At 67.1% G+C, this 57,015-nt stretch carries 50 protein-coding genes, 1 other RNA gene and 1 riboswitch (1 of these 52 only partly in view); of the genes, 29 read left to right on the top strand and 22 right to left on the bottom strand.

Translation table 11 applies throughout. From position 1 onward, the window contains the following. Both HWX08_RS10360 and pepN read right to left on the bottom strand, forming a co-directional pair. A protein-coding gene (locus HWX08_RS10360) for a class 1 fructose-bisphosphatase (protein WP_069256057.1) crosses the window boundary here: on the bottom strand, window positions 1–693 show its 5' portion. Its footprint begins 321 nt before the window's first position; 693 of the gene's 1,014 nt are visible here — the first part of the coding sequence; its start codon is at window positions 691–693; the stop codon falls past the left edge of the window. A 279-nt stretch (window positions 694–972) separates the two neighbouring features. Beyond that, window positions 973–3,666, bottom strand: coding sequence for an aminopeptidase N (pepN, locus tag HWX08_RS10355; RefSeq protein WP_174922234.1), 2,694 nt, complete (start codon window positions 3,664–3,666; stop codon window positions 973–975). A gap of 187 nt (window positions 3,667–3,853) precedes the next feature. Here pepN and HWX08_RS10350 point away from each other — a divergent pair, with 187 nt between their 5' ends. Next, the gene (locus HWX08_RS10350) at window positions 3,854–4,552 is read left to right on the top strand and encodes a DUF4136 domain-containing protein (RefSeq protein ID WP_174922233.1); all 699 of its coding nucleotides are present in this window, start codon (window positions 3,854–3,856) and stop codon (window positions 4,550–4,552) included. 54 nt (window positions 4,553–4,606) lie between these two features. Here HWX08_RS10350 and HWX08_RS10345 read toward each other — a convergent pair whose 3' ends face one another. The 8 genes from HWX08_RS10345 to HWX08_RS10310 form a co-directional block, all read right to left on the bottom strand. Continuing rightward, window positions 4,607–5,179, bottom strand: a complete 573-nt coding sequence (locus HWX08_RS10345; protein WP_174922232.1) for a TMEM165/GDT1 family protein — start codon at window positions 5,177–5,179, stop codon at window positions 4,607–4,609. Between the two features lie 78 nt (window positions 5,180–5,257). Then, window positions 5,258–5,395, bottom strand: a riboswitch (yybP-ykoY riboswitch). A 162-nt stretch (window positions 5,396–5,557) separates the two neighbouring features. Beyond that, window positions 5,558–6,874 carry a guanine deaminase gene (gene guaD, locus HWX08_RS10340; protein ID WP_107310964.1) on the bottom strand — a complete coding sequence of 439 codons (1,317 nt, stop codon included), beginning with the start codon at window positions 6,872–6,874 and terminating at the stop codon, window positions 5,558–5,560. Then, a complete protein-coding gene (locus tag HWX08_RS10335) occupies window positions 6,871–7,218 on the bottom strand; it encodes a hypothetical protein (RefSeq protein WP_076605872.1) in 348 nt (115 codons plus the stop codon). Before HWX08_RS10335 ends, guaD begins: the two co-directional genes overlap by 4 nt. Before the next feature lie 27 nt (window positions 7,219–7,245). Further along, on the bottom strand, window positions 7,246–8,271 hold the full coding sequence (locus tag HWX08_RS10330; protein ID WP_069256062.1) for an adenosine deaminase: 1,026 nt from the start codon (window positions 8,269–8,271) through the stop codon (window positions 7,246–7,248). A gap of 18 nt (window positions 8,272–8,289) precedes the next feature. Continuing rightward, a complete protein-coding gene (xdhC, locus tag HWX08_RS10325) occupies window positions 8,290–9,300 on the bottom strand; it encodes a xanthine dehydrogenase accessory protein XdhC (protein WP_069256063.1) in 1,011 nt (336 codons plus the stop codon). Window positions 9,301–9,931: 631 nt separating this feature from the next. Then, the gene (locus HWX08_RS10320; protein ID WP_069256064.1) at window positions 9,932–10,444 is read right to left on the bottom strand and encodes a disulfide bond formation protein B; all 513 of its coding nucleotides are present in this window, start codon (window positions 10,442–10,444) and stop codon (window positions 9,932–9,934) included. Between the two features lie 137 nt (window positions 10,445–10,581). Continuing rightward, window positions 10,582–11,958 (bottom strand): amidase, encoded by a 1,377-nt coding sequence (locus tag HWX08_RS10315; protein ID WP_174922231.1) that lies wholly within the window; start codon window positions 11,956–11,958, stop codon window positions 10,582–10,584. Window positions 11,959–11,964: 6 nt separating this feature from the next. Continuing rightward, the gene (locus HWX08_RS10310) at window positions 11,965–12,645 is read right to left on the bottom strand and encodes a GntR family transcriptional regulator (protein ID WP_174922230.1); all 681 of its coding nucleotides are present in this window, start codon (window positions 12,643–12,645) and stop codon (window positions 11,965–11,967) included. A gap of 278 nt (window positions 12,646–12,923) precedes the next feature. Between HWX08_RS10310 and HWX08_RS10305 the strand changes: the two genes are divergently transcribed. Together HWX08_RS10305 and HWX08_RS10300 are read left to right on the top strand one after the other, a co-directional pair. Continuing rightward, window positions 12,924–14,114 (top strand): gamma-glutamyl-gamma-aminobutyrate hydrolase family protein, encoded by a 1,191-nt coding sequence (locus HWX08_RS10305; RefSeq protein WP_174922229.1) that lies wholly within the window; start codon window positions 12,924–12,926, stop codon window positions 14,112–14,114. A gap of 115 nt (window positions 14,115–14,229) precedes the next feature. After that, on the top strand, window positions 14,230–14,922 hold the full coding sequence (locus tag HWX08_RS10300) for a DUF2968 domain-containing protein (RefSeq protein ID WP_174922228.1): 693 nt from the start codon (window positions 14,230–14,232) through the stop codon (window positions 14,920–14,922). 79 nt (window positions 14,923–15,001) lie between these two features. On the opposite strand, the gene HWX08_RS10295 is transcribed toward HWX08_RS10300, so the two are convergent. Further along, the gene (locus tag HWX08_RS10295; protein WP_174922227.1) at window positions 15,002–15,943 is read right to left on the bottom strand and encodes a hypothetical protein; all 942 of its coding nucleotides are present in this window, start codon (window positions 15,941–15,943) and stop codon (window positions 15,002–15,004) included. 349 nt (window positions 15,944–16,292) lie between these two features. Here HWX08_RS10295 and tcuC point away from each other — a divergent pair, with 349 nt between their 5' ends. After that, window positions 16,293–17,588, top strand: coding sequence for an MFS transporter (gene tcuC, locus HWX08_RS10290; protein ID WP_107311002.1), 1,296 nt, complete (start codon window positions 16,293–16,295; stop codon window positions 17,586–17,588). An 82-nt stretch (window positions 17,589–17,670) separates the two neighbouring features. On the opposite strand, the gene HWX08_RS10285 is transcribed toward tcuC, so the two are convergent. Next, on the bottom strand, window positions 17,671–19,509 hold the full coding sequence (locus HWX08_RS10285) for a tetratricopeptide repeat protein (RefSeq protein WP_425128450.1): 1,839 nt from the start codon (window positions 19,507–19,509) through the stop codon (window positions 17,671–17,673). A 130-nt stretch (window positions 19,510–19,639) separates the two neighbouring features. Between HWX08_RS10285 and HWX08_RS10280 the strand changes: the two genes are divergently transcribed. Continuing rightward, the gene (locus HWX08_RS10280) at window positions 19,640–21,283 is read left to right on the top strand and encodes an FAD-dependent monooxygenase (RefSeq protein ID WP_174922225.1); all 1,644 of its coding nucleotides are present in this window, start codon (window positions 19,640–19,642) and stop codon (window positions 21,281–21,283) included. A gap of 8 nt (window positions 21,284–21,291) precedes the next feature. On the opposite strand, the gene HWX08_RS10275 is transcribed toward HWX08_RS10280, so the two are convergent. From HWX08_RS10275 to HWX08_RS10260, 4 genes are read right to left on the bottom strand one after another with little or no spacing between them, the layout of a single operon-like run. Next, window positions 21,292–21,543 (bottom strand): formate dehydrogenase subunit delta, encoded by a 252-nt coding sequence (locus HWX08_RS10275; protein ID WP_069256072.1) that lies wholly within the window; start codon window positions 21,541–21,543, stop codon window positions 21,292–21,294. A 7-nt stretch (window positions 21,544–21,550) separates the two neighbouring features. After that, a complete protein-coding gene (fdhF, locus tag HWX08_RS10270) occupies window positions 21,551–24,502 on the bottom strand; it encodes a formate dehydrogenase subunit alpha (protein WP_174922224.1) in 2,952 nt (983 codons plus the stop codon). A gap of 17 nt (window positions 24,503–24,519) precedes the next feature. Beyond that, window positions 24,520–26,097, bottom strand: a complete 1,578-nt coding sequence (locus HWX08_RS10265) for a formate dehydrogenase beta subunit (protein WP_069256074.1) — start codon at window positions 26,095–26,097, stop codon at window positions 24,520–24,522. Continuing rightward, window positions 26,094–26,600, bottom strand: a complete 507-nt coding sequence (locus HWX08_RS10260; RefSeq protein ID WP_174922223.1) for an NAD(P)H-dependent oxidoreductase subunit E — start codon at window positions 26,598–26,600, stop codon at window positions 26,094–26,096. Before HWX08_RS10260 ends, HWX08_RS10265 begins: the two co-directional genes overlap by 4 nt. 131 nt (window positions 26,601–26,731) lie before the next feature. On the opposite strand from HWX08_RS10260, the gene HWX08_RS10255 reads away from it, so the two are divergent. From HWX08_RS10255 to HWX08_RS10245, 3 genes are all read left to right on the top strand, one after another. Continuing rightward, window positions 26,732–27,838 carry a substrate-binding domain-containing protein gene (locus tag HWX08_RS10255; RefSeq protein ID WP_174922222.1) on the top strand — a complete coding sequence of 369 codons (1,107 nt, stop codon included), beginning with the start codon at window positions 26,732–26,734 and terminating at the stop codon, window positions 27,836–27,838. 101 nt (window positions 27,839–27,939) lie between these two features. Continuing rightward, on the top strand, window positions 27,940–28,209 hold the full coding sequence (locus HWX08_RS10250) for a hypothetical protein (RefSeq protein WP_069256077.1): 270 nt from the start codon (window positions 27,940–27,942) through the stop codon (window positions 28,207–28,209). Between the two features lie 384 nt (window positions 28,210–28,593). Continuing rightward, window positions 28,594–28,947, top strand: coding sequence for a DUF4148 domain-containing protein (locus HWX08_RS10245; RefSeq protein WP_069256078.1), 354 nt, complete (start codon window positions 28,594–28,596; stop codon window positions 28,945–28,947). 273 nt (window positions 28,948–29,220) lie between these two features. Here the strand turns inward: HWX08_RS10245 and ssrA are convergent. The 4 genes from ssrA to ompA all read right to left on the bottom strand — a co-directional run bounded on the left by ssrA (window position 29,221) and on the right by ompA (window position 31,858). Further along, window positions 29,221–29,590, bottom strand: a transfer-messenger RNA (tmRNA) gene (ssrA, locus tag HWX08_RS10240). Window positions 29,591–29,607: 17 nt separating this feature from the next. Continuing rightward, window positions 29,608–30,321, bottom strand: coding sequence for a phosphoglycolate phosphatase (gph, locus tag HWX08_RS10235; RefSeq protein WP_174922221.1), 714 nt, complete (start codon window positions 30,319–30,321; stop codon window positions 29,608–29,610). A 13-nt stretch (window positions 30,322–30,334) separates the two neighbouring features. Beyond that, window positions 30,335–31,033 (bottom strand): bifunctional 2-polyprenyl-6-hydroxyphenol methylase/3-demethylubiquinol 3-O-methyltransferase UbiG, encoded by a 699-nt coding sequence (gene ubiG, locus HWX08_RS10230; RefSeq protein WP_174922220.1) that lies wholly within the window; start codon window positions 31,031–31,033, stop codon window positions 30,335–30,337. A 156-nt stretch (window positions 31,034–31,189) separates the two neighbouring features. Beyond that, window positions 31,190–31,858, bottom strand: a complete 669-nt coding sequence (ompA, locus tag HWX08_RS10225) for an outer membrane protein OmpA (protein ID WP_069256081.1) — start codon at window positions 31,856–31,858, stop codon at window positions 31,190–31,192. Window positions 31,859–32,397: 539 nt separating this feature from the next. On the opposite strand from ompA, the gene gyrA reads away from it, so the two are divergent. The 16 genes from gyrA to cysM all read left to right on the top strand — a co-directional run bounded on the left by gyrA (window position 32,398) and on the right by cysM (window position 50,156). Continuing rightward, window positions 32,398–35,019: a DNA gyrase subunit A gene (gene gyrA / locus HWX08_RS10220; protein WP_069256082.1), complete on the top strand. Its 2,622-nt coding sequence runs from the start codon at window positions 32,398–32,400 to the stop codon at window positions 35,017–35,019. 83 nt (window positions 35,020–35,102) lie between these two features. Then, a complete protein-coding gene (locus HWX08_RS10215) occupies window positions 35,103–35,702 on the top strand; it encodes a DUF2059 domain-containing protein (protein WP_006486966.1) in 600 nt (199 codons plus the stop codon). Between the two features lie 155 nt (window positions 35,703–35,857). Next, window positions 35,858–36,940: a 3-phosphoserine/phosphohydroxythreonine transaminase gene (gene serC / locus HWX08_RS10210; RefSeq protein WP_174922219.1), complete on the top strand. Its 1,083-nt coding sequence runs from the start codon at window positions 35,858–35,860 to the stop codon at window positions 36,938–36,940. Between the two features lie 33 nt (window positions 36,941–36,973). Next, window positions 36,974–38,056, top strand: coding sequence for a prephenate dehydratase (gene pheA, locus HWX08_RS10205; protein ID WP_069256084.1), 1,083 nt, complete (start codon window positions 36,974–36,976; stop codon window positions 38,054–38,056). A gap of 186 nt (window positions 38,057–38,242) precedes the next feature. Next, window positions 38,243–39,169: a prephenate dehydrogenase gene (locus tag HWX08_RS10200; RefSeq protein WP_174922218.1), complete on the top strand. Its 927-nt coding sequence runs from the start codon at window positions 38,243–38,245 to the stop codon at window positions 39,167–39,169. A 13-nt stretch (window positions 39,170–39,182) separates the two neighbouring features. Next, window positions 39,183–40,487, top strand: coding sequence for a 3-phosphoshikimate 1-carboxyvinyltransferase (gene aroA / locus HWX08_RS10195; protein WP_174922217.1), 1,305 nt, complete (start codon window positions 39,183–39,185; stop codon window positions 40,485–40,487). A gap of 13 nt (window positions 40,488–40,500) precedes the next feature. Next, on the top strand, window positions 40,501–41,187 hold the full coding sequence (gene cmk, locus HWX08_RS10190; protein WP_069256087.1) for a (d)CMP kinase: 687 nt from the start codon (window positions 40,501–40,503) through the stop codon (window positions 41,185–41,187). A gap of 141 nt (window positions 41,188–41,328) precedes the next feature. Next, a complete protein-coding gene (gene rpsA, locus HWX08_RS10185) occupies window positions 41,329–43,041 on the top strand; it encodes a 30S ribosomal protein S1 (protein WP_069257957.1) in 1,713 nt (570 codons plus the stop codon). A gap of 22 nt (window positions 43,042–43,063) precedes the next feature. Next, window positions 43,064–43,387 (top strand): integration host factor subunit beta, encoded by a 324-nt coding sequence (locus tag HWX08_RS10180; protein ID WP_006486894.1) that lies wholly within the window; start codon window positions 43,064–43,066, stop codon window positions 43,385–43,387. 208 nt (window positions 43,388–43,595) lie between these two features. Then, entirely contained in the window at window positions 43,596–43,889 is a 294-nt protein-coding gene (locus tag HWX08_RS10175; RefSeq protein ID WP_021157458.1) for a lipopolysaccharide assembly protein LapA domain-containing protein, read from the top strand. Between the two features lie 53 nt (window positions 43,890–43,942). Continuing rightward, a complete protein-coding gene (lapB, locus tag HWX08_RS10170) occupies window positions 43,943–45,115 on the top strand; it encodes a lipopolysaccharide assembly protein LapB (RefSeq protein ID WP_069256088.1) in 1,173 nt (390 codons plus the stop codon). Window positions 45,116–45,204: 89 nt separating this feature from the next. After that, window positions 45,205–46,605 (top strand): UDP-glucose dehydrogenase family protein, encoded by a 1,401-nt coding sequence (locus tag HWX08_RS10165; protein ID WP_069256089.1) that lies wholly within the window; start codon window positions 45,205–45,207, stop codon window positions 46,603–46,605. Window positions 46,606–46,612: 7 nt separating this feature from the next. Further along, the gene (gene rfaE1 / locus HWX08_RS10160; protein WP_076605875.1) at window positions 46,613–47,563 is read left to right on the top strand and encodes a D-glycero-beta-D-manno-heptose-7-phosphate kinase; all 951 of its coding nucleotides are present in this window, start codon (window positions 46,613–46,615) and stop codon (window positions 47,561–47,563) included. 63 nt (window positions 47,564–47,626) lie between these two features. Beyond that, a complete protein-coding gene (gene rfaD, locus HWX08_RS10155; RefSeq protein WP_174922216.1) occupies window positions 47,627–48,619 on the top strand; it encodes an ADP-glyceromanno-heptose 6-epimerase in 993 nt (330 codons plus the stop codon). A gap of 74 nt (window positions 48,620–48,693) precedes the next feature. After that, complete coding sequence (locus HWX08_RS10150) at window positions 48,694–49,038, top strand: ComEA family DNA-binding protein (protein WP_069256092.1); 345 nt, start codon at window positions 48,694–48,696, stop codon at window positions 49,036–49,038. Window positions 49,039–49,253: 215 nt separating this feature from the next. After that, window positions 49,254–50,156 carry a cysteine synthase CysM gene (gene cysM, locus HWX08_RS10145; RefSeq protein ID WP_069256093.1) on the top strand — a complete coding sequence of 301 codons (903 nt, stop codon included), beginning with the start codon at window positions 49,254–49,256 and terminating at the stop codon, window positions 50,154–50,156. 79 nt (window positions 50,157–50,235) lie between these two features. Here cysM and mltB read toward each other — a convergent pair whose 3' ends face one another. Continuing rightward, entirely contained in the window at window positions 50,236–51,579 is a 1,344-nt protein-coding gene (gene mltB / locus HWX08_RS10140) for a lytic murein transglycosylase B (RefSeq protein ID WP_174922215.1), read from the bottom strand. A gap of 43 nt (window positions 51,580–51,622) precedes the next feature. On the opposite strand from mltB, the gene HWX08_RS10135 reads away from it, so the two are divergent. Continuing rightward, complete coding sequence (locus tag HWX08_RS10135) at window positions 51,623–52,546, top strand: histone deacetylase family protein (protein ID WP_107310990.1); 924 nt, start codon at window positions 51,623–51,625, stop codon at window positions 52,544–52,546. A 39-nt stretch (window positions 52,547–52,585) separates the two neighbouring features. Here HWX08_RS10135 and HWX08_RS10130 read toward each other — a convergent pair whose 3' ends face one another. Then, window positions 52,586–53,512, bottom strand: coding sequence for an alpha/beta hydrolase (locus HWX08_RS10130; RefSeq protein ID WP_174922214.1), 927 nt, complete (start codon window positions 53,510–53,512; stop codon window positions 52,586–52,588). 216 nt (window positions 53,513–53,728) lie between these two features. On the opposite strand from HWX08_RS10130, the gene HWX08_RS10125 reads away from it, so the two are divergent. The 4 genes from HWX08_RS10125 to HWX08_RS10110 all read left to right on the top strand — a co-directional run. After that, window positions 53,729–54,763, top strand: a complete 1,035-nt coding sequence (locus tag HWX08_RS10125) for a methionine ABC transporter ATP-binding protein (protein WP_069256097.1) — start codon at window positions 53,729–53,731, stop codon at window positions 54,761–54,763. Beyond that, complete coding sequence (locus HWX08_RS10120; protein WP_069257958.1) at window positions 54,753–55,406, top strand: methionine ABC transporter permease; 654 nt, start codon at window positions 54,753–54,755, stop codon at window positions 55,404–55,406. The genes HWX08_RS10125 and HWX08_RS10120 overlap by 11 nt, the downstream gene beginning before the upstream one ends. A 33-nt stretch (window positions 55,407–55,439) precedes the next feature. Further along, complete coding sequence (locus HWX08_RS10115) at window positions 55,440–56,234, top strand: MetQ/NlpA family ABC transporter substrate-binding protein (protein ID WP_174922213.1); 795 nt, start codon at window positions 55,440–55,442, stop codon at window positions 56,232–56,234. Between the two features lie 228 nt (window positions 56,235–56,462). Continuing rightward, window positions 56,463–57,015, top strand: a 553-nt coding sequence (locus HWX08_RS10110; protein WP_175869751.1) for an electron transfer flavoprotein subunit beta/FixA family protein, incomplete at its 3' end; no start/stop codon positions are given.

Genomic DNA, 57,015 nt, shown 5'->3' with positions numbered 1-57,015 from the left:
GCCGGCGTTCAGTTCGTCGACGTAGCGCTTGACCGGGTCGTACCAGTGGCGTGCGTTCGACGCGTTGATCGCATATTCGCGCGTATCGGCCGGGATCTGCATGTTGCTCTGCGTGAGCACCCACGAGCCGACTTCACGGTCGAGCGTGAAGCAGTTCACGCCGTTGCCGGTCGTCAGCACGAACACCGTCTGCGGGCCGTACACCGCGTAGCCGGCCGCGACCTGCTGCGTGCCCGGCTGCAGGAACGACTCCTCGGTGGCCTGCTTGCCGTCCGGGCAGCGCAGCACCGAGAAGATCGTGCCGATCGACACGTTCACGTCGATGTTCGACGAGCCGTCGAGCGGATCGAACACGAGCAGGTATTCGCCGCGCGGGTAGTTCGCCGGGATCGGGAAGAACGTTTCCATTTCTTCCGACGCCATCGCGGCGAGGTTGCCGCCCCATTCGTTCGCGTCGAGCAGGATTTCGTTCGACAGGATGTCGAGCTTCTTCTGCACTTCGCCCTGGACGTTCTCGCTGCCGGCGGTGCCGAGCGCTTCGCCGAGCGCGCCCTTCGACACGTTGTAGCTGATCGCCTTGCACGCGCGGGCGACGACTTCGATCAGCAGGCGCAGGTCGGCAGGGAGGTTGTTGGTCTCACGTTGCTGTTCGATCAGGAACTTCGACAGCGTGGTGCGGCGGGCAATGGACATGACAGACTCCGAAAGGCCAAAGAATCCTTGAATGGCCGCAATTTTACCCGTCGCGCCTCCCGCACCGCCGGGTTTTTTCGTCCGGTTACACGGCCGGGCGGCCGAACCGGCCCGGTTTCCGGTGGTGAAGACGCGCGGGGCGTGTCTGGGCAGCGGCGACGGGCCGCGCGGTCCGACCCCGCGATCGCGTGCGGTTCCCGAAGGGCTTGCGCAATAAAAAGCCGGTGCCGCGCGTGGCGGCACCGGCTGTATCGCGCGTGCGAAACGCGGGCGACGGCGTTACGCGAGCGCTTTCTCGACGATCTCCCGCACGTCGCGCGATTTCGCACCGGCGGCGACCTGCTCGAGCGCTTCGCGCATCCGGTCGCGCAGCGCGGGCGTGAAGCGGCGCCACAGTTCGAGTGAGCGGGCGAGGCGCGCCGCGACCTGCGGGTTGATCGCGTCGAGCGCGAGCACCTGTTCGGCCCAGAACGCGTAGCCCGAACCGTCTGCCGCGTGGAACTGCGCGGGATTGGCGGCGCAGAAGCTGAAGATCAGCGAGCGCGCGCGGTTCGGATTCTTCAGGTTGAACGCGGGGTGGGCCATCAGCTTGCGGACCTTCGCGAGCGTCGGCTGCGCGGGCGTACCGCGTTGCGCGGCCTGCATCGCGAACCACTTGTCGATCACCAGCGCTTCCTTCTCGAAGCGGCGGTAGAAATCGTCGAGCGCGCGCTCGGCCGGCTCGTTCGTGCCGGCGGCCGAGGCGGACAGCAGCGCGCCGAGCGCCGCCGCGCGATCGGTCATGTTGTTTGCCGCATCGTATTGCGCGGTCGCGACGCGCACCGCGTCGGCCGGATCCTCGAGTTCGGCGAGATACGCGAGCGCGAGGTTCTTCAGCGCACGGCGGCCGGAGGCTTCCGGCGTCGGCGCGTAGGCGCCGGGCGTCTGGTGCTGCTCGTAGGCGACGAGCCAGTCGGCGCGCAGCGCGGTGGCGAGCTGGCGGCGCACGAACTGGCGCGCGCGATGCACGGCGGCCGGATCGGCTTCCGCCATCTGGTCGGCCAGGTAGGTTTCCGACGGCAGCGTCAGCGCGAGTTCGCGGAACGCCGGCGACAGTGTTTCGTCGGTCAGCACGCGGCGGAACGCGGCGACGAAGTTTTCGCCGAGCGTGAGCGGCTGGTTCGCGGCGGCACGCGCGGCGAGCGTCAGCAGCGCGCGGGTGGCGAGACGCTGGCCGGCTTCCCAGCGGTTGAACGGATCGCTGTCGTGCGCGAGCAGGAACGCGAGATCGTCGTCGCTGTAGTCGTACTCGACGATCACCGGCGACGAGAAATTGCGCAGCAGCGACGGCAGCGGTTGTTCCGGCACGTCGACGAACGTGAAGGTCTGCTCGGTATCGGTGAAGTGGAGCACGCGCGTCGTGCCCGCGGCGGCGGCTTCGCCGTCGAGACGCAGTGGCAGGTCGCGGCCGTCGCGGCCGATCAGGCCGATCGCGAACGGAATCAGGAGCGGCCCCTGTTGCGTTTCGCGCGCGGCCGGCGATCCATCGCCGTAACCCTGCGCGAGCGTCACCGTATAGCGGCGCGCGGCCGCGTCGTACGCGGTACGCACCGACACGCGCGGCGTGCCGGCCTGGCTGTACCAGCGCTCGAACTGCGCGAGGTCGCGCCCGTTCGCATCGGCCATCGCGTGCCGGAAATCGTCGCAGGTCACGGCGTGTCTGTCGTGACGCTTGAAGTACAGGTCCATCCCCTTGCGAAAGCCGTCGCGGCCGAACAGCGTCTGGTACATCCGCACGACTTCCGAGCCCTTCTCGTAGACGGTCATCGTGTAGAAGTTGTTGATCTCGACGTAGCTCTCCGGGCGCACCGGGTGCGCCATCGGGCCCGCATCCTCGGCGAACTGGAGCTGGCGCAGCACGCGCACGTCCTCGATGCGCTTGACCGCGCGGGCCGCCGAGTCGACGTCGTCGCCCGCGGCCATGTCGGCCGAGAATTCCTGGTCGCGGAACACGGTCAGCCCTTCCTTCAGGCTCAGCTGGAACCAGTCGCGGCAGGTCACGCGGTTGCCGGTCCAGTTGTGGAAGTATTCGTGGCCGACCACCGATTCGATGTTCGCGAAATCGGTGTCGGTCGCGGTTTCCGGGTTCGCCAGCACGTACTTCGTGTTGAAGATGTTGAGCCCCTTGTTCTCCATCGCGCCCATGTTGAAATCGCCGACCGCGACGATCATGAAGCGGTCGAGATCGAGCTCGAGGCCGAAGCGCTTTTCGTCCCAGCGGATCGAGTGGATCAGCGAGTCCATCGCGTGACGCGTCTTGTCGAGGTCGGCCGGTTCGACCCAGACCTGCAGCAGCTTTTCCTTGCCCGAGCCGGTCGTGATCGTTTCCTCGATCGCGACGAGCTTGCCCGCGACCAGCGCGAACAGGTAGCTCGGCTTGCGGAACGGGTCTTCCCATTTCGCGAAGTGGCGGCCGTCGGGCAGGTCGCCCGAATCGACGAGGTTGCCGTTCGACAGCAGCACCGGGTACGCGGCCTTGTCGGCGCGCAGCGTCACCGTGTACGACGCCATCACGTCCGGGCGATCGAGGAAGTAGGTGATGCGACGGAATCCTTCGGCTTCGCACTGCGTGAAGAAGTTGCCGCTCGACACGTAGAGGCCCGACAGCGTCGTATTCTGGTCGGGTGCGCACGCGCTTTCGAGCGTCAGCTCGAAGGCGTCGGGGACGTTCTCGACGGTCAGCCCGTGTTCGTGCGCACGTACGGCGCCGTGCGGCGCGCCATCCACGCGTGCGCCGAGGAATTCGAGCGCTTCGCCCATCAGCTCCAGGTGCGGTGCGGGCGCGGCATCCGGATTGCGGCGCACGCGCATCGTATTCCTGACGATCGTACGGGCCGGCGCGAGATCGAATTCGAGCGCGACGGAGTCGATGAGGAAGGCCGGCGGCGTGTAGTCGGCGCGGCGGATCACGGTGGAGGAGGCGTTGTCGGACATGGTCGTCGAGATCGGTGGAGTGAGGGACGGGCCCGTCGTGCGGGCCAGGCGAACCGGGTCATTGTACAAAGGCTTGCGGCGGTGTGCCGGGCGAACTTTTTACCGGTTCCGGGAGTCCGCGTATTATCGGCATCCCGTTACGGTTCGCGCGGTGCGACGAACGGGTGACGGATCGAAGAGGATCGACATGAAACGCGAATGGATTCGACGCGGTGCGGGCTGGGCGGCGGTGTTGTGCGTGGCGCTGCTGACCGGCTGCACCAGCTACGTGACGACCCAGGTCACGGCCTTCTCCGACTGGAGCGGCAGCGACGCGACACGCACCTATGCGTTCACGCGCACCGACGCGCAGAAGAACAGCATCGAGCAATCGACTTACGAACCGATCGTCGCGATCGAGCTGTCCGCGTATGCGTTCCGGCAGGTGCCTCAGGCGCAGGCGCGGTATCTGGTCGGGCTGACCTATTCGGTCGGCAGCGATCTCGTGACGGTGCCGCAGCCCGTCTACTACGATCCGTGGTTCGCGCCCGGGCCATACTGGCGACGCGGGCCGTGGGGCCCGTGGGGGCCCTGGGGGCCGATGCCGGCCGGCTATGTCGCGCAGACGTACCAGGTGTTCGACTACACGCTCGGCATCCGGATCACGGAGCGCGCGACGGGCAAGGAGGTGTACAACGTGTCCGCGCGCACGACCGGCGACAACGGCACGCTGCTGTATGCGATGCCGTTCCTCGCGCGCAGCGCGCTCGCCGATTTCCCGCTTTCGAACGGCTCGGTCCGCTCGGTCCGGCTGCCGGTCGACAAGCGCGGCGGCCCGGCCGCGCCGGCCGCGAACGAGCGCGCGGTGCCGGCGGCACCGGCTTCGGGCGCCGCCGCCGCGAAATAACGCAACGTCAGTCTTGGCGCGGCCGTTCGGCCGCGCCCGCCATCTTCCTTCCCGTCAGGTCCCGACGCCCAGCAGCGCCAGCGCGCCGAGCACGACGAACAGCACGGCCGCGATGCCGTGCACGAGCCTGGTCGGCAGCCGGTGAGCGAAGCGGTCGCCGAGCAGGATCGCGGGCACGTTCGCGAGCATCATCCCGAACGTCGTGCCGGCCACGACACCGATGTAGTCCTGGAAGCGCGCGGCCAGCGCGACGGTCGCGATCTGCGTCTTGTCGCCCATCTCCGCGAGGAAGAACGCGACGAGGGTCGCCCCGAACACGCCCAGCCGCGAACGGGTGGCATTGGCTTCGTCGGCGTCGAGCTTGTCCGGCACGAGGATCCACAACCCCATCGCAATGAACGAGAACGCGAGCGCCCAGCGCATGATCGACGGCGTGACGAGCACGCCGAGCCATTCGCCAAGTGCGCCGGCGAAGCCGTGGTTCACCAGCGTCGCGACGAGCACGCCGAGAATGATCGGCACCGGCTTGCGATAGCGCGCGGCCAGGACGAGGGAAAGCAGTTGGGTCTTGTCGCCGATTTCGGCGAGCGCGACGGCGCCGGTGGAGATCAGGAAGGCTTGGGACACGTATGGGGATCCACGGGCCGGTGTTGTGCGTGCGAGCGACGATCCACGGCGCGCCGGGCCCTGATGCGGCGCACTGTGAACCATCGGTCTCGCCAGGCCCAGGTGGCTGCGTCCGCCATGGCCGTACGGCCAAGTCTGTTGACGGACGCCCCCGTCACGATGCGCGCCGGGGGCGCGTGGCATCGAGCGGAGCGGCTACTCCCCAATGAGCGGCGGATTTTAGCACGACGTGTCGCGCGCGGAAAAGCGGCCGCGCGACGGGGTGCCTGGGGGCGGGGCGACGCGCGGCTGCTTTCGACCGCCGGACGGCAGCGCCGGCAAGCACGGCTACCCGCGGTGGACGCCCGAGCCTGCCGCGACACGCCCCCCGGCAGGCCGTTACGCGGCGGGGCGGCGCGCGGCGCCGCGCTCATGCACGAGGTTGCCGGCCGCATAGGTGCGGTACACCGCGCGATCGTCGCCGAGCAGCGCGAACGCGAACAGCAGCTCCTCGAGCGAATCCGCCCGCTTCGTGCGGCGCGCGAGCAGCGGGGTGGCCTGCGGATCGAGCACGACGAAGTCGGCTTCGGTGCGCGGCGCGAGCGTGCCGACCGTATCGGCGAGGTCGAGCGCCTGCGCGGCGCCGGCCGTCGCGAGCCAGAACATCCGCGTCGCCGTCAGGTGGTGGCCCGACAGTCGCGCAACCTTGTGCGCCTCGTTCATCGTCTGCAGCATCGAGAACGACGTGCCGCCGCCGACGTCGGTCGCGAGCGTGACGGGCACGTCGTATTCGCCGGCCTTGTCGAAGTCGAACAGCCCGCTGCCGAGGAAGAAGTTCGACGTCGGGCAGTGCGCGACGACGGTGCGCGTCTCGGCCATCCGGCGGCGGTCCTCGTCGTCGAGGTGGATGCAGTGGCCGTACACCGCGCGCGGACGCAGCAGCCCGTAGCGATCGTAGATGTCGAGGTAGCTGCGATGGCCGGGGAACAGTTCGGCCACCCATTTCACCTCGTCGACGTTTTCCGCGACGTGGCTCTGCACGAACACGTCCGGATGGCGGCGCGCGAGTTCGCCGCATGCCTCGAGCTGCGCCTCGGTCGACGTCGGCGCGAAGCGCGGCGTGAGCGCGTACATCTGGCGGCCCTTGCCGTGCCAGCGATCGATCAGCTCGGCGCTGTCGTCATAGCCCGATTGCGCGGTGTCGCGCAGGAATTCGGGGCAGTTGCGGTCCATCAGCACCTTGCCGGCGATCATCCGCAGGTCGCGTGCATCGCTCGCCGCGAACAGCGCATCGGCCGACTGCTTGTGCACCGTGCAGTAGACGAGCGCGCTGGTCGTGCCGCACGCGAGCAGTTCGTCGACGAAGAAATCGGCGACTTCGCGTGCGTGTTCGGCGTCGCCGAACTGGCGCTCGGTCGGGAACGTGTACTTGTCCAGCCACGGCAGCAGGCCCGGCGCCGGCGACGCGATCATGTCGGTCTGCGGATAGTGGATGTGCGTGTCGATGAAGCCGGGCACGATCAGCTTGTCGCGCAGGTCGTGGACGATCGCGTCGCGCGCGAGCGTCGCGGCGAGCTGCGCATACGGACCGGCCGCGACGACCTTGCCGTCGTCGACGATCAGGAGGCCGTCGGTCTCGTAGTTCGCGGCCTGGCTCGATTGCGCCGGGTCGCCGTTGAAGGTCAGCAGTTGGGAACGGAAAGCGGTTTGCGTCATGACGAATGGTCCTGCATCAAGGTAAGGCGAACAGAAGAAAGCGATCGACGCCGCACGGCGGCGCGACGGTGCTTCGCGAGCGGTTGCGGCACGCTGCGTGCGGCACGACCGGATGCGATTGCGTGGGCGAACGTGGCGGCCGAAGCCGCCAGCCGGTGGTTACCGGCGATCCTCGCAGCCGTCGTGTGCGCGGCCGACGTGGGCGCGAACGGAACGGCAAGTCGCGACGGCAGGCATGCACGCGCGACGACGGACGGTGCCGTCGCCACCCGTGCACGCGCGCGGCCGGCCCGGCGCAAGGCCGAACCGGTGATCGCGACGCGGATGCCGTTGCCGTGTTTCATCTGTCCAGCGCTCCTCGATGCAGGCCGTCAGGCGGCCTGCCAGTACGCGTCGAGGCGCGCGTACAGGGCATCGCGCTGCGCCGGTTCGATGAACGACGCCTCGAAGCCGTTGCGGATCACCGCATGGACTTCGGCATCGGTGAGTTGCAGCCCTTCGGCCGTCGCGAAGTAGTTTTCGTTGACGTAGCCGCCGAAATACGCCGGATCGTCGGAGTTGATCGTCACCGCCACGCCGCGGTCGAGCAGCGCCTTCAGCGTGTGCTTCGCCATGTCGTCGAACACGCACAGCTTCAGGTTCGACAGCGGGCACACGGTGAGCGCCGTGCGCGTCTGGGCGAGGCGTTCGACGAGCGCCGGATCTTCGATGCTGCGCACGCCGTGGTCGATCCGGTCGACCTTCAGCACGTCGAGCGCTTCGTAGATGTACGCGGGCGGGCCTTCCTCGCCCGCATGCGCGACGAGCTTCAGCCCGAGCGCACGCGCCTTCTCGAACACGCGTGCGAACTTGGTCGGCGGATGGCCGAGCTCGGACGAGTCGAGGCCCACGCCGATCAGGCGATGGCGGTAGCGCTCGAACAGCGGCAGCGCGGATTCGAACGTCGCGAGCGCGTCCTCTTCGGACAGATGGCGCAGGAAGCACAGGATCAGCTTGCTCGACAGCCCGCGTTTCTCGGCATCGGCGAGTGCGCGCTCGATACCCGCGACCACTGTCTCGATCGGCACGCCGCGTTCGGTGTGCGTCTGCGGGTCGAAGAACAGCTCGGTATGGACGACGTTGTCGGCCAGCGCGCGTTCGCAGTACGCGGCCGTCATGTCGTAGAAATCCTGCTCGGTCAGCAGCACGCTCGCGCCGGCGTAATAGATGTCGAGGAACGACTGCAGGTCGGTGAATGCATACGCGGCGCGCAGCGCGTCGATCGAGTCGTACGCGAGCGTCACGCCGTTGCGCTGCGCGAGCGCGAAAATCAGTTCGGGCTCGAGCGAGCCTTCGATATGGATGTGCAGCTCCGCTTTCGGCGCGCGGGCAATCTTGTCCTTGAATGTCGGGGTCATGGCGTCGTTCTGGGTCGGTCAGTAGGTAGTGGAAGCCTGCGCGGCCGCGTTCGCGTTGGCCTCGACGGCCTGCAGCAACTGCGCGGCCACCGAGATCGCGATCACTTCGGGCGCCTTGTCGATGATGCCTTCGACACCGATCGGGCAGCGCATCCGCTCGACCTGGGCCGGGTCGATGCCGATCGCTGCGAGGCGATGATCGAACTGCGCGCGTTTTGCGTGCGAGCCGGTCATCCCGAAGTACGCGTAGTCGCCGCGTCGCAGGATGCGCTCGGCCAGCACGAAATCGAGTGCGTGGTCGTGCGTCATCACGACGAAGTACGACTGCGGCGGCGCTGCGTCGACCGCGTCGGCCGGGGCAGCGGCCGCTTCGATCGCGAGGTTGCCGATGCCGGCGAGCACGTCGGCCGGCGGGAACACCGCTTCGGGCCCGTCGATCCAGCGCACGTGGCACGGCAGCGTCGCCAGCACCTTCACGAGCGCGGTGCCGATGTGCCCGGCGCCGAACAGCACGACGGGGAACGCATACGGCGCGATCGTTTCGGTCATCAGCGACACGCCGCCGGTTTCCCACAGCAGGCAGTCGGCACGCGCGGCTTCCGATTCGGGCTCGCTCAACAGCGGCGCGCCCGGCGAGGGGCCGAATGATACGCTACGCACGGTCGCGGCGCCGGCCGCGACGCGCTTCGCGAGCGACATGATCCAGCCGAGGTCGCCGACGTCGAGCCGCTCGAACGCGAGCACCACGGCGCCGCCGCAGCACTGGCCGAGGCTCGGGCCGAGCGCGAGCCTCTCGAGCCGGCGTGCATGCGGCACGTGCGCGCCATCCTTGAGCAGATGCCGCGCGATTTCGATCGCCTTCCATTCCAGATGACCGCCGCCGATCGTATGGCGGGCCGTGTCGCGCGTGACGAGCATCTTGGTGCCGGCTTCGCGCGGCGCGGAGCCGTCGGTATGCGCGACCGTCACGAGCACGGCCGCTTCGCCGTGCGCGAGCAGTTGCTGCAGATCGCCGAGCCACGCTTCCATCAGCACACCCCGTTCGGAACGGTGCGGCACGACACGCGGCGCGGGCTGGCGAGCGCGGCGGCGGCGAGGACGGACGGGAGTGGAGCGGGCCGGCCGCACGGCCGATGCGGTGCGGCGGCAGCGCGCGGACCACGCGCGCGGACGGCACCGCCGGATGCGCGGGCGACGCCATGAGGGTGACGGATGCGGATGGTTTGCGTTGTCATGATGAATCCAGTCGACATTGCGGATCGGGCGCGCGTTACGCAGGGGTGGTGAGACCGCCTGGCCTCGCGCACGTAGATCGCCATCCAGTCACGAAGATAGCACCGCAACGCGGCGGGAACATCGCGGAGCGGTGATCCGCGCTATCAGGAGGCGATCATGTCGATCATAGGCCCGCTGCGGGGGATCGGGGCGCCGACGCGAGCGCATCGGGGCGAAACGCAGGCGTGGCGGGGCTCGCCGTGGACGTCGCGCGCGATGCGTTCGCCCGGACCACCGGGCGGTAGCGGAGTAAGGGTTTACACGGAGTTGGCCGGATGCGGGAGCCGTGCCGGGACGGCGAGCGCGCCGGGGCCACGCGGCCATCGGCGGGCGACGTCGCGGCCCGGGCGAGCGGGCCGCGCGCAGGCCGGTGCGACGCCGGCCGTCAGGCCGCGAGCTTGCGGCGATGGCGCCAGAGGCTCGCGACGACGGCGATCAGGATCAGGGCGAAGCCGATCAGCGCCCAGCCCGGCAGCAGGATGCCGAAGATCGGCGGGTAGACGGTCTCGCACAGCCCGGCGACTTTGAACATGCCGGGGAACCACTGCGCGGGCGGCAGGCTGTCGACGATCGGCTGCAGCGTGTCGAAGCCGCAGCTGAAGCCCGGATTCATCTGGATCGACAGATGCCGCGCGGCCGTGGCGGCCCCGCCGGCCGCGGCGATCGCGATCAGCAGTTCGAGCACCCAGACGCCGCGCCAGTTGCGAATGCCGGCGGCCAGGAACGCGAAGATCCCGATCGCGCAGAAGAAGTAGCGCTGGATGATGCACAGCGGGCACGGATCTTCGTTCTTCACGTACTGCAGGTACAGCGCGCCGGCCAGCAGGGCGATGCACACCCATCCGAGCAGCATCAGCAGGCGGCGTTCGCGGCGGATTGCGAGCGTGTAGTCGTTCATGTCGGCGGGGTTCCTCGTGGGTCGGTCCGGAAAACAATCGCGCGATTTTAGCGCGAACGGTCCGGCACGAAACTGACAACGCGTGTGCGGCACCCTGCCGCACCGCGCGTGCCGTCCGCCGGCGCTCGGGGCCCCGTTCAGCGGATCGTGTTCAGCACGGCCTCGACCGCCTGCCCGATCGAGAGCAGCGCGTCGTCGCGATGCGGCGCTGCCGCGAGCATCAGGCCGACCGGCGCCGCGTCGCGCGGATGGCACGGCAGCGACAGTCCGCACGCGTCGAGGAAGTTGAACGCGCTCGGGTTGCGCAGGATCAGCGCGTTGGTGCGCGTGAAGGCGTCGTCGTCGGTTTCGAGGTCGGCGATGCGCGGCGGCACGACCGGCACCGTCGGCGCGACGAGCGCATCGAAGCGCGACCAGACGGTATGCGCAGCTTCGTCGAGCATCGCGGCGCGCGCGGCGAGCAGGTCGAGATAGTCGGCCGCGCTCGCGGGTTCGCCCTTCAGGATGCGCGAGAGCACGCGCGGGTCGTACTGGTCGCGGTGCTGCGCGAGCAACGGGCGATGCCACGCATATGCCTCGATCGGCGAGAAGCCGAAGCGGTTGATCTCAGGCAGCCGGTCGAGCGCCGGGAAGCGCACTTCGGTGACGATCGCGCCGGCGGCTTCGAGATGCTTGAGGGCGGCGTCGAGCGCGGCCGCGACGTCGGCATCGACGCCATCGGTCACGTAGTTCGTCAGCACGCCGAGCCGCACGCCTTCGAGCGGCCGCGCGGCCGGCACGTGCGGTTCGAGGCCCGCGAGCATCCGGTCGACGAGCGCACAGCAGGCGACCGTCAGGCCGATCGGGCCGAACGAGTCGAGCGTCGTCGACAGCGGCACGCCGCCTTGCGTCGGGATCCGGCTCGCGGTCGGCTTGAAGCCCGTCAGCCCGCACAGTGCGGCCGGGATGCGGATCGAGCCGCCGGTGTCGGTGCCGAGCGCGACCGCCGCCATCCCGTCGGCGACCGACGCGGCCGCGCCGGACGACGAGCCGCCGGAAATCCGCGCGTCGCCCGGCACGTCGCGATGGTACGGCGAGCGCGGATGGCCGAAGTGCGGATTCAGCCCGAGCCCCGAGAACGCGAACTCGCTCATGTTGGTGCGGCCGACCAGGACCGCGCCCGCGCGCTTGAGCCGCGCGACGGCAACCGCGTCGGTGCGTGCGGGCGGTGCGCCGTCGAGCACGCGCGAACCCGCGCGCGTCACCTGGCCCGCGACGTCGAACAGGTCCTTGACCGACACGGGAATGCCCGCGAGCGGCGACAGCACGGTGCCCGCGGCGCGCAGCCGGTCGTGCGCGTCGGCGGCTGCGCGCGCGTTGTCGGCATCGACTTCGGTGAAGACGACCGTGCCCTGGCCCGACGGATCGGCGATTCGCTCGAGCGCGGTGTCGACGAGCGCGCGGCTCGTGGTCCGGCCGGCGGCGAGATCGGCGGCGAGCTGGGCAAGCGGGGGGAAGGGCGTGAACGTGGTCATGGCGGCTCAGGGACGAAGATGTTGAAGAAGCGTGGAGCGGAACGAATCGATGTGGTTTTCGACAGCCGCGCGCGCGCCGGCGGCGTCGCGCGCGGACAGCCGGTCGAACAGTTCGCGGTGCTCGTGCTGGACGTCGGCGAGATGGTGAGGCTCGGACAGCGTGACGAACCAGAAACGCAGCGAGCGCTCGTGCAGCGCGCGCAGGATCTCGGCGAGCACCGCATTGCGCGCGGCCGCGGCGATTGCCTGGTGGAACGCGCGGTCGAGCTCCATCATCCCCTCGACGTCGTGCGTGTCGACGCATGCCTGTCCGTCGTCGAGCAGCGCGGCCAGCCGCGCGAGATCGTCGGGTGTCGCGTGGCGCGCGGCGAGTTCCGCGCAGTGCGCTTCGTTGATGCGCCGCACGTCGATCACCGCGACGATGTCGTCGAGCGACAGCGGCTGCACCAGTAATCCCTTGCGCGGCATCACGGACAGCAACCCTTCGAGCACGAGCCGGTGCACGGCCTGATGCACCGGCGTGCGGCCGATGCCGGTGCGCGCGACGAGGTCGGCTTCGTTGAGCGCGGCGCCGGGCTTCAGGCGCATCGTGATGATGTCGCGCTGGATCAGCGCGTACGCACGGTCGGCGAGGCTCGCCGCCGGCACGGCGGGCCGGTCGCGGGTGATGCCGATGACGGTGCTCATGCGGGTTGCGGCGCGGTGGCCGGACGGGGCGCGATCATGATGCGGGAGAGCGGCAAGCGTGGACGATGCATGGATATTATTGTGATATATCACTGCTGTCCAGCCCTCGACGCGGTGCGGCGGCGATCCGGCGCGGGGAGGGAACGCTCCGCGGCGCAACGTGCCGGCGACTTGCAACAATATCGACAGGATGTTGCAGGTTTGCCGCGTGATCGTGCACTGAAGCATAATGAATCCTCGTCTATTCATCCGCGTGAGCGACGCACCAGACCATCGTCATGAGCGAAAACACGCCTTCCCCGGCCGGTCTGTCCGGCAACTCCTCCGTTTCTTCCGATTCCCACCGTCCCGATCCGGCGGAAGCGCCCGATGCGCCGGCCGCCCAGGCCGCCGCGCAGAAGGTCGCCGATGACGGCGCGTCGCCGGTCACGGCCGCCTCCGAACCCGGTGCGCCGGGCGCGGCGGGTGCCGCCGTCGATGGCGCTGCCGCAGCGGTTCCGCCGAAGCCCGGCGCACCGCCGCCCGGATTCGGCGCACCGCCCGATTTCGACACGCCGCGCCCGCCGCCCGCGAGCGCGCAGAATGCGCCGCCGGCTTACCTGAAGCAGAACGACACGCCATGGTCGGTGTTCGGCCGGATTGTCGCGGCGCGAGCGCGCCGGCTGTTCGATCGAGCCGGCCAGCGCATCACGCAGCGCACGCTGCGCATCGGCGTGTCGGCGCGGATCTTCCATCCGGAACCGGGTGCGAAGGGGCTGCGCGGCAAGACGCTGCAGTATCTCGAGGAATCGATCGCACACTGGGTGATGTCGCGCGACGTGCTCGTGTTCATGATTCCGACGGTCGGCCATCAGGGCATGCTGCACCCGAGCAACATCCGCCTGCGCGATTACGCGAAGCATCTCGACGGGCTGCTGCTGCAGGGGGGCGCCGACGTTTCGCCGCAAACCTATGCCGCGTCCGACGCGCGCCCCGAATGGCCGGGCGATCGCGTGCGCGACATGTACGAGCTCGAGTTGCTGCACGAATTCGTCGAATCCGGCAAACCCGTCCTCGGCGTGTGCCGCGGCTGCCAGCTGATCAACGTTGCGTTCGGCGGCTCGCTGTACCAGGACATCGCCACCGACGTGCCGACCGCGCACGCGCACGTGAGCGAGCATTACGACCAGCATCGTCACGCGATCCGCTTCCCGGATACGTCTACGCTCGCGAACATGTTCCCCGGACGCAGCGAAGCGATCGTCAACTCGATCCATCATCAGGCGATCCGCGATCTCGGTCGCGATCTGAGCATCGAAGCCGTGTCGGCCGGCGACGGGATCATCGAAGGCATTCGCCATCGGCGTTCGCCGTTCGTCGTCGGCGTGCAGTGGCACCCCGAGTTCCATCGGGCCGGCGGTTCGGAACTGCTCGACTGCACGCCGCTGCTCGATGCGTTCCTGCGCGCGGCGCGCGAAACGCGCCTGTAGCAGAGGGCTTTCCTCGCGTCGCACGAAGGCCGGCCGCATCCCGATAAATTCGAGATGCGGCCGTTTCGTTTTGAACGATAATCGCGAGTTCCGATTCGTTCGCCGGAGTCTGACGTTGGCCTTCCGAAATTTTTCCCCTGCACGATGCGCAACGTGGATCGTTGCGCTGGCTGCCTGCACGCAAGCGGGCATCGCCTGGTCCGCCGACGCGACCGCGCCCGCCGCCGGTACGCGTCCGGCGGTCACGAGCCTGCGCGGCGACGCGACGGCATCCACCACGGCTGCGACGGATGCGTCCGCGCAAGGCAACGTCGCCGAGCTGACGCAGATGCTGCACGATGGCCGGATCGTCGAGATGCGCACGACGTACAACGGCAGCTACGGTGCCAGCCTGATGTTCGATCCGCGCGAGATGACGTACTACGTCGCGCTGTTTCAGGACAAGCACTTGTGGCGTGTGATCCGGTCGCAGGAGAAGAGCCGCGCCGAGATGGTGTACGGGAATTTCGTTCAGCAGACCGTACAACTTGCCGATATCGAGATCCGCCGCACCGAGCTGGAGGCGCAGAAGGCGTTTCTCGAACGCGTGATCGCGCTACAGGCGAATCGTGCGCAGCAGTTGCAGGCCGACCTGAGCGTTGCGCGCAGCCAGCAGGCCGAAGTCGCGCAGCGGCAGCGGTCGGCGCAGGAGCAGACCCAGGCGCTGCAGGTCGAGAAGCGGGCCGCGCAACTTCAGTTGCGCGATCTGCAGGAGCAGGTGCGGCAACTTGAGAAGCAGACCGAGACGGGGCTGCCCGCGCATAAGTGACGATGCGTCGAACGGACGCGGAAAGAGACGAGGAAAACCCGGCGAAGCGTGCTTCGCCGGGTTTTTTTATGGACGGCGGTCAGCGCGGGAACGTGTTCCGCGTATCGGTCAGGCGACGATGGGACAGTTGCGCCGTCCAGTCGAAACCAGGGGCGGGGGCGCGTGCTGCGCCGGCCGGTGGGGTCGTGCGCAGCGCGCTTGCCGTTGCGATCAGCGTGAGCGGGTCGTCGCGCGTATCGCCGGCTGCACGCGGCGGCGCGACGAGTCGGGCGCGGGGGCGGGCGTCGACCGTGCCGCTCCGGCTCAGTGGATGTGTAGCCAGCCGCGACACGGGCGGCATGCCAGCCGGCGCCGCAGCGGTGCGCTTGCCGTTCGATCGAGGCGACGCGGCAACGGCTGTCGGCGGTACGCTGGCCGTTGCCGTCGGACGAAGCGACGCCGGACGACGCGTGACGGGGCGCGCGGCCTGCGGTGCTTCGGCGGGAGTCGCGACAGGCGCGGCCATCTTGCGCGGCGGTGGTGCGCTCGTCGACGCAAGCGGTGCAACCGTGGCGACCCGCATCGCGCCGGACGACGGTGTCGCGTGATCCGCGACGCCGACGGCCGTTTGACTCGCGTATGCCGGCCCGGCCCCCGAGGGCGATTCATGCACGGCGATCAGCCAGCTGATGATGCCGAGCGCGCCGATGCTCCAGCAGATCGCGTACCTCGCGCGTCGGTCGCGAACGCCGCCGCCGATACGGGGGGCATGCAGGCCCGCAGCGGCGGGCAGTGCAACCGTCGGCCCCGCATGAGCCGGTGCCGACGTGGCGACGGGCAGCGGCTGCCAGTGGCATGCGCGGTGCGGCCGGTCGACGTCGATGCAGAACGTCGCCAGTGTCGCGACCCAGCGCTTGTCGGGTCGCGCACCGCGGGCGTCGCGAAAGATCCAGTCGCGGCCGAACGGCGGTACGTGATCGAGCGGCCTGGCGCGCGGGCGGGCGAGGGCGCCTTCGACGGAGACGAGGAGCGATGAGGTCATGAGGGCGGTGCGCGATGCGACACGGTCAACCGTGTCGGTGCGGCGCGGGAAGGTCGTCGCAAATCCGACCATTGTGGCGAGCCGACGCAGGCCGGTCGATCAGATCAATCTGATTTTTGCTTCCGTTTCGGGGCGACTCGTACGAGAAGAACGCGACGAAGGCGACGGCAGGGCGACACAAGGCAAATGTCGGGCTGCCGTGGCATGATGCGTGACCATGCCGGTGCGCGCGTCGTTGCGCGGTGCGCCGCCGGCGGGCAGCGATGCCCGTGTGCGCCGGCCCGGCGCCGCGTGCGTCGTCGGATCCAAGCGGCGCGGATGCGCGCCATCCGAGCTGAGCGAGAAAAACATGTCCACAGCATCACACGCCGTCGCGCAGGAATCGAAATTCCGCACCGTATTTCGAGTCGTCAGCGGCAACTTCTTGGAAATGTACGACTTCATGGTCTACGGTTATTACGCGTCGGCCATCGCAAAAACCTACTTCCCGAGCGGCAACGCGTTTGCGTCGCTGATGTTGTCGCTGTCGGTGTTCGGCGCGGGCTTCCTGATGCGGCCGGTCGGTGCGATCGTGCTGGGTGCGTACATCGACCATCACGGCCGGCGCAAGGGGCTGATCCTGACGCTCGGGCTGATGGCGCTCGGCACGCTCACGGTGGCCGCGGTGCCCGGCTACGCGACGATCGGCGTGCTCGCGCCGGTGCTCGTGCTGCTCGGGCGATTGTTGCAGGGTTTCTCGGCGGGCGTCGAACTGGGCGGCGTGTCGGTCTACCTGTCGGAAATCGCGACGAAGGGCCACAAGGGGTTCTATACGTCGTGGCAGTCGGGCAGCCAGCAGGTGGCCGTGGTGTTCGCCGCGTTCGTCGGCGTGCTGCTCAACCGCGCGCTGCCGGCCGAGGAAATGACCGCGTGGGGCTGGCGCATTCCGTTCCTGATCGGCTGCCTGATCGTGCCGTTCCTGTTCCTGATCCGCCGTTCGCTGAAGGAGACCGACGAGTTCCTCGCGAAGCGTCATCGTCCGTCGATGGGCGAGATCATGCGTTCGATGCTCGAGAACTGGGGCGTGGTGGTGGCGGGCATGGGGATGGTGATCATGACGACGGTGTCGTTCTACATGATCACCGCCTATACGCCGACGTTCGGCAAGGAAGTGCTGCACCTGTCGTCGCTCGACGCGCTCGTCGTGACCGTGTGCGTGGGGATCTCCAATCTCGTGTGGCTGCCGCTGTCCGGTGCGTTGTCCGACCGTATCGGCCGCCGCCCGGTGCTGATCGCGTTCACCGTGCTGACGCTGGTGTCGGCTTACCCGGCCGTGCTGTGGCTCGTCGGCGATCCGTCGTTCCTGCGGCTGCTCGCGGTCGAGCTGTGGCTGTCGTTCCTGTACGCGTCGTACAACGGCGCGATGGTCGTCGCGCTGACCGAGGTGATGCCGGCCGACGTGCGCACGGCCGGTTTCTCGCTCGCCTACAGCCTGGCAACGACGATCGGCGGTTTCACGCCCGCGATCTCGACGTTGCTGATTCATCAGACCGGGAACAAGGCGGCGCCGGGTTTGTGGCTGAGCGCCGCCGCGATTTGCGGGCTGATCGCGACACTCGTGTTGTATCGCACGTCCGAATCGCGCAACCAGTACAAGGCGGTCTGAGCGCCGCCCATTTCCTGTGCGGCGCCGGCCGCACGCATCGCATTCGAAGGGGGCGCGCCGCGCTCCCTTTTTTCGTGCGCGTTCAGGCTTCGCGCAGCCTGTCGGCGACTGCGGCCGCGACGTCGAGCCATTGCCCCGGCGCGGGCTGGCGGGCGAGCCGCGCTTGCGGATACCACGGACAGTCGTCGCCGGTGAACCAGCGCCAGTCGGCCGCGAACGGCAGCATGACCCATAGCGGCTTGCCGAGCGCGCCGGCCAGGTGCGCGACTGCCGTATCGATCGTGACGACGCCGTCGAGCCGCTCGATCAGTGCGGCCGTGTCGGCGAAGTCGTTCAGCAGGCGGTCGAGCCGATGCACGCGCGGATGCGCGTCGACACGCGCGCGTTCGTCGTCGTCGAGCGCGGGTTGCAGCACGATCCAGTCGATGTCCGGCAGCGCGAGCAGCGGTGCGAGCGCATCGAACGGCATCGAGCGATTTTCCTGCGCCTGCCGGCGCCCCGACCACGCGAGGCCGAACTTGCGTTTCGACTGCCCGCCGAGCGAGCCGCGAAAGCGCCGTCGTGCGCCGTCGGGGGCATCGAGATAGCGTGAGCCCGCGACGATGTCCTCCGCCTGAAGCCCGAGCAGGAACGGCAGGCTCATCAGGGTGCACGCGACATCCGCGGCAGGCGGTTTCGCGGTGCCCTGTGCGACGAGCGTCACGCGCCAGCGCGACGCGGCCGGCGCCAGCAGCGCAACGAGTTCAGGCTGGACTTCGAGCACGACGCGCGCGCAGCGTGCGCGGGCGAGCGGCACGAAGCGGACGAACTGCAGCGTGTCGCCGAAGCCCTGTTCCGCGCGGATCAGCAGCGTGCGCGCTGCAATCGGCTCGCCTTGCCAGCGCGGCAGCGACCCGAGCGGTGTCGCGCCGGGCGTGTCGTGGCGCGCTTCATAGGCAGGCAGGCCGCGCGTGAAGTCGCCGAGCGTGAGCAGCGTGACCGCGCGGTGCAGCCGTGCCAGCGTGAGATCGGGCGCAACGCGCAGCGCCTGGTCGAATGCGCGCAGCGCCATCTCGTGCGCGCCGAGCGCGTGATGGGCGTTACCGAGGTTCAGCCAGGCCAGGCTGAACGACGGATCGAGGCCGACGGCACGCTCGTAGTAGGGCAGCGCGTCGCGGTGGCGTGCCTGCGCGCACAGTGCGTTCGCGAGCCCGAACAGCGCGAGCGGAAACGGCGGATGCAGCGCGAGCGCGGCTTCGAACGCGGCGGCCGCCTCGGCATGCCGCCCGAGCGCATCGAGCGTGTTGCCCAGATTGAAATGCGCGGCGACGAAGCGCGGCTGCGCGGCGATCGCGGCCTGGAAGTGCGTGATCGCGTCGTCGGCGCGCCCCATCGCGTTCAGCGCCATCGCGAGGTTGTTGTGCGCGCCCGCATGCCCGGGCCGCAGCTCGAGCGCGCGACGGAATGCGGCGAGCGCGTCGTCGTGGCGGCCGAGCGCGTTCAGCGCGTTGCCGAGATTGTTGTGGATCGACGCATCGTCGGGCGTGAGCCGGAGCGCGCGGCCGAACGCATCGATCGCATCGTCGTGGCGCTGCAGCGCCGCATACGCGTTGCCGAGGTTGTAGTGCGCGAGCGGAAATTCGGGCGCGAGCGTCAGCGCGTTGCGAAAGCGGTCGACTGCTTCGTCGAGCCGGCCGAGCGCCTTCAGCGCGTTGCCGAGATTGAGCTGCAGCGCGGCGTCGTCCGGACGCAGCGCGACGGCGCGGCCGACGAGATCGGCCGCCTCGGCATGCTGGCCCTGCTGGTGCCGCAGCACGCCGAACAGATGGAGCGCGTCGGCGTCGGCGGGATTGGAGGCGAGCGCGTTGCGGTAGCCGTGCTCGGCCTCGGCGAGGCGGCCCGCGCGGTGTGCGGCGTACGCCCGGTCGAATGCGGAATCCATGACGCGATAACTGACGGAAAGCGCGTATTTTCCCACACCGCGCGGCGGGGCCGCGCATCGGCCGATCGGCATATGGCCCCGTCACCCGGACGGGCGTAGACTGGCACCGTTGCGCGTCATCGAGGTTCTCATGGCTGACACACTGCCCGATATCCGGCCCGTGCTGATCGTCGGTGCGGGGCCGACCGGCCTTGCCGCGGCGATGAGCCTCGCGCGGGCCCGCGTGCCGGTGCGCATCATCGACCGGCTCGCTGTACCCGCGCCGCATTCGCGCGCGATCGGCATCCAGGCACGCACGCTCGAACTGCTGGAGCAGCATCGTGCGGTCGAACCGTTTCTCGCACTCGGCCATCGTGCGCATGCGGCCGCACTGCATGCCGATGGCCGCGTGATCGCGCGGCTTGATTTCGATCCGCTGCAAACGCGTTATCCGTACCTGCTGTTTCTCGATCAGACCGTCACCGAGCGCCTGCTCTGCGAGCACCTGGCCGGGTTCGGCGTGACGGTCGAGCGCGGTGCGACGTTGACCGCGTGCGACGCGGGCGGCGGGGCGCTCGACGTGTCGATCCGCGGTACCGACGGTCGCGACGAATCGTTCTCACCGTCGTACCTGATCGCGGCCGACGGCGCACACAGCACGGTCAGGCATCTGCTCGGCGTGGGCTTCGCCGGGCATGCGTTCGAACAGACTTTCCTGCTTGCCGATTTCGCGGCGATACCCGACTGGCCGGATGAAGAGATCCACCTGTTCACGACGCCCGAAGGCATCGCCGGCCTGTTTCCGATGGGCGAAGGCCGGTACCGGCTCGTGGCCGACCGGCCGCCCGGCAGCGGCGCGTCGCCCGATGCGCCGGCTCCGTCGCTCGCGGAATGCGATGCGATCGTGCGCGCCCGTGCCGGCGCGTCGATCTCGCCGAGCGATCTCGCGTGGTCGTCGTATTTTCACCTGCACAGCCGGATGGTCGACCGCCTGCGTCACGGCCGCGTGTTCTTCGCGGGCGACGCAGCACATGTCCATAGCCCGGCCGGCGCGCAGGGCATGAACACGGGCATGCAGGAAGCGTTCAATCTCGGCTGGAAGCTCGCGCGCGTGCTCGGCGCGGGCACGCTTGAGCGGCTGCTCGACACGTACCACGCAGAGCGTCATCCGATCGAGCGCGACGTGTTGCGGCAGACCGGTTTCGTCACGCAGATCGTCGAAGCCGAGCGCGGCGCGATGAAGCTGCTGCGTGATCATGTCGTGCCGCTGCTGGCGTCGTTCGGGCCGATGCGTGACGCGGTGCGGCGCACGGTCAGCGAGCTCGGCGTGCAATACCGGAAGAGTCCGCTCACGCTGGAGCGCGTGCTCGACGGCGGGCCGCGCGCAGGCGAACGGGCGCCCGACGCGCCCGTGCGCGTGCTCGACGGGCCGCTCGGTCAGGCGCCGGGAACGGCGCGGCTATACGACCTGCACGATCCGGCGAGCTTTACGCTGCTGCTGCTGGAAGAGCCGCCCAATGCCGACGCCGGTGCGGTGCCGCCGATGCCTGCCGATGCGCAGGCGCTCGTGCAGGGGCTCGAACGGATCATGCCGGACGCGGTGCGCGTGTGGCGCGTCACCGATGCGCAAGACGATGATGCAGGGCTTGCGCAGGAGTACGGGCGGTCGCGGCCGGCGTTTTACCTGCTGCGGCCCGACGGCTATGTCGCCGCGCGCGGGCGCACCGCGACCGACGCGAACGCGCTGTTGCGCCATTGCGAAAGCTGGTTCGCGGGCATGTCGCGATCCGCGTAGCGGTGCGCTCAGGCGCTCGCCGCGGCGGGCACGAGCGACGCGCGGTGCGCGGCGATCGCGTCGCGCACGATCGGTGCCGCGCGCTGCCCGGCCTCGCTCGACGGATCGTCGAGCGCCGCGAGCAACGCGCGGCGCATCCGCGGCTCCCAGAAGCGCCGGATATGGTCGGCGATGCCGGTCAGCGCTTCGTCGCGATCGGGCATCGATTCGAAGAACGCGCCGATCTGGTTGGCCATGTCGATCAGGTGTCCGTTGTCCATCGCTTCCTCACTTGCCCGTGGTCACGGCGACCGACGCGGCGGCGCGGCGTTCCAGCAGATCGAGCTGCTCCGTATTGAAGCGCGCGTACGCTTGCTGCCAGTCGGACGGCTGCGCGACCGGCATCACCTGCACGGCCGTCACCTTGTATTCGGGGCAGTTCGTCGCCCAGTCGGAGCTGTCCGTCGTGATCACGTTCGCGCCCGATTCGGGGAAGTGGAACGTCGTGTACACGACGCCCGGCTGCATGCGGTCGGAAACGAGCGCGCGCAGCACGGTCTGGCCCGCCCGCGATTCGATGCCGACCCAGTCGCCGGTCCGGATCCCGCGATCCTCCGCGTCGTGCGGATGGATCTCGAGGCGGTCTTCTTCGTGCCAACGGACGTTCTCGGTGCGGCGTGTCTGCGCGCCGACGTTGTACTGCGACAGGATGCGGCCGGTCGTCAGGATCAGCGGGTACCGTTGCGTGACCTTCTCCGGCGACGCGATGAACTGCGTGATCACGAACTTGCCCTTGCCGCGCACGAATGCGTCGATGTGCATCGTCGGCGTGCCTTCCGGCGCATGCTCGTTGCACGGCCACTGGATGCTGCCGAGCGCGTCGAGTTTCGCGTACGACACACCGGAGAAGGTCGGCGTGAGCCGCGCGATCTCGTCCATGATTTCCGACGGATGCGTGTAGTGCATGTCGTAGCCGAGCGCCTGCGACAACAGCAGCGTCACTTCCCAGTCCGCGTAGCCGGCGAGCGGCGGCATCACCTTGCGCACGCGCGAGATGCGGCGCTCCGCGTTCGTGAACGTGCCGTCCTTCTCGAGGAAGGTCGAGCCCGGCAGCAGCACGTGCGCGTATTTCGCGGTCTCGTTCAGGAAAATGTCCTGCACGACGATGCATTCCATCGCCGACAGCGCGGCCGCGACGTGCTGCGTGTTCGGATCCGACTGGACGATGTCCTCGCCCTGACAGTAGAGGCCCTTGAAGCTGCCGTCGAGCGCCGCGTCGAACATGTTCGGGATGCGCAGCCCCGGTTCCGGCTGCAGCGTGGCCGACCACGCCTGTTCGAACTGCGTGCGCACGATGGTGTCGCTGATGTGCCGGTAGCCGGGCAGCTCGTGCGGGAACGAGCCCATGTCGCACGAACCTTGCACGTTGTTCTGGCCGCGCAGCGGATTGACGCCGACGCCTTCGCGGCCGACGTTGCCGGTCGCCATCGCGAGGTTCGCGATGCCCATCACCGTCGTCGAGCCCTGCGCGTGTTCGGTGACGCCCAGCCCGTAGTAGATCGCGGCATTGCCGCCGGTGGCGTAGAGGCGCGCGGCGGCGCGTACCTGCTCGGCCGATACGCCCGTCACGTCGGCGGTAGCCTCGGGCGAATTGTCGGCGCGCGACACGAAGTCGCGCCATTGTTCGAACGCGCGCGTCTCGCAGCGCTCGGCGACGAACGCGTCGTCAACCAGCCCTTCGGTGACGATCACGTGCGCGAGCGCGTTGACGATCGCGACGTTGGTGCCCGGGCGCAGCTGCAGGTGATGCGTGGCTTTCACGTGCGGGCCGTCGACCACGTCGATGCGGCGCGGGTCGATCACGATCAGCTTCGCGCCCTCCCGTATGCGACGCTTCAGCCGCGAGCCGAACACCGGGTGGCCGTCGGTCGGGTTCGCGCCCATCACGACGATCACGTCGGCCTGGCCGACCGATGCGAACGTCTGCGTGCCGGCCGATTCGCCGAGCGTCGTCTTCAGGCCGTAGCCGGTCGGCGAGTGGCACACGCGTGCGCAGGTGTCGACGTTGTTGTTGCCGAACGCCGCGCGCACGAGCTTCTGCACGAGGTAGGTTTCCTCGTTCGTGCAGCGCGACGACGTAATGCCGCCGATCGAGTCGCGGCCGTACTTCTGCTGCAGCTTGCGGAATTGCGTTGCCGCGTAGGTGAGCGCTTCGTCCCAGCTGACTTCGCGCCACGGGTCGGTGATCTTCTCGCGGATCATCGGCTTCGTGATGCGGTCCTTGTGCGTCGCATAGCCCCATGCGAAGCGGCCCTTCACGCACGCGTGGCCTTCATTTGCGAGACCGTTCTTGTGCGGCGTCATGCGCACGACCTGCGTGCCCTTCATTTCCGCCTTGAACGAGCAGCCGACGCCGCAGTACGCGCAGGTCGTGACGACCGAGTGCTCGGCCTGCCCGAGTTGCACGACGGATTTTTCCTGCAGCGTGGCGGTCGGGCACGCAGCGACGCACGCGCCGCACGATACGCATTCCGACGCCATGAACGATTCGCTTTCGCCCGCGGCGACGCGCGATTCGAAACCGCGCGCGGCGATCGTCAGCGCGAACGTGCCCTGCGTTTCCTCGCATGCACGCACGCAACGATTGCAGACGATGCACTTCGACGGGTCGTACGTGAAGTACGGATTCGACTCGTCCTTCTGGTCGCGCAGGTGATTCGCGCCGTCGAAGCCGTAGCGCACTTCGCGCAACCCGACGACGCCCGCCATGTCCTGCAGCTCGCAGTCGCCGTTGGCGGGGCAGGTGAGGCAGTCGAGCGGATGGTCGGAGATGTACAGCTCCATCACGTTGCGACGCAGCGATTGCAGCCGGTCCGACTGCGTGCGCACCTTCATCCCCGCTTCGGCCGGCGTCGTGCACGACGCCGGATAACCGCGCCGGCCCTCGATCTCGACGAGGCACAGCCGGCACGAGCCGAACGGCTCGAGCGAATCGGTCGCGCAGAGCTTCGGGACGTTGACGCCGGCTTCGATCGCCGCGCGCATCACCGACGTGCCGGCCGGCACCGTGACCGGCTGGCCGTCGATTTCGAGCGTGACGTCGGTATCGGCATACCGTTGCGGCGTGCCGTAGTCGGTATCGTCGAACGGGTCGACGGTGCGCGCCTGCGCGGCGCTCTTGCACGCGCATTGGCCCGAGCCGCAGCCGCCTTGGCGGACGTTGTTCGTGTCGAGTGACATGCAGGGCTCCTTCTGGGTCAGGCCGCAGCCTTGACCGGACCCGTCGCGGCCTGCTTGCCGGCGGCGAGCCCGAAATCTTCGGGGAAATGATCGAGCGCGGACAGCACCGGGTACGGTGTCATGCCGCCCATCGCGCACAGCGAACCGGCCAGCATCGTGTCGCACAGGTCGCGCAGCAGCGTGACCTGCCGTTCCGACGTATCGCCGTCGCGGATGCGCGCGATCGTCTCGACGCCGCGCGTCGAACCGATCCGGCACGGCGTGCATTTGCCGCACGATTCGATCGCGCAGAACTTCATCGCGTATTCGGCAAGCTCGGCGAGGTTCGACGTGTCGTCGTGCAGCACGATGCCGCCGTGACCGACCACCGCGCCGATCGCCGTGTACGCTTCGTAGTCGAGCGGTACGTCCCACTGGTGATCGGGCAGGTAGGTGCCGAGCGGTCCGCCGACCTGCGCGGCGCGCGCGGGCCGGCCGCTTGCCGTGCCGCCGCCGAAGTCGAACAGCAGCTCGCGCAGCGTGACGCCGAATGCGAGCTCGACGAGGCCGCCGTGGCGGATGTTGCCCGCGAGCTGGAACGGCAGTGTGCCGCGCGAGCGGCCCATCCCGTAGTCGCGATAGAACGCGGCGCCGCGCGCGAAGATCACGGGCGCGGTCGCGAGCGTGATCACGTTGTTGATGACGGTCGGCTGGCCGTACAGGCCGGCAAGCGCGGGCAGCGGCGGTTTCGCACGCACGACGCCGCGCTTGCCTTCGAGCGATTCGAGCAGCGCCGTTTCCTCGCCGCACACGTACGAGCCCGCGCCTTTCGCGACGTGCAGGTCGAACGCATGCGCGGAGCCGAGCACGTGCTCGCCGAGCCAGCCGGCGTCGCGCGCGCGGACGATCGCGGCTTCGAGCGTCGCGATGGCGTGCGGGTATTCGCTGCGCACGTAGATATAGCCGAGCGTCGCGCCGGTTGCGATGCCCGCGATGATCATCCCTTCGATCAGGCAGTACGGATCGCATTCCATGAGCAGGCGATCGGAGAAGGTGCCCGAATCGCCTTCGTCCGCATTGCAGACGATGTATTTCTGCGCGGCACTCGCGTGCCGGACCGTGCGCCACTTGATGCCGGCCGGAAACGCCGCGCCGCCGCGGCCGCGCAGCCCGGATTCGATCAGCGTTTCGCACGCGGCATCGCCGTCGAGCGCGAGCGCATTCTTCAGGCCGGCGAGGCCGTCGTATCGCAGGTAGTCGTCGATCGACAGCGGATCGGTCAGGCCGATGCGCGCGAACGTGAGGCGTTGCTGGCGCGCGAGATAGGGCAGCGCGTCGACGAGACCGACGCCGCTCGGATGCGCGCCGCCGTCGAGCCAGTTCGCGTCGAACAGGGCCGGCACGTCGGCGGCCGACAGGTTCGCATAGCCGACGCGGCCGGCGGCCGTCCCGACCTCGACGAGCGGTTCGAGCCACAGCAGCCCGCGCGAGCCGTTGCGGACCAGTTCGACCGCCGCGCCGCGTCGTTCGGCTTCCGCCACGATCGCGGCGGCCAGCGCGTCGGCGCCGAGTGCCAGCGCGGACGAATCGCGCGGAACGTAGATGCGGGTCGTCATGCGGCCTCCGGGGTGCGGGCGGTCGCTTCGGCAAGCAGCGCGTCGAATTTCTCCGGCGTGACCTTTGCATGCAGCACGCCGTTGAGCGTCAGCGACGGCGACTGCGCACACAGTCCGAGGCAGTAGACCGATTCGAGCGCCACGTCGCCGCGCGCATGCGCATCCGCATCCGCCGCATCGCCGTGCGCCGCGTCGAACCGGCAACCGGTGCGGGCTTCCGCATGTGCGGCGAGCGCTTCGCAGCCCATGCTGCGGCAGGCTTCGGCGCGACACATCTGGATCGTCACGCGGGCGGGCGGCGCGGTGCGGAAGTGGTGGTAGTAGCTCAGTACGCCGTGCACTTCCGCGCGCGACAGGTTGAGTGCCCTGGCGAGCGGCGCGACGCAGCCCGGCGGCACGTAGCCCGCATCGTCCTGGATCGCGTGCAGGATCGCCACGAGCGACCGGCCGGCGCGTGCATGGCGCTCGACGAGCGCGTCGGGCGCGGGGGAATTCGGGGACATCGGTCGTACTCCTCCAAAGTCTCATATGCGCCCGTATTTCATATAGTGCGCATCGCGACTTCGTTCTGATTGATTTTGACCAACGATAAGCGGAAGATTTGGCGGTCGCAATAGGAAATCGGAGTGCATAATTGATTCGAATCGAATGCGACGCGTATCTGACCGTACGCGACACGGAAGGCCGTGCGGCGAGCCTATCGGACGTCGCGCCCTTGCTGGAACTCGTGGCCGACACGGGCAGCATTGCGCAGGCCGCCCAGGCGAAAGGGCTGTCCTACCGGCACGCGTGGGGCATGCTGCGGGCACTGGAGGCGTGCATCGGCGGGGAGCTGATCGAAACCGCACGCGGCAAGGGTTCGACGCTGTCGGCACTCGGGCAGGCGGTCGTCGATGCGCAGCGTCTCGCGCGCAACCGGCTCGACGGAAACCTGCGCACGCTGGCGGCGGAAGTCTCGAGCGACCTGAATCGGCGGCTCGCGCAGCGCGATGGCGCCGTGCGCATCCATGCGTCGCACGGCTACGCGGTCGCGACGCTCGTGTCCGCGCTCGTCGACGCGCAGGCGGCCGTCGACATCAAGTACCGCGAGAGCGTCGAGGCCGTGCAGGCGCTGGCCCGCGGCGAGTGCGAGCTGGCCGGGTTCCATCTGCCGCGCGGCGCGTTTCGCGCGCAGTGCGCGCAGATCTACCGGCCCTGGCTCGACGATACGCGCCACGTGCTGATCCATCTGACGCGGCGCCAGCAGGGGCTGTTCGTCCCGCGCGGCAACCCGAAGCAGGTTCGCGGGCTCGCGGATCTCGCGCGCTGCGACATCCGCTTCGTCAACCGCCAGCCGGGGTCGGGCACACGCATGCTGCTGGATCTCGCGCTGCGCGCGATCGGCATCGACCCCGAGCGCATCGACGGCTACGCGTCGGCCGAACTCACGCATTCGGCGATCGCGGCATTCGTCGCGAGCGGGATGGCCGATCTCGGCTTCGGTGTCGAGCCTGCCGCCCGTCATTTCGGGCTCGATTTCATCCCGGTCGTCGACGAGGACTATTACTTCGCATGCGAACGCGCGCGACTCGACGTGGGACCGCTTGCCGGCGTCCTGGCGCTGCTGCGCGACGCGCGCTTCGTCGAGCGCGTCGCGCATCTCGACGGCTACGATCCGGCCGCGTGCGGCACGCTGACGAGCATCGCGACGGGCTTGGCCGGCGGCGACGGCGCGGGCGTGCCGGACGGCAATTCCCGGTAACGCGGGGGCGGTCGAGCCGCGATGCAGCAGCGGGGGATTTGCGCTACGCTTGCCGCTTGATCAACGTTCCAACAAGCGCGCCGTTCAAGCGTCATCCCGCCATGAAATTTTCCGTTCCCCTCGCCGCGGCAGCGTTGACCGCGGGGCTGCTGGTCGCCGTATCGCCGTTCGCACTCGCGCAGAATTCCCCCGGGGTGCCCGGCGGGATCCTGAGCGACCAGTTTCGCCTGAACGAACATCCACAGATGCCGTTCGCGGCGTCGACGCCGTCGCAGAAATACCAGAGCGGCAAGAAGTCGGCGTTGCGCCGCAAGGGCGACCTGGGCGATCCGAGCGGTTGCAACCTGAAGTGTCCGCTGGATAGCCAGTAACCGGGCTGACGGGCGCGTCCGCACGAAGGTCGTGTGGCATCGGTTCGACCGGCGGGCGTTGCGCGATGCATGTACCGGGCCCGCCGGCTGACCGGCAACGGCAGGAAGCCGGTGCGATTTCCGCCTGCTGTCAGAGCCCCGCGAAGCGCTGCCGCTTCGCGGGGCTTTTGCTTTCCGGCGAATCTTCATGCGATTCGATGCCGGATGATGCCCGGCGCGCGTACCTCATTGGCCTGACCGAAGACTAGGGTTAACCCGTAAATCAGGAAGAATGTCTTCCAGAAACCTGCCTTATTCTTAAGCATCCGCCTACATAAACTTCGGATTGTCAGCGATGAACAAGGTGTTCACCGCGAACACAGACAAATCTGGAGGTAGGTCATCATGAAGTCGCTCGTTCAAGCCGTTGTCGTTGCCGCCGCGCTCGTTGCCCCGGTCGTGTCGTTCGCCCAGTCGGGCTCGGCGCTCACCCGCGCGCAGGTCCGTGCCGAACTGGTCCAGTTGCAGCAGGCCGGTTACAACTCCGCTCGCGGCGAAGATCCGCATTATCCGGAAGCGATCCAGGCCGCCACGGCGCGTGTTGCAGAGCAACAGCGCAGCGCACTGGCGCAAGCGCAAGGTGCCGATGCCAGCGGCTACGGCGCGCAGGCACAGGGCGCGTCGGCATCGGGCTCGCGCGCGATGGGCGTGCGCCCGGCCAGCGCCGAAGAAATGAAGTCGCTGTATCGCGGCAGCTAAGCCGTGCATTGCCCGGTGTGCGTGAAGTGGGGTGCGACGACGCGTCGCGCCCTGCGGTGCGGCGCCGGGGCTGACCGCTGCCCGGCGCGATCGGTGTCGCGCGGGCGCGGTAGAACGTCCGTCACCTCCTGTCGCCGGCATACCGGTGGCATTCCGCCCGGCCCGTCCGTGGCTGGGCGCTTTTTCGAAAGGAGAGCGGCGTGCGGGTTTCGCCGGCAACAAAAAACCCCGCAGACTTGCGTCATGCGGGGTTCGTGCGACGAGCGCGGAATTTGGTGGAGGCGGCGGGAATCGAACCCGCGTCCAGAAGCGCTCCACGACTAGTTCTACATGTTTAGTTCAGTCATTTGATTTAACCGCAGCGACGCGGACGAACACGCTGCACGACGGCGATTCGCTAGATTTTCGACCCTGGCGTCGCGACGCCGACAGGGCTTAACTGACGTAAATGACCTCTGGCGGTATTGCTACCGGTCTTGCGACACTAGCCCGTCAGTGAACTAGGCAGAGGACGGCGGCCCTTAGGCTGCCAGTGCGAACGTATCGTCGTTTGCGGTTACGATTTTCCCATTGATTAACGAGGTGACGGGTCCTCGACATGCCCTAGCCGCTTCACAACCCCTGTCGAAACCAGGTCGCCCCCGCGGATAAGATCTAGCATTATAGCCCAACATCGCGCAGCAGTTCGCGCAGTTCCTGCGTCGTGTCGACGAGGTGCTGCGCCTGCCAGTCGGCGGGTGCGACGCCGTCGCCGCAATAGCCGTACGCAGCCGCGACCGTCGCCATGCCGGCCGCGCTGCCGGCCTGAATGTCGCGCAGGTCGTCGCCGACGTAGACGATACGCGCAGGCGCGACCGTCAACTGGTCGGCCGCATGCAGCAGCGGGGCCGGGTGCGGCTTCGGGTGCGGCGTGGTGTCGCCTCCGACCACGCAGGCGGCGCGCGGCGCGAGGCCGAGCAGGTCGACGAGCGGCGCGGTGAGCCGCATCGCCTTGTTCGTGACGATGCCCCAGCGCACGCCGCGCGCATCGAGTTCGTCGAGCACGTCGCCGATGCCGGGGAACAGTGTCGTATGCACGCAGAGGTCCGTCGCGTAGTTGGCCAGGAACTCGTCGCGCATCGCGTCGTAACCGGGGGTGTGCGGATCGATGCCGAACGCACCGCCGAGCAGGCCGCGCGCCCCGGCCGAGGCCAGCGGCCGCAGCACGTCGAGCGACGTTTCGGGCAGGCCGCGCTCACGCTGCATCTTGTTGACGGCCGCCGCGAGATCGGGCGCGGTGTCGGCGAGCGTGCCGTCCAGGTCGAACAGTACGGCATCGCAGTGCAGCAGGCGCGGTTCGTCTGCGGCCGGCGCGATGGAAAGGGAAGTCGTCATGCCGGTCGGAAGGTCACGCGCCGCGGCGGCACGCGACGAGGTAGTTGATGTCGGTGTCGTTCGACAGCGCGAAGCGCTTGCCGAGCGGGTGATACGTGATGCCTTTGATCTCCATGATGTGCAGATCCGTCGCGCGCACGAAGCCGGCCAGCTCCGACGGGCGGATGAAGCGCGCGTAGTCGTGCGTGCCCTTCGGCAGCATTTGCGCGATGTACTCCGCGCCGATCACGGCGAACAGGTAGGCCTTCAGGTTGCGGTTCAGCGTCGAGAAGAACACCCAGCCGCCCGGCTTCACGAGCGTCGCGCATGCGGCGACGATATCGCCGGGCGATGGCACGTGTTCGAGCATTTCCATGCACGTGACGACGTCGTAGGAGCCCGGTTCGCGCGCGGCGATCGCTTCGGCGGCAATGGCTTCATAGTCGACCGAGATGCCGCTTTCGAGGCTGTGCAGGTCGGCGACGCCGAGCGCTTCGGTCGACAGGTCGATGCCTTTCACCTGGGCGCCGAGCGCGGCCATCGATTCGGACAGGATGCCGCCGCCGCAGCCGATGTCGAGTGCGCGCTTGCCGGCGAGGTGCGCATGCGCATCGATCCAGCCGAGCCGGACCGGGTTCAGGTCGTGAAGCGGCTTGAATTCGGCGTTCGGATCCCACCACCGATGGGCGAGGTCGCTGAATTTCTGGAGTTCGTGCGGATCGGCGTTGGTCATGTCGGCAAACGGGCTACGGGAGGAGGGCGGTGCTGCGGTTCGTCAGCCCCGAGTATATAAGAAGCGGACGAGCGGCGAAGCGGCGAGCGCCTCTGGACGGGCGTCAAAGAAAAAGCCCCGCCGGAGCGGGGCTTTGAAGGAGTCGAAAACCGTGGCTTAGTTTGCCGGAACGGTCGTCTTCTCGACTTGCTGCGTACCAACCACTTCGACTTCCACGCGGCGATCCGGTGCGAGGCAGGCGATGAGTTGCTTGCGGTTCTTCTGGTTGCAACCAGTCGTAACCGGGTTGCGCTTGCCCTTGCCTTCCGTGTAGATCTTGTTGGCCGGCACACCCTTGCTGACCAGGTACGACTTGACGGCTTGTGCGCGGCGCAGCGACAGACGGTCGTTGTACTTGTCCGAACCGATGCGGTCCGTGTAGCCCGTTGCGACGACCACTTCCGTGTTCATGCCTTGGATCTTCGCTGCCAGCTCGTCCAGCTTCTGCTTGCCCAGCGGCTTGAGCGTTGCCTTGTCGAAGTCGAACAGTGCGTCAGCTTGATACGTGATCTTCTGGCTCGAGATGACCGGAGCGACCGGAGCGACCGGCGGCTGCGGTGCCTGGGCGACCAGTGCGCCATCGCACTTCGCGTTGGCGGTGGCCGGCGTCCAGAACGCATCGCGCCAGCAGAGCTCGTTCGTGCCGTTCATCCACACCCATTCGCCCGTGCCGTTCACCCAGTTGTCATTGACGGCTTGACGCGACGCCGGCACCGACTGTGCCGAAGCGGATGCAGCCATAACTGCGGTAGCTGCAATGAACGCGAGCTTTGAAAGTTTATTCATATTTCTCCTCTCGAAATTGAGATTACCGCAGGTTTACTGCGAGCCTGTTGACGGTGACAAGTCATACATTGCTCGAAGTATAACATTGGTGCGGCACAAAAACGCGGCACCGCTCTGTGTAGACTTCGAGCAGCGTCTAACTTTCAGTGCGTTGGCATTTTGCCATATCGTTCCCTTCCTACGAAAAAAAATCCTCCCCACCCTAAGATCGCCTCAACGTTTGTGGTGCATGCGCAACACCGGCGTGCCGTAACTTTTAGAGATTGTCAAGAGTGTGGCGGCGAAATTGCGTCGATCCATGCAGTTGTTTACTCGTGCGCGAGAAACGGCGGCGAGCCATCGCCCGAAATGCCGGGTCGGGTGCCATTGCGGCACGCGATTCCGGCCGGATCGCCGCCGCCGCGAGTTTCGCTATTTATATATAGCGGGGGACGCGAATTGGCGGCTGATGGGCGCATGTTAGAATCTCGCGTTGCGTTGCGCATGCAGCGCCCACGCGAAAGGCGTTCGCCGTCTTCGCTCCGAAACGATACGGATACATGGATCAATTCGCCAAAGAGACCCTGCCCACCTCCCTAGAGGAGGAAATGCGCCGTTCGTATCTCGATTACGCGATGAGCGTGATCGTCGGACGTGCCCTCCCGGATGTCCGCGATGGCCTGAAGCCCGTGCACCGGCGCGTATTGTTCGCGATGCACGAACTGAACAACGACTGGAACCGCGCGTACAAGAAATCGGCGCGTATCGTCGGTGACGTGATCGGTAAGTACCATCCTCACGGCGACACCGCGGTCTACGACACGATCGTGCGGATGGCGCAGGATTTCTCGCTGCGCTACATGCTGATCGACGGGCAGGGCAACTTCGGCTCGATCGACGGCGACAATGCCGCGGCAATGCGCTACACCGAAATTCGCATGGCGAAGATCGGTCACGAGCTGCTTGCCGACATCGACAAGGAAACGGTCGATTTCGAGCCGAACTACGACGGCAACGAAATGCAGCCGTCGGTCTTGCCGTCGCGCATCCCGAACCTGCTGATCAACGGCTCGTCGGGCATCGCGGTCGGCATGGCGACCAACATCCCGCCGCACAACCTGAACGAAGTCGTCGACGCGTGCCAGCACCTGCTGGCCAACCCGGAAGCGACGATCGACGAGCTGATCGAGATCATCCCGGCGCCCGACTTCCCGACGGCCGGCATCATCTACGGCGTCGCCGGCGTGCGCGACGGCTATCGCACCGGCCGTGGCCGCGTCGTGATGCGCGCGGCCACGCACTTCGAGGAGATCGACCGCGGCCAGCGGATGGCGATCATCGTCGACGAGCTGCCGTACCAGGTGAACAAGCGCTCGCTGCTCGAGCGGATCGCCGAGCTCGTCAACGAGAAGAAGCTCGAAGGCATCTCCGACATCCGCGACGAGTCCGACAAGAGCGGCATGCGTGTCGTGATCGAACTGAAGCGCGGCGAAGTGCCGGAAGTGGTGCTGAACAACCTGTACAAGGCGACGCAGCTCCAGGACACGTTCGGCATGAACATGGTCGCGCTCGTCGACGGCCAGCCGAAGCTGCTGAACCTGAAGGAAATCCTGCAGTGCTTCCTGTCGCATCGACGCGAAGTGCTGACGCGCCGCACGATCTACGAACTGCGCAAGGCCCGCGAACGCGGCCACGTGCTCGAAGGTCTCGCGGTCGCGCTCGCGAACATCGACGAGTTCATCGCGATCATCAAGGCCGCGCCGACGCCGCCGATCGCGAAAGCGGAGTTGATGGCGAAGCCGTGGGATTCGTCGCTGGTGCGCGAGATGCTCACGCGCGCCGAAAGCGAGAACGCGGCGGCCGGCGGCCGCTCCGCGTACCGTCCGGAAGGCCTGAACCCGGCATTCGGCATGCAGAGCGACGGGCTGTACCGCCTGTCCGACACGCAGGCGCAGGAAATCCTGCAGATGCGTCTGCAGCGCCTGACCGGTCTCGAGCAGGACAAGATCATCGGCGAGTACCGCGACGTGATGGCCCAGATCGCCGACCTGCTGGACATCCTCGCGCGCCCCGAGCGGATCACGACGATGATCGGCGACGAGCTGACCTCGGTGAAGGCCGAATTCGGCGACGCGCGCCGCTCGAAGATCGAGCTGAACGCCACCGAGCTGAACACCGAGGATCTGATCACGCCGCAGGACATGGTCGTCACGATGTCGCATGCGGGCTACGTGAAGTCGCAGCCGCTGTCCGAATATCGCGCGCAGAAGCGCGGCGGTCGCGGCAAGCAGGCGACGCAGATGAAGGAAGACGACTGGATCGAGACGCTGTTCATCGCGAACACGCACGACTACATCCTGTGCTTCTCGAACCGTGGCCGCGTGTACTGGGTCAAGGTCTATGAAGTGCCGCAGGGCTCGCGCAACTCGCGCGGCCGCCCGATCGTCAACATGTTCCCGCTGCAGGAAGGCGAGAAGATCAACGTCGTGCTGCCGGTGAAGGAATTCTCGGCGGACAAGTTCATCTTCATGGCGACGTCGCTCGGCACCGTGAAGAAGACGCCGCTCGAGGCATTCAGCCGTCCGATGAAGAAGGGCATCATCGCGGTCGGTCTCGACGAAGGCGACTACCTGATCGGGGCGTCGATCACCGACGGCGCGCACGACGTGATGCTGTTCTCGGATTCCGGCAAGGCCGTGCGCTTCGACGAGAACGACGTCCGTCCGATGGGTCGCGAGGCGCGCGGCGTGCGCGGCATGCAGCTCGAGGACGGGCAGCAGGTCATCGCGATGCTGGTGGCGGGCAGCGAAGAGCAGACGGTGCTCACCGCGACCGAGAACGGCTACGGCAAGCGCACGCCGATTACCGAGTACACGCGCCATGGCCGCGGCACGAAGGGTATGATCGCGATCCAGACGTCCGAGCGTAACGGCAAGGTGGTGGCTGCCACGCTCGTCGACGCCGAAGATCAGATCATGCTGATCACGACGGCCGGCGTGTTGATTCGCACCCGCGTGTCGGAGATTCGCGAGATGGGACGTGCTACGCAAGGTGTTACACTCATCAGTCTCGATGAGGGTACCAAGCTCTCCGGCCTGCAGCAGATCGCGGAAGCCGAAGAGATTGCGGAAGCCGAAGAGGGCGATGGCGAGGCCGACGAGGCGTCGGACGGCGAAGCCTGAAGAACGGATGAGACTCTGGCCGCCGCGGGCGCGAAGCGCCGCGGCCGGTGAGCAACCATTCATATTTCCAAAAGGGAGTGATGATGCAAAAGCAATTCAAGCAACTGGTTCTGCTGGCTGCACTGGTGCCGACGTTCGCGATGGCGCAAGCGCTGTCGAATTCCGCACCGGCAGCTCCGGCGGCAGCTGCGCCGATCGACGCCGACAAGAAGGCTGCGATCAAGGATCTGCTCGACGCGATCGACGCGCCGAAGCTCGTGTCGGCAATCGGCAACAGCGCCGAAATGCAGGCCAAGCAGCTCGTCCCGGCAATCCTGTCGGACGCGCTGTCGGAAAACAAGACGCTGAACGACAAGCAGAAGCAGGCTGCCGTTCCGACGCTGCAGAAGAACGCGGTGCCGAAGCTGGTCGACGGCGCAGGCAAGGTGTTCGGCACGCAGCAGTTCCAGAGCGACGCGATGTCGGCTCAGTACGACGCGTACGCGAAGTACTACAGCACGTCGGAAATCAAGGATCTGACGACGTTCTACAAGAGCCCGACGGGCCGCAAGTTCATCCAGGTTCAGGATCAGGTCGGCCGCGATGTGGTCAACGGCCTGATGCAGAAGTACATGCCGCAAGCGATCCAGGCAACGCGCACGCAGGCTGACAAGGAAGTCGCAGCAGTCAAGCCGGGCAAGTAAGCCGGTCGGGCACGCCCCCGGCCGTGCGGCCGGGTTTGGCGGGAGCCTGACGACAGTGCGATAATGGCCGTTTGCGCGCGAGCGCAAGCGGCCTTTTTCTTTCTGGCGCGTTCTGCCGGCGGCAAGCCGGTCGCGTCCCTCCCGAGGTTTTCACGATGCGCGTCTTTAATTTCTCCGCCGGCCCTGCTGCGATGCCCGAGGAAGTGCTGCGGCAGGCCGCCGACGAAATGCTCGACTGGCACGGCAGCGGCATGAGCGTGATGGAGATGAGCCATCGCGGCAAGGAATTCATGTCGATCCACGAGGCCGCGCTGACCGACCTGCGCGAGCTGCTCGGCGTGCCGGCCAGCCACCGGGTCCTGTTCCTGCAGGGCGGCGGTATCGCGGAAAACGCGATCGTGCCGATGAACCTGCTCGGATCGCGCAAGACGGCCGACTTCGTCGTGACGGGATCGTGGTCGCAGAAATCGTTCGGCGAAGCGAAGAAATACGGCACGCCGCATCTCGCCGCGAGCGGCAAGACGGAAGACGGCTTCACCCGCGCGCCCGCGCGCGCCGAATGGCAGTTGTCGGACGATCCGGCCTACGTGCATCTGTGCACCAACGAGACGATCGACGGCGTCGAGACGTTCGAGATCCCCGATCTCGGCGACATCCCGCTGGTCGCGGATGTCTCGTCGCACATCCTGTCGCGTCCGATGGACGTCGCGAAGTACGGCGTGCTGTTCGGCGGCGCGCAGAAGAACATCGGGATGGCCGGCGTGACGCTCGTGATCGTGCGCGAGGATCTGCTCGACCGCGCGCTGTCGATCTGTCCGTCCGCGTTCGAGTGGAAGACGATCGCCGCGAACAATTCGCTGTACAACACGCCGCCCACCTACGCGATCTACATCGCGGGGCTGGTGTTCCAGTGGCTGAAGCGGCAGGGTGGTCTCGAAGCGATCGAGGCCCGCAATATCGAAAAGGCGAAGCTGCTCTACGACACGATCGACGCGAGCAGCTTCTATCTGAACAAGGTCGACCCGGCAGCACGTTCGCGGATGAACGTGCCGTTTTTCCTGGCCGACGAAACGCGCAACGAAGACTTCCTTGCCGGCGCAAAGGCGCGCGGGCTGCTGCAGCTGAAGGGCCACAAGTCCGTCGGCGGCATGCGGGCGTCGATCTACAACGCGGTGCCGCTCGAGGGCGTGAAAGCGCTCGTCGAGTACATGAAGGACTTCGAGCAGCAGGGCGCCTGACGGCGGCGCTGCTCAAACAGCACGGCAAAACGCATGGACGACGAACTGAATTCCCGCCTGAAACCGCTGCGCGACCGCATCGACGCGATCGACGCGCAGCTGATCGCGCTCCTGAACCAGCGCGCCGCGGTGGCGCTGGAGGTGGGCGAGGTCAAGAAGCATTTCAACGCGCCGGTGTTCCGGCCGGAGCGCGAGCTGCAGGTGATCGCGCGGCTGCAGGACATGAGCGCGGGGCCGCTTGCGGGCGAGCACATCAGCGCCATCTGGCGCGAGATCATGGCAGCGAGCCGCGCGCTCGAACAGACGATCCACGTCGCGTTCCTCGGGCCGGTCGGCACGTACAGCGAACAGGCGATGTTCGAGTATTTCGGCCAGTCGATCGAAGGGCTGCCGTGCCCGTCGATCGATGAAGTGTTCCGCTCGGTCGAGGCCGGTGCGTCTGCGTTCGGCATCGCGCCGGTCGAGAATTCGACCGAGGGCGCCGTGTCGCGCACGCTCGACCTGCTGCTGCAGACGCAACTGCTGATCAGCGGCGAGCTCGCGCTGCCGATCCATCACAACTTGCTCACGCAGAACGGCACGCTCGACGGCGTGAAGCGCGTCTGCGCGCACGCGCAGGCGCTTGCGCAATGCCAGCAATGGCTCGCGGCGAATGCGCCGCAGCTCGAGCGGCAGGCGGTGTCGAGCAATGCGGAGGCCGCGCGTCTCGCGGCGGCCGACCCGACCGTCGCCGCGATCGCGGGCGACCGCGCGGCCGCGCACTACGGGCTGCAGATCGCGTTCTCGATGATCCAGGACGATCCGCACAACCGCACGCGCTTCGTGATCGTCGGCAAGCAGCCGGCCGGGCAAAGCGGTCACGACCAGACGTCGCTGATCGTGTCGGTGAAGAACGAGCCGGGCGCCGTGTTCAAGCTGCTCGAGCCGCTCGCGCGGCACGGCGTGTCGATGACGCGCTTCGAGTCGCGTCCGGCGCGCGTCGGCACGTGGGAGTATTACTTCTACATCGACATCGAAGGGCACCGGGACGATGCGGCGGTGGCGGCCGCGCTCGCGGAGCTCGGCCAGAAGGCCGCGTTCCTGAAGATACTCGGTTCGTATCCACGCGCACGCTGATGCGCGGCGGCCCGTCGCCTGTTCGAGCAGGCGTTGCGGCCACGCGGGCAGGGCAGGCCGGTCGGCACTGCCGAAGGCGGGTTCGGGCGGCGTCCGGCGCAAATTGCACCGAACGCGGGCCCGTTGCCCGGAATCTGGAATTCCGCGTGGCGGGCATCGTCCCGCGCGCGTAACTTGGCTCTTGTCGTGTCAGGCTTTGCATTCAACAAACTGGTCATCTTCGGCGTCGGCCTGATCGGCGGATCGCTGGCCCGCGCGCTGCGCGAGCGCGCGCCGGGCGGCGCGGGCGAGATCGTCGGCGTGGGCCGTTCGCGTGCGTCGGTCGAGCGGGCGCTCGCGCTCGGCGTGATCGACCGCGCAGCGGCGCTCGACGACGATGCGCAATTGCGCGACGCGCTGGCCGGCGCCGATTTCGTGCTGCTGGCAGCGCCCGTCGCGCAGACGGGCCCGTTGCTCGCGCGCATTGCGCCGTGGCTCGAAGCGGCAACGATCGTCACCGACGCGGGCAGTACCAAGTCCGACGTCGTCGCGGCCGCGCGCGAAGCGCTCGGCGCGCGCATCGCGCAGTTCGTGCCGGGGCATCCGATCGCAGGCCGCGAGTCGAGCGGTGTCGAGGCCGCGTTGCCGGATCTGTACGTCGGCCGCAACGTCGTGCTGTGCCCGTTGCCGGAGAACGCGCCCGAAGCCGTCGCGCGGATCGACGCGATGTGGCGCGCGACCGGCGCCGACGTGCGCACGATGAGCACCGAACAACACGATCGCGTGTTCGCGTCGATCAGCCATCTGCCGCACGTGCTGTCGTTTGCGCTCGTCGAGCAGATTCTCGGCGAAACCGACGCGGAGCTGAAATTCTCGTACGCGGCGGGCGGCTTCCGCGATTTCACGCGCATCGCGGCGTCGAGCCCGGAGATGTGGCGCGACGTGTGCGTGGCGAACCGCGCGGCGCTGCTCGACGAACTCGACGGCTACACACGCGTGCTCGCGCGGCTGCGCGCGGCGATCGACGCCGGCGACGGCGCGGCGCTCGAAGCCGTGTTCACGCGCTCGCGCGCCGCCCGCAAGGCATGGCAGGAGCGCGGCGGCACGCCCGCTGCCGAACCGGTCAAGAAATAACAGGACGATTCCCATGGACTATCTCGATCTCGGCCCGTACTCCAGCGCATCGGGCACCGTGCGCCTGCCCGGCTCGAAGAGCATTTCGAACCGCGTGCTGCTGCTCGCGGCGCTGGCCGAAGGCGAAACGACGATCACCAACCTGCTCGACTCCGACGACACGCGCGTGATGCTCGACGCACTCGGCAAGCTCGGCGTGCAACTCGCGCGCGACGGCGATACCTGCGTCGTGACGGGCACGCGCGGCGCATTCACCGCGAAAACGGCCGACCTGTTCCTCGGCAACGCGGGCACGGCCGTGCGGCCGCTGACCGCCGCGCTTGCGGTGAACGGCGGCGACTACCGCGTGCACGGCGTGCCGCGCATGCACGAGCGACCGATCGGCGATCTGGTCGACGGCCTGCGGCAGATCGGCGCGCAGATCGACTACGAGCTGAACGAAGGCTACCCGCCGCTGCGGATCAAGCCCGCGAACATTTCCGTCGACGCGCCGATCCGCGTGCGCGGCGACGTGTCGAGCCAGTTCCTCACGGCGCTCCTGATGACGCTGCCGCTCGTGAAGGCGAAGGACGGCAAGGCCGTGGTCGAGGTCGACGGCGAGCTGATTTCGAAGCCGTACATCGACATCACGATCCGCCTGATGGAGCGCTTCGGCGTGACCGTCGAGCGCGACGGCTGGCAGCGCTTCGTCGTGCCGGCCGGCGTGCGCTACCGCTCGCCGGGGCGGATCATGGTCGAGGGCGACGCGTCGTCCGCATCGTACTTCCTCGCGGCCGGCGCGCTCGGCGGCGGGCCGTTGCGCGTCGAAGGCGTGGGGCGGGCGAGCATCCAGGGCGACGTCGGTTTCGCGAACGCGCTGATGCAGATGGGCGCGAACGTGACGATGGGCGACGACTGGATCGACGTGCGCGGCATCGGCCACGACCACGGCAAGCTCGAGCCGATCGACATGGACTTCAACCTGATCCCCGATGCGGCGATGACCATCGCGGTCGCGGCGCTGTTCGCGAACGGCACGAGCACGCTGCGCAACATCGCGAGCTGGCGCGTGAAGGAAACCGACCGCATCGCCGCGATGGCAACCGAACTGCGCAAGGTCGGCGCGATCGTCGAGGAAGGCCCCGACTATCTCGTCGTCACGCCGCCGGAAAAACTGACGCCGAACGCGGCAATCGACACCTACGACGATCACCGGATGGCGATGTGCTTCTCGCTCGTCAGCCTCGGCGGCGTGCCCGTGCGGATCAACGATCCGAAGTGCGTCGGCAAGACGTTCCCCGACTATTTCGACCGCTTCGCTGCGCTCGCCAAAGCCTGACCCGACCGACCTGATGAAATCGACCCGACCCTTTCACCCGACTCCCGTCATCACGATCGACGGCCCGACTGCTTCCGGCAAGGGAACCGTCGCCGCGCTGGTCGCCGCGCATCTCGGCTTCCACTTGCTCGACAGCGGCGCGCTATACCGGCTCGCCGCGCTCGCGAGCGTGCGCTACGGCGTCGCGGCCGAGGACATCGACGCGCTGGTGAAGCTGATCGACGATCTGCACATCACGTTCCGTGAAGGCTGCGCGCAGCTCGACGGCGTCGACGTGTCGAACGACATCCGTGCCGAAGCGGTCGGCAACCGCGCGTCGGCGATCGCTGTGCACGGGCCCGTGCGCACCGCGCTCGTCGCGCGCCAGCGCGCGTTCCGCAAGACGCCGGGCCTCGTGGCCGACGGGCGCGACATGGGCACCGTGATCTTCCCGGACGCAGTGCTGAAGGTGTTCCTGACGGCCAGCGCCGAGGCACGCGCGGCGAGGCGGCATAAGCAATTGATGCAAAAAGGTTTTTCTGCTAATATAGATGACTTGCTCCGGGATCTTCGTGAGCGTGACGCGCGCGACAGCAATCGCGCGGCCGCGCCGCTTAAGCCTGCGGCAGATGCCAAGCTGCTCGATACGTCGGCACTTTCGGTCGATGAAGCAGTCGACCAGGTGCTGCAGTGGTACCGGGCGCTCGGCCAGCCCGCCTGAGAAGGCGGGTCGCGGTAGGTGCTCCGCGCGGAAGTGCGAAGCGTGTTTCGAACCCTTAACCCCGTGTGGTCTTCGATCTGGCCCTTTCAGCCTGCCATTCCGGCCGGCGTGGCACAGCGAGCCATGCACAATCAGATTTTTATGTCCGACCTGCAAACCTCCAACCCGAATACTGAATCTTTCGCGGCTCTGTTCGAAGAGTCGCTGACCCGCCAAGACATGCGCGCCGGCGAAGTGATTTCCGCCGAAGTCGTGCGCGTCGACCACAACTTCGTGGTCGTCAATGCAGGCCTGAAGTCCGAGGCTTACATTCCGATCGAGGAATTCCTGAACGATCAGGGCGAGGTTGAGGTGCAGTCGGGCGATTTCGTGTCCGTCGCGATCGACGCACTCGAAAACGGCTACGGCGACACGATCCTGTCGCGCGACAAGGCGAAGCGCCTTGCATCGTGGCTGTCGCTGGAAAAGGCTCTCGACAACAACGAACTCGTCACCGGCACGATCACCGGCAAGGTGAAGGGCGGCATGACCGTGATGGTCAACGGCATCCGCGCGTTCCTGCCGGGTTCGCTGGTCGACACGCGTCCGGTCAAGGACACGACCCCGTACGAAGGCAAGACGCTCGAGTTCCGCGTGATCAAGCTTGATCGCAAGCGTAACAACGTCGTGCTGTCGCGTCGTGCCGTGATCGAGGCAACCCAGGGCGAAGAGCGCGCGAAGCTGCTCGAGACGCTGAAGGAAGGCGCGATCGTCAACGGCGTGGTCAAGAACATCACCGACTACGGCGCGTTCGTCGACCTCGGCGGCATCGACGGCCTGCTGCACATCACCGACATCGCATGGCGTCGTGTGCGTCACCCGAGCGAAGTCCTGTCGGTTGGCCAGGAAGTCACCGCGAAGATCCTCAAGTTCGACCAAGAGAAGAACCGCGTGTCGCTGGGCATCAAGCAACTGGGCGACGATCCGTGGGAAGGCATCTCGCGCCGTTACCCGTCGGGCACGCGTCTGTTCGGCAAGGTCACGAACATCACCGACTACGGCGCATTCGTCGAAGTGGAATCGGGCATCGAAGGCCTCGTCCACGTGTCGGAAATGGACTGGACCAACAAGAACGTCGCACCGTCGAAGGTTGTCCAGCTGGGCGACGAAGTCGAAGTCATGGTCCTCGAGATCGACGAAGACCGTCGTCGTATCAGCCTCGGCATGAAGCAGTGCAAGCCGAATCCGTGGGACGACTTCAGCCGCAACTTCAAGAAGGGCGACAAGATCACGGGCGCAATCAAGTCGATCACCGACTTCGGCGTGTTCATCGGTCTGCCGGGCGGCATCGACGGCCTGGTCCACCTGTCGGACCTGTCGTGGAGCGAAGCGGGCGAAGAAGCGGTTCGCAAGTACAAGAAGGGCGACGAAGTCGAAGCCATCGTCCTCGGTATCGACGTCGAGAAGGAACGCATTTCGCTCGGCATCAAGCAGCTCGAAGGCGACCCGTTCAGCAACTACGTTGCCATGAACGACAAGGGCTCGATCGTTGACGGCGTCGTGAAGACGGTCGATGCGAAGGGTGCGGTCGTGACGCTGACGGGCGACATCGAAGGCTACCTGCGCGCATCGGAAATCTCGCAGGATCGCGTCGAAGACGCACGCAACGTGCTGAAGGAAGGCGACAAGGTCAACGCGATGGTGATCAACATCGATCGCAAGTCGCGCGGCATCAACCTGTCGATCAAGGCGAAGGATTCGGCTGAACAACAGGAAGCGATTCGCGGCCTGCAGTCGGACTCGAGCGCTGCGGCGACCGGTACGACCAACCTCGGCGCGCTGCTGAAGGCGAAGCTCGACGGCCAGAACCAGTAAGCCTCACGAGGTCTGCTGAAGTATGACCAAATCCGAGTTGGTCGCGCAGCTGGCATCGCGATTTCCGCAACTTGTCCTCAAGGATGCGGATTTCGCGGTGAAAACGATGCTCGATGCGATGTCCGACGCCCTGGCGAAAGGGCATCGCATTGAAATTCGGGGTTTCGGCAGCTTTGGCCTCAACCGTCGCCCGGCGCGCGTCGGACGCAACCCGAAGTCGGGGGAGAAAGTGCAGGTGCCCGAGAAGTTCGTGCCGCACTTCAAGCCCGGCAAGGAGTTGCGCGAACGCGTCGACGGCCGCGCCGGTGAACCGCTGAAGGCTGACGATCCGGACGACGAGCGTTGAGCGTCATCCGGTTTGCCCGGAACCCATCCGGCGAAAGCTGAAAAGAAAAGCGCCCCTTGCGGGCGCTTTTTTCATTTCCGGCGATCGCGGCGCCACGGCGGCGCACATCGTGCGCAGCCGTGGAAACGCATCCTTTACAATACGGGTCGATTCGGTGCGACGAAGGGGAGTCGCGCGCCGCGGCAAACCTCAACAAAGAGAGGGCTTCATGAAGTTTATCGTCTGGCTGATCCGGGTATTGGTGTTCGTCCTGCTGCTGGTGCTTGCGCTGGCCAATACGCAAACCGCGACGCTGAATTTCGTTGCCGGCTATTCATGGCAAGCGCCGCTGATCCTGATCGGCCTGGCGTTCTTCGCCGTCGGGTTGCTGGCCGGCCTGCTGTCCGCGCTGCCTTCGATCTTCCGTCTGCGCCTCGAGAACGGGCGCCTGAAGCGCGATCTGCGCGCGGCGCGCGAAACGCCGGCCGTCATCGACCAGCCGCCGATGCCGCCCGTCATTTAACACGGACGCCGCGCGATCATCGCGCGGTTTTCGTCTCTGCTTCGATATTTCGCATGGATCTGGATTTCTGGTGGTTGCTCGCGATTCCGGTCGCGTTCGCGCTCGGTTGGGCGGCGTCACGTTATGACCTGAAGAATCTCCTGTCGGAGAGCGCCAACCTGCCGCGCTCGTATTTTCGCGGCCTGAATTTTCTGTTGAACGAACAACCCGACAAGGCGATCGACGCGTTCATCGAGGTCGCCAAGCTCGATCCCGAGACGGTCGAGCTGCATTTCGCGCTCGGAAACCTGTTTCGCCGCCGCGGCGAAACCGACCGCGCGATCCGCGTGCACCAGAACCTGCTGAGCCGCACGGACCTGCCGGTCAACGAGCGCGATCACGCGCTCTACGAGCTTGGCCAGGATTTCCTGAAGGCCGGCCTGCTCGATCGTGCCGAAGAGGCGTTTCACAAGCTCGCCGACGGCGATTACGCGCTCGGCGCGCAGCGGGCGCTGCTGACGATCTACGAGATCGAGAAGGACTGGAACAAGTCGATCGATACGGCCAAGCGCATCGAGTCGATGAGCGACAAGCCGCTCGGTGTCGAAATTGCGCAGTTCCACTGCGAACTCGCGCAGGACGCGCTGCAGCGCAAGGACGCGGCGGCGGCAGCCGAACAGTTGCGCCTCGCGCTCACCGTGAACCCGCAGAACGTACGCGCGACGGTCCTGTCCGGCGACGCCGCGCAAGCGGCGGGCGACCACGCGGCCGCGATCGAGCACTGGAAGCGCGTCGAAGCGCAAAATCCGGCGTATCTGCCGCTCGTCGCCGACAAGCTGATGAAGGCGTACGTCGCGCTCGGCAAGAACGCCGAAGGCGCCGATCTGCTGATGGGCTATATCGACCGCTATCCGTCGAACGACCTGCTCGATATCGCGTACCAGCACATCGCCGGGTTGCGGGGCCAGGAAGCCGCACATACGCTCGCGCGCACGCAGATGGAGAAGTCGCCGAACCTGTCGGGGATGCTACATCTGCTCGACGCGCAGATCGCGGCGGCCGACGAGCCTCGCCGTAAGGAACTTGAAATGATGCGTGCGCTGATCAAGCAGCGCACGAAGAATCTGCCACGGTATACGTGCCAGAATTGCGGTTTCCGGGCACGGCTCTTCTACTGGCAGTGCCCAGGGTGCAGCGGCTGGGAAACCTATGCGCCGCGCCGCGTCGAACCTGCGATGCCGGGCTGATCCCGGCCGCGGAGCCGACGCGCTGCGGTTGCCGCCGGGCTCGCCCCGGCGGCCAAGTTAGTCAATTACCGGGAAGTACCGGAACATCTATGAAAATCACCATCATCGGCACCGGCTATGTCGGTCTCGTCACGGGCGCCTGCCTCGCGGAGATCGGTCACGACGTCTTCTGTCTCGACGTCGATCCGCGCAAGATCGACATCCTGAACAACGGCGGGATGCCGATTCACGAACCTGGGCTGCTGGACATCATCGCGCGCAACCGCGCGGCCGGACGCCTGCGTTTCTCGACCGACATCGAGGCGAGTGTCGCGCACGGCGAGATCCAGTTCATCGCCGTCGGCACGCCGCCCGACGAGGATGGTTCGGCCGACCTGCAGTACGTGCTCGAAGCCGCGCGCAACATCGGCCGCCACATGACGGGCTTCAAGGTGATCGTCGACAAGTCGACGGTGCCGGTCGGCACCGCGCAGCGCGTGCGCGGCGTGGTCGACGAGGCGCTTGCCGCCCGCGGTCTGGCAGGCAGCGTCGCGCATCGCTTCTCGGTTGTGTCGAACCCGGAGTTCCTGAAGGAGGGCGCCGCGGTCGAAGATTTCATGCGCCCTGACCGGATCATCATCGGCGTCGACGACGACGAGACGGGCACGATCGCGCGCGAGAAAATGAAGAAGCTGTACGCGCCGTTCAACCGCAACCATGAGCGCACGATATACATGGACGTGCGCTCGGCCGAATTCGCGAAATACGCGGCGAACGCGATGCTTGCAACGCGCATCTCGTTCATGAACGAGATGTCGAATCTCGCCGACAAGGTCGGCGCGGACATCGAGGCCGTGCGCCGCGGGATCGGCTCCGATCCGCGCATCGGCTATCACTTCCTGTACGCCGGCGTCGGCTACGGCGGCTCGTGCTTCCCGAAGGACGTTCAGGCGCTGATTCGTACCGCCGGCGAGAACGGCCAGCCGTTGCGCATCCTGGAAGCGGTGGAGGCGGCCAACCATGCGCAGAAGGACGTGCTGATCGGCAAGATCGAGCAACGCTTCGGCACCGACCTGACCGGCCGCGAATTCGCGGTCTGGGGCCTGGCGTTCAAGCCGAACACCGACGACATGCGCGAGGCGCCGAGCCGCCGCCTGATCGCCGCGCTGCTCGAACGCGGCGCGACCGTCCGTGCGTACGATCCGGTCGCGGTCGACGAGGCACGGCGCGTGTTTGCGCTCGATTTCGGCGCCGATTCGGACGCGCTGGCTCGGCTGCATCTCGTCGACACGCAGGACGCCGCCGTCACGGGCGCGGATGCGCTCGTGATCGTGACCGAGTGGAAGGAATTCAGGAGCCCGGACTTCACGCGCCTGAAGGCCGAACTGAAGGCGCCGGTAATCTTCGACGGGCGCAACCTGTACGAACCGGACGCGATGGCCGAGCTGGGCATCGACTACTACGCGATCGGCCGGCCGTATGTCGATCCCCAGTCGTTCTCACGTGGTTGACCGTACGATGAATACTCTTCGCGAAGTCGTTCCGGTGCCGCGCGAGCAGCTCGCGCGCTCGCGTGTGCTCGTCGTCGGCGACGTGATGCTCGACCGTTACTGGTTCGGCAACGTCGATCGCATTTCGCCCGAAGCGCCCGTGCCGGTCGTGCACGTGCAGCGCCAGGAAGAGCGGCTCGGCGGCGCGGCTAACGTCGCGCGCAACGCCGTGACGCTCGGTGGCCAGGCCGGGTTGCTGTGCGTCGTCGGTTGCGACGAACCCGGCGAGCGGATCGTCGAATTGCTCGGCAGCAGCGGCGTGACGCCGCATCTCGAGCGCGACCCGGCGCTGCCGACCACGATCAAGCTGCGCGTGCTCGCGCGCCAGCAGCAACTGCTGCGCGTCGACTTCGAGGCGATGCCGACGCACGAGGTGCTGCTCGCGGGGCTCGCGCGCTTCGATGCACTGCTGCCGCAGCACGACGTCGTGCTGATGTCGGATTACGCGAAAGGCGGCCTGACGCACGTCACGACGATGATCGAGAAGGCGCGGGCGGCCGGCAAGGCCGTTCTGGTCGACCCGAAGGGCGACGACTGGGCACGCTATCGCGGCGCGTCGCTGATCACGCCGAATCGCGCGGAATTGCGCGAAGTGGTCGGGCAGTGGAAATCGGAAGACGACCTGCGCGCGCGCGTCGCGAAGCTGCGAGCGGAGCTCGACATCGACGCGCTGTTGCTCACGCGCTCGGAAGAAGGGATGACGCTTTTTTCCGCCGCCGGCGAACTGCACGCACCGGCGCTCGCGCGCGAGGTGTTCGACGTTTCGGGCGCGGGCGATACCGTGATCGCGACGGTTGCGACGATGCTCGGCGCAGGCGTGCCGCTCGTCGACGCGGTCGTGCTCGCGAATCGCGCGGCAGGCATCGTGGTCGGCAAGCTCGGCACGGCCACCGTGGACTACGACGAACTGTTTCACTGAGCGCAGGCGGCGGCGCGACGAGCGCGCCGCACGCATGGCTCGCACTTTTCAGGCAGGACGATCATGACCCTCATCGTCACCGGCGCAGCCGGTTTTATCGGCGCGAACATCGTCAAGGCGCTCAACGAGCGCGGCGAGACGCGCATCATCGCGGTCGACAATCTGACGCGCGCGGACAAGTTCAAGAATCTCGTCGACTGCGAGATCGACGACTATCTGGACAAGACGGAATTCGTCGAACGTTTCGCCCGCGGCGAGTTCGGCAAGGTACGCGCGATCTTCCACGAAGGCGCCTGTTCGGACACGATGGAAACCGACGGCCGCTACATGATGGACAACAACTTCCGCTACAGCCGTGCGGTGCTCGACGCGTGTCTCGCGCAGGGCACGCAGTTCCTGTACGCATCGTCGGCCGCGACCTACGGCGGTTCGACGCGTTTCGTCGAGGAGCGCGACGCCGAGGCGCCGCTGAACGTCTACGGCTATTCGAAGTTCCTGTTCGACCAGGTGATCCGGCGCGTGCTGCCGAGCGCGAAGAGCCAGATCGCCGGCTTCCGCTATTTCAACGTGTACGGCCCGCGCGAGACGCACAAGGGGCGTATGGCGTCGGTCGCGTTTCACAACTTCAACCAGTTCCGCGCGGAAGGCAAGGTGAAGCTGTTCGGCGAGTACAACGGCTATGCGCCGGGCGAGCAGACGCGCGACTTCGTGTCGGTCGAGGACGTGACGAAGGTGAACCTGTACTTCTTCGATCATCCGGAGCAGTCGGGCATCTTCAACCTGGGCACCGGCCGTGCGCAGCCGTTCAACGACATCGCATCGACGGTCGTGAATACGCTGCGCGCGCTCGACAACCTGCCGCCGCTCACGCTCGCGCAGCAAGTCGAGCAGGGGCTGATCGAATACGTGCCGTTCCCCGATGCGCTGCGCGGCAAGTACCAGTGCTTCACGCAGGCCGACCAGACGAAGCTGCGCGCGGCCGGTTACGACGCGCCGTTCCTGACCGTGCAGGAAGGTGTCGACCGCTACGTTCGTTGGCTATCCGGCCAGGTTTAAACCGAAGCGTTGCATCGATAGACTGGGTCTCACGGTCGGCAGCCGCCGGCCGTTTTTCTTCGGAGATCCAGCACATGATCAGGAAATGGTTGGCCGCAGCGGCAATGCTCGGCACGATCGCGTCGGCCTGGGCGGCCGTCGACGTCAACACCGCGAACGAGGATGCGCTCGTCGGCATCAAGGGCATCGGCCCGGCACGCGCGAAGGCGATTCTCGACGAGCGCGGCGCACACGGTCCGTTCAGGAATGCGGAAGATCTCGCGGCACGCGTGAAAGGCATGGGCGGCCATACCGTCGAGCGGCTTCAGCAGGAGGGTCTGACGGTCGGGGCGGCCGGCGCCGGTGGCGCGCAGCCGGCCGCGGCGAAGCCGGCTGCCGGCAAGCCCGCGGCCGCACCGGCCCGCACTGCGCAGAAGTAACGCGGCGCGCGCGGCCGACAACGAGCTCCTTCAGCCGCCGTCGCTACGACGGCTTCCCGCGGCATGCCGCGGGTTTTTTGCGTGGGCACCGCGTATGCGGCGCCACGCGTTGCACGCCAGCCGTATTCCATCGTCGCAATGGGGTTGCCGGCGCGGCGGGCGGCGCTGGTTTACAATCGACCGATTGATCGGCGCCTCGCACTCACGGTATATCCATGGCTTACAAAACTATCGAAGACACGATCGGCAATACGCCGCTGGTCCAACTGGTCCGCTTGCCGGACGACGAGATCCGCGCGCGCAACAACGTGTTGCTCGCGAAGCTCGAAGGCAACAATCCGGCCGGTTCGGTGAAGGATCGTCCTGCGCTGTCGATGATCAGCAAGGCCGAGGCGCGCGGGCGCATCAAGCCGGGCGATACGCTGATCGAGGCGACGAGCGGCAACACGGGTATCGCGCTCGCGATGGCGGCGGCGATCCGCGGCTACAAGATGGTGCTGATCATGCCGGAGGACCTGTCGGTCGAGCGTCGCCAGAGCATGGCCGCGTACGGCGCCGAAATCATCCTGACGCCGGTGAAGGGCGGGATGGAACTGGCACGCGATCTCGCGGAGCAGATGCAGCGCGAAGGCAAGGGCGTGATCCTCGACCAGTTTGGCAATCCCGACAATCCGATCGCGCACTACGAAGCGACGGGCCCGGAAATCTGGCGCGATACCGAAGGGCGCGTCACGCACTTCGTGTCGGCAATGGGCACGACGGGCACGATCATGGGCGTATCGCGGTATCTGAAGGAACAGAATGCCGCGATCGAGATCGTCGGTGCGCAGCCGGAAGACGGTTCGCGTATTCCGGGCATCCGCAAGTGGCCGGAAGCCTACCTGCCGACGATCTTCGATCGCAGCCGTGTCGACCGCGTCGAGAGCGTGAGTCAGGCCGCGTCGGAAACGATGGCGCGCCGGCTCGCGGCCGTCGAAGGCATCTTCGCGGGCATTTCGTCGGGCGGCGCGTGCGAAGTCGCGATGCGCATCGCGCGTCAGGTCGAGAATGCGACGATCGTGTTCATCGTCTGCGATCGCGGCGACCGCTACCTGTCGACGGGCGTGTTCCCTGCGTGAACGTGAGCAGGCGCGCGCCGTGCGCGTGCGATAAGAAAAGCGCCGCATGTGCGGCGCTTTTTGTTTGGGCGGGCGACGCTTACTGCGACTGCGTGTCGGTGGCGCTCGGCTGAAGTGCGCCGCTCGCTTCCATCTGCGCCTTCACGGCCTCGCCGAGCTGGTACACGGTGAGCGCGTAGAAGAAGCTGCGGTTGTAGCGCGTCAGCACATAGAAATTCTTCAGGCCGATCATGTATTCGGTCGCGCGCCCCGGCGACGGCAGATCGATCACGGTCACAGGCGTACCGGCTTCGGCCGTGATGTTGACCGTCGGCTCGTTCAGCGTCATGCCCGCGCGCAGCAGTTGCGACAGCGCCCAGTGCGGTTCGGGCTGGCCGTCGGCGGCGGCCTGTGCGATCCCGAGGCTGCCCGTATCGGGCGTGATCTGCCAGACCACCGGACGGTCGGTTTCCCAGCCGTGCTGCTTCAGGTAGTTCGCAACGCTCCCGATCGCATCGACAGGGCTGCTGCGCAGGTCGACGTGGCCCGTGCCGTCGAAGTCGACCGCATACTCGCGGATGCTGCTCGGCAGGAACTGCGGGATGCCGATCGCGCCCGTATACGAGCCGAGCACGGTGGTCGGGTCGAGCTGGTTGTCGCGGGTCCAGACCAGGAAATCCTCGAGGTTCTTGCGGAACGTCGCCTGGCGGCTGTCGCGATTCGGCGTGTCCGGATAGTCGAACGACAGCGTCGTCAGCGCATCGAGCACACGGAAATTGCCCATGTAGCGGCCGTAGATCGTCTCCACGCCGATGATGCCGACGATCACCTCGGGCGGTACGCCGAACTGCTCGGAGGCACGCTGCAGCGTTGCCTGGTTCGCCTTCCAGAATTTCACGCCCGCGTTGATGCGGATCGGTTCGATGAAGCGCGAGCGATAGACTCGCCAGTTCTTGACCGTCGGCGACGCGGCCGGCTTCACGAGCTTGACGGCCGTCGCCGAGTAGCTGACGCGCGAGAACAGCGCATGCAGGCTCGCGGCGTCGAAGCCGTTGCGGTTCACCATCTCGTCGATGAACGCGTCGACCTTCGCGTTGCTCGCGTAACGCTGCGGAACGATTTCCTCTTCGAAGGTCTGGCCTTGCGGCGTGGGCTGCTGCGGCTGGCCCTGTGCGACGAGCGTGCCCGCGGGCTTCGCGGAGGGCGTCTGCGCGCCGGCGGGCGCGGCGCTCAGCGCCGCGATCACGGCGGCCGCAACGAGCGGGACACGAACACGGAACAGCACGGAGAGAAGAGCGGCAGGCTTGCTGGAATTCATGTCGAAGCGGGCGGACAAGGCGATTGGGTTCGGCGCAGTATACCCGACGCATCCGGCGTGCCGGGGTGGGGTGGGCCCCCGTTGTGGTAAGTTAGCGGCGAATTCGCGGCAGACGATGGACATCATTGATGGAGACCTGCGGCGCTCCGTGCGCCGCAGATGACAGCTTATGGCAACCGCTTTCTACACGCACCCCGACTGCATGCTGCACGAGATGGGGGAATGGCATCCGGAATGCCCGGCCCGCCTGTCGGCGATCCAGGATCAACTGATCGCGAGCCGCATCGACGACCTGATCGTTCACGAAACCGCGCCGTTCGCGAGCGAAGTGGCGCTGGGCCGCGTGCATACGCAGGCGCACATCGACTACATCCGGAGCATGACGCCGGTCGACGGCTACGTCGAAATCGATCCCGACACGCTGATGAACCGCGATACGTGGCGCGCGGCGCTGCGCGCGGCCGGCGCCGCGATCGCGGCGACCGACGCGGTGATCGAAGGTCGCTATGCGAATGCGTTCTGCGGCGTGCGGCCGCCCGGCCACCATGCGGAGCCCGCGCGCGCGATGGGTTTCTGCTTCTTCAACAACGTCGCGATCGCCGCGCGGCACGCGCTCGACGTACATGGTCTCGAGCGCGTGGCGATCATCGATTTCGACGTCCATCACGGCAACGGCACCGAGGCCGCATTCGCGAACGACGCGCGCGTGCTGATGTGCAGCTTCTTCCAGCATCCGCTGTACCCGTTCTCCGGCGTCGATCACCAGGCGCCGAACATGGTCAACCTGCCGATACCCGCGCGCAGCAACGGGATGGCGATCCGCGAGGCCGTCGACATGTTCTGGCTGCCGCGTCTCGATGCGTTCAAGCCGCAGATGCTGTTCGTGTCGGCCGGTTTCGATGCGCATCGCGAGGACGACATCGGCAACCTCGGCCTCGTCGAAGCCGACTTCGAATGGCTGACCGCGCAGATCGTCGACGTGGCGCGCCGGCATGCGCAGGGCCGCATCGTGAGCTGCCTCGAAGGCGGCTACAACCTGTCCGCGCTCGGGCGCAGCGTCGTTGCGCATCTGCGCGTGCTGGCCGGCATCTGACGATCGGTTGGCCGCGCCGAGCGGCCGTGCCGGATGAGCTCAGCGCACCGGTGCGCGCGCGTGAATCCATGCGATCAGCGCGTCGATCACGCGGTCGCGTTCGAGATCGTTCATCGTTTCGTGAAAACCGCCTTCGTACAGCGTCAGCGTACGATCGGGCGAACCGACGCGCGCGCCGAACGCCCGGCTGCCGTCCGGTTCGGTCAGCTTGTCCTCGGTGCCGTGATAGACGAGCACCGGAACGCGCAACCCGCCGCGGCCGCTTTCGATGCGCGTCATCGCGTCGAGAATCTCCGCACCGGTGCGCGCAGGCACCGCGGCGTGATGCACGAGCGGATCGGCGCGGTTGGCCGCGACGACGGCAGGATCGCGCGACAGCAGCGCGGCATCGATCCTGATTGCGGGGAAGGTCGGCCATACGCGGCTGATGACGCGGCTCACCGCGAGCATCCAGCGCGGCACGTCACGCCCGGGCGCCAGCGCCGGGCTCGACAGCACGAGGCCCGTCAGCGCGTGGCCGCGTGCCGGCGCGCGTTCGATCGCGTACAGCGCCGCGACCGCGCCCCCCATGCTGTGCCCCATCAGGAACAGCGGCGCATCGCCGCGTGCGGCTTCGGCGACCAGCGCATCCGCATCGTCCAGGTAGCCGTCGAAGCGCTCGACCCACGCCCGCTTGCCGGGTGACTGGCCGTGCCCCCGCAGATCGATCGCGAGCACGTCGATGCCGGCCGCATTCAGCCGTGCTGCGAGCGCGGCATAGCGGCCCGCATGTTCGGCGAGGCCGTGCACGAGCGCGATCGTCGCGCGCGGCGGCACGGTGCCGTCGCCGGCCGGCCAGCGGTACGACGCCAGTTCGAGCCCGTCCGCGGTACGCAGCCGGCCCATTTTCGGCGCGGGTGGCGACGTAGGCGCGGCGCCGGCGGTGGCGCTGGCGGTCGCGGCGGCCGGCGTGGTGGTAGCGGTCATTGGGCGTGTCCCCTGTTCGTTGGCGTGTGTTCCGGATCATAGTCGCGGCCTTCCTGCGGCGGGCCAGCGGCGTCCCTCTAATTTCGTGTGGTTATGAAAAGATCGAAATCGATTATTAAGGGGAATGAGGGGTTTGCGGTAAAATCGCCGGCTATTCCAGATGCATCGGCGGCCGACTGGCGGGCCAACTCGCCGGCCGGCCGCCGTTTTGTTTACATGATCGAATTACGCAATCTTTCGCAGCGATTTCCCGGGTCGGGTGGCTGGGTCGACGCGCTGCGCAACATCAACCTGACGATCCCGCAGGGCGAGGTGTTCGGCATCATCGGTCGAAGCGGCGCCGGCAAGAGCACGCTCGTGCGCACCATCAACCTGCTCACGCGGCCGACCGAAGGCAATGTCGTCGTCGGCGGGCGCGATCTCACGCTGCTGCCGGCTGGCGCGCTGCGCGAGGCGCGCCGCGAGATCGGCATGATCTTCCAGCACTTCAACCTGCTGTCGTCGCGCACGGTGTTCGACAACGTCGCGCTGCCGCTCGAGCTGGCCGGCGCGAGCCGTGCCGACATCGAGGCCGCGGTGCTGCCGCTGCTCGACCTCGTCGGGCTGTCCGCGCAGAAGGATCGCTATCCGTCGCAGATCAGCGGCGGGCAGAAGCAGCGCGTGGGCATCGCACGCGCGCTCGCGAGCCAGCCGAAGGTACTGCTGTCGGACGAAGCGACGTCCGCGCTCGATCCCGAGACCACGCGTTCGATCCTCGACCTGCTGAAGCGCATCAACCGCGAACTCGGCCTGACGATCGTGCTGATCACGCACCAGATGGAAGTGATCAAGCAGGTGTGCGATCGCGTCGCGGTGCTCGATGCCGGGCGCGTGGTCGAGGAAGGCCGCGTGATCGACGTGTTCCTGCAGCCGCATCACGAAGTGACGCGTGCGCTGATCGGCGACGTGATCGCGCAGGAGCTGCCGCCCGCGCTGAAGGCGCGCGTGGCCGAGCGGCTGAAGACGGGCAGCGGGCATCTGCTGCGCCTGGCGTTTACGGGCTCGGGCGTCGACCAACCGATCCTGTCGGAGACGATCCGCCGGTATGAACTCGATTTCAACATCCTGCATGGCCAGATCGACGAGATCCAGGGCCAGGCATTCGGTTCGCTCGCGGTGCTCGCGGGCGGCGAGCCGGGCAAGGTCGGGCAGGCGCTCGCGTTCCTGCGCGAGCAAGGTGTGGTGGTAGAGGAGCTTTCGTATGTTGAGTGAGATGTTCGATATGTTCGTGCAGTCGTTCTGGGAGACGCTGATCATGGTCGGCATCTCCGGGGCGGTCGGCGCGCTCGTCGGCCTGCCGCTCGGCGTGCTGCTCTACCTGACCGATCGCCAGGGCGTGCTGGAGAATCTCGCGGTGAACCGCGTGCTCGGCGGCATCGTGAACGCCGTCCGTTCGACGCCGTTCATCATCCTGCTGGTCGCGGTGATCCCGTTCACGCGTCTCGTCACCGGTTCGTCGATCGGCACGGCCGCGGCGGTCGTGCCGCTGACGCTCGCGGCCGCGCCGTTCATCGCGCGTCTCGTCGAGACGGCGCTGCGCGAAGTCGACCGCGGGCTGATCGAGGCCGCGCAATCGATGGGCGCGACCACGTCGCAGATCGTCTTCAAGGTACTGTTGCCCGAATCGCTGCCGGGCGTCGTCGCGGGCCTGACGATCACGTTCGTGTCGCTGGTCGGCTATTCGGCCATGGCGGGTGCGATCGGCGGCGGCGGCCTCGGCGATCTCGGGATCCGCTACGGTTACCAGCGCTATCTGCCGGAAGTGATGTGGACGGTCGTCGCGATCCTGATCGTGTTCGTGCAGATCGTCCAGTCGTTCGGCGACTGGCTCGTGCGCCGGCTGAGCCACAAGTAAAACAAAACCGATCGATCCGTCAGGGGACATACGATGCAACGACGTTTCATGCTCAAATTCGCGGCGGCACTGGGCGCGGCCGCGCTGTTCGCGGGCGCGCACGCGCAGGCCGAAACCATCAAGGTGGGGGTGACGGGCGGGCCGCACGCGCAGATCATGGAAGCGGTGAAGAAGGTCGCGGCGAAGAGCGGCCTCGACATCCGCATCGTCGAATTCTCCGACTACGTGCAGCCGAACGCCGCGCTCGCGTCGGGCGACCTCGACGCGAACAGCTACCAGCACGATCCGTATCTGCAGGCGCAGGTGAAGGATCGCGGCTACAAGCTGATCAAGGTCGCGGATACCGTCACGTTCCCGATGGGCATCTATTCGAAGCGCGTGAAATCGCTGGCCGAACTGAAGCCGGGCGCGCGCATCGCGGTCCCGAACGATCCGACCAACGGCGGCCGTGCGCTGCTGTTGCTGCAAAAACAGGGCCTGTTGAAGCTGCGCGCGGACGCAGGGCTGAAGGCCACGCCGCTCGATATCGTCGACAATCCGCGCAAGCTGAAGATCGTCGAACTCGATGCGGCGCAGATTCCGCGCTCGCTCGGCGACGTCGACGCAGCCGCGATCAATACCAACTACGCGATGGAAGCGGGGTTGAAGCCGAAACAGGACGCGATCGCGATCGAGGGCGCGAATGGCCCGTACGCGAACATCCTCGCGATCCGCGACGCCGACCGGAACAAGCCGTGGGTCGCGAAACTGGTCGCGGCCTATCACTCGGCCGACGTGAAACAGTTCATCGAAGGCAAGTTCGGCGGCGCGGTCATTGCCGCCTGGTAACGGACGCAGCACGGGGCGCCCGGCGGGATTAGAGTCGATGATCGAAAACCCGGGCTTTGCGTCCGGGTTTTTTCTCTTTTAAAATAGAACGACCGTTCGCTATCATTGGCGCGTCGCCAAGAAGCGGTATCCTCGACAACCACGATGGTTGGGTCCGCTTGGCCGCGCAGTCACGAGGCCTCGCTATAGAATGGCCTCTGGTCGTATTCGTAACTTTGGAGCGTGTGCATGAAAATCCTGGTGCCAGTGAAAAGAGTGGTCGATTACAACGTGAAGGTCCGCGTGAAGTCGGACAACACGGGCGTCGACATCGCGAACGTGAAGATGTCGATGAACCCGTTCGACGAGATCGCGGTGGAAGAAGCCGTGCGCCTGAAGGAAGCGGGTGTGGCGACAGAGGTGATCGCCGTGTCGGTGGGTGTGGCACAAGCGCAGGAAACGCTGCGTACGGCACTGGCGATCGGCGCGGATCGCGCGATCCTCGTCGAGTCGACCGACAGCGTCGAGCCGCTGGCCGTCGCGAAGATCCTGAAGGCGCTGGTCGACAAGGAACAGCCGCAACTGGTGATCCTCGGCAAGCAGGCGATCGACGACGATTCGAACCAGACCGGCCAGATGCTGGCCGCGCTCGCAGGCCTGCCGCAAGCGACGTTCGCGTCGAAGGTGACGGTGGCCGACGGCAAGGCGACGGTTGCACGCGAAGTCGACGGCGGCGCGGAAACGCTGTCGCTGACGCTGCCGGCCGTGGTCACGACCGACCTGCGCCTGAACGAGCCGCGCT

Origin of the sequence: Burkholderia metallica (genome assembly GCF_902832845.1) — a bacterium.
GTDB classification, from domain to species: Bacteria; Pseudomonadota; Gammaproteobacteria; order Burkholderiales; family Burkholderiaceae; genus Burkholderia; species Burkholderia metallica.
Note: the sequence above shows the minus strand (reverse complement) of the source record. Positions and strands in the feature narration are given on the sequence as shown.

Excerpts from the sequence above, each read along its gene's own strand:
- HWX08_RS10130 (WP_174922214.1), bottom strand. The coding sequence starts at position 53,512 with ATGACCGCTACCACCACGCCGGCCGCCGCGACCGCCAGCGCCACCGCC.
- rpsA (WP_069257957.1), top strand. The coding sequence starts at position 41,329 with ATGTCCGACCTGCAAACCTCCAACCCGAATACTGAATCTTTCGCGGCT.
- HWX08_RS10310 (WP_174922230.1), bottom strand. The coding sequence starts at position 12,645 with ATGAGCACCGTCATCGGCATCACCCGCGACCGGCCCGCCGTGCCGGCG.
- HWX08_RS10260 (WP_174922223.1), bottom strand. The coding sequence starts at position 26,600 with ATGTCCCCGAATTCCCCCGCGCCCGACGCGCTCGTCGAGCGCCATGCA.
- rfaD (WP_174922216.1), top strand. The coding sequence starts at position 47,627 with ATGACCCTCATCGTCACCGGCGCAGCCGGTTTTATCGGCGCGAACATC.
- HWX08_RS10150 (WP_069256092.1), top strand. The coding sequence starts at position 48,694 with ATGATCAGGAAATGGTTGGCCGCAGCGGCAATGCTCGGCACGATCGCG.
- lapB (WP_069256088.1), top strand. The coding sequence starts at position 43,943 with ATGGATCTGGATTTCTGGTGGTTGCTCGCGATTCCGGTCGCGTTCGCG.
- serC (WP_174922219.1), top strand. The coding sequence starts at position 35,858 with ATGCGCGTCTTTAATTTCTCCGCCGGCCCTGCTGCGATGCCCGAGGAA.
- gyrA (WP_069256082.1), top strand. The coding sequence starts at position 32,398 with ATGGATCAATTCGCCAAAGAGACCCTGCCCACCTCCCTAGAGGAGGAA.
- HWX08_RS10125 (WP_069256097.1), top strand. The coding sequence starts at position 53,729 with ATGATCGAATTACGCAATCTTTCGCAGCGATTTCCCGGGTCGGGTGGC.
- fdhF (WP_174922224.1), bottom strand. The coding sequence starts at position 24,502 with ATGTCACTCGACACGAACAACGTCCGCCAAGGCGGCTGCGGCTCGGGC.
- HWX08_RS10165 (WP_069256089.1), top strand. The coding sequence starts at position 45,205 with ATGAAAATCACCATCATCGGCACCGGCTATGTCGGTCTCGTCACGGGC.
- HWX08_RS10265 (WP_069256074.1), bottom strand. The coding sequence starts at position 26,097 with ATGACGACCCGCATCTACGTTCCGCGCGATTCGTCCGCGCTGGCACTC.
- HWX08_RS10280 (WP_174922225.1), top strand. The coding sequence starts at position 19,640 with ATGGCTGACACACTGCCCGATATCCGGCCCGTGCTGATCGTCGGTGCG.
- HWX08_RS10250 (WP_069256077.1), top strand. The coding sequence starts at position 27,940 with ATGAAATTTTCCGTTCCCCTCGCCGCGGCAGCGTTGACCGCGGGGCTG.
- tcuC (WP_107311002.1), top strand. The coding sequence starts at position 16,293 with ATGTCCACAGCATCACACGCCGTCGCGCAGGAATCGAAATTCCGCACC.
- HWX08_RS10175 (WP_021157458.1), top strand. The coding sequence starts at position 43,596 with ATGAAGTTTATCGTCTGGCTGATCCGGGTATTGGTGTTCGTCCTGCTG.
- ompA (WP_069256081.1), bottom strand. The coding sequence starts at position 31,858 with ATGAATAAACTTTCAAAGCTCGCGTTCATTGCAGCTACCGCAGTTATG.
- mltB (WP_174922215.1), bottom strand. The coding sequence starts at position 51,579 with ATGATGTCCATCGTCTGCCGCGAATTCGCCGCTAACTTACCACAACGG.
- HWX08_RS10330 (WP_069256062.1), bottom strand. The coding sequence starts at position 8,271 with ATGACCCCGACATTCAAGGACAAGATTGCCCGCGCGCCGAAAGCGGAG.
- xdhC (WP_069256063.1), bottom strand. The coding sequence starts at position 9,300 with ATGGAAGCGTGGCTCGGCGATCTGCAGCAACTGCTCGCGCACGGCGAA.
- cmk (WP_069256087.1), top strand. The coding sequence starts at position 40,501 with ATGAAATCGACCCGACCCTTTCACCCGACTCCCGTCATCACGATCGAC.
- HWX08_RS10275 (WP_069256072.1), bottom strand. The coding sequence starts at position 21,543 with ATGGACAACGGACACCTGATCGACATGGCCAACCAGATCGGCGCGTTC.
- HWX08_RS10245 (WP_069256078.1), top strand. The coding sequence starts at position 28,594 with ATGAAGTCGCTCGTTCAAGCCGTTGTCGTTGCCGCCGCGCTCGTTGCC.
- HWX08_RS10285 (WP_425128450.1), bottom strand. The coding sequence starts at position 19,509 with ATGGATTCCGCATTCGACCGGGCGTACGCCGCACACCGCGCGGGCCGC.
- cysM (WP_069256093.1), top strand. The coding sequence starts at position 49,254 with ATGGCTTACAAAACTATCGAAGACACGATCGGCAATACGCCGCTGGTC.
- HWX08_RS10350 (WP_174922233.1), top strand. The coding sequence starts at position 3,854 with ATGAAACGCGAATGGATTCGACGCGGTGCGGGCTGGGCGGCGGTGTTG.
- HWX08_RS10215 (WP_006486966.1), top strand. The coding sequence starts at position 35,103 with ATGCAAAAGCAATTCAAGCAACTGGTTCTGCTGGCTGCACTGGTGCCG.
- rfaE1 (WP_076605875.1), top strand. The coding sequence starts at position 46,613 with ATGAATACTCTTCGCGAAGTCGTTCCGGTGCCGCGCGAGCAGCTCGCG.
- HWX08_RS10180 (WP_006486894.1), top strand. The coding sequence starts at position 43,064 with ATGACCAAATCCGAGTTGGTCGCGCAGCTGGCATCGCGATTTCCGCAA.
- pheA (WP_069256084.1), top strand. The coding sequence starts at position 36,974 with ATGGACGACGAACTGAATTCCCGCCTGAAACCGCTGCGCGACCGCATC.
- gph (WP_174922221.1), bottom strand. The coding sequence starts at position 30,321 with ATGACGACTTCCCTTTCCATCGCGCCGGCCGCAGACGAACCGCGCCTG.
- HWX08_RS10320 (WP_069256064.1), bottom strand. The coding sequence starts at position 10,444 with ATGAACGACTACACGCTCGCAATCCGCCGCGAACGCCGCCTGCTGATG.
- HWX08_RS10335 (WP_076605872.1), bottom strand. The coding sequence starts at position 7,218 with ATGAAACACGGCAACGGCATCCGCGTCGCGATCACCGGTTCGGCCTTG.
- pepN (WP_174922234.1), bottom strand. The coding sequence starts at position 3,666 with ATGTCCGACAACGCCTCCTCCACCGTGATCCGCCGCGCCGACTACACG.
- HWX08_RS10115 (WP_174922213.1), top strand. The coding sequence starts at position 55,440 with ATGCAACGACGTTTCATGCTCAAATTCGCGGCGGCACTGGGCGCGGCC.
- guaD (WP_107310964.1), bottom strand. The coding sequence starts at position 6,874 with ATGACGCAAACCGCTTTCCGTTCCCAACTGCTGACCTTCAACGGCGAC.
- HWX08_RS10135 (WP_107310990.1), top strand. The coding sequence starts at position 51,623 with ATGGCAACCGCTTTCTACACGCACCCCGACTGCATGCTGCACGAGATG.
- HWX08_RS10315 (WP_174922231.1), bottom strand. The coding sequence starts at position 11,958 with ATGACCACGTTCACGCCCTTCCCCCCGCTTGCCCAGCTCGCCGCCGAT.
- ubiG (WP_174922220.1), bottom strand. The coding sequence starts at position 31,033 with ATGACCAACGCCGATCCGCACGAACTCCAGAAATTCAGCGACCTCGCC.
- HWX08_RS10295 (WP_174922227.1), bottom strand. The coding sequence starts at position 15,943 with ATGACCTCATCGCTCCTCGTCTCCGTCGAAGGCGCCCTCGCCCGCCCG.
- HWX08_RS10305 (WP_174922229.1), top strand. The coding sequence starts at position 12,924 with ATGAGCGAAAACACGCCTTCCCCGGCCGGTCTGTCCGGCAACTCCTCC.
- HWX08_RS10120 (WP_069257958.1), top strand. The coding sequence starts at position 54,753 with ATGTTGAGTGAGATGTTCGATATGTTCGTGCAGTCGTTCTGGGAGACG.
- aroA (WP_174922217.1), top strand. The coding sequence starts at position 39,183 with ATGGACTATCTCGATCTCGGCCCGTACTCCAGCGCATCGGGCACCGTG.